A 57,671-nucleotide genomic window follows, 5' to 3' on the forward strand; every position below is an offset into this window, starting at 1 on the left:
CTGGCTTATGTTTACTTCTTTCGAAGTAATTACCTTACATTGTTCAGTTTTCAAAGATCAACTTTGTCATTCACAACACTGCGTTGTGGCGACTAGATTATAATAACAGATTCACAATTTCGTGTCAACAGTTATTTTAATCTTTTTTAATTTTCTTAGTTAATAACTTTTGAGAAAATTAAAAGCGCTTGTGTCTCAAGCACTAAAAGTATTATATGCTATTTACCAATAATTTGCAACCCCACTTTTTTGTATTTATATATATTTTTTCTATAGAATTCTCCTATATAATCTAGCCCTTCTTAAAACAACTAAATTAAGTACACCTAATCTAAAGCACAATGTACACCTCTTGCTTGTAATTATAATCGTTTTTTTATACCCTCATGTGACGGGACTACTTATGTTTCTTCTGATTAACGTAGTTATACACAGAACAGTTTGTGTGGCTCCTTACTACCTAAATTCCCCAAACATCATAAGAGTACAGCATCCCCCACACTAGAATGCAGTCATGCGTAGTAGTCTTATGACGGTCTTATATCAGTCATATAAACAAAAATATAGAAACGAGCAACATGTTCCTGAACAAACATTACGTAGTGCCGTTTGTGAAGGAATGTGTTGCTCGTTTTCTTTTGCTATATACAGATGAAACCGTCAAAGACTACATAGCATTACAAATGAAACCCTTGAGTTTTTGCCATTTCCACCAAAGCACTGCGTTTCTCATCTTTCATCTGTAATCGTCCCACTACTTGATCTGTAAATTTTGGCAATGGGTAATTCGGGCTACGAAGATCATAATATTGGTTCATTTCTTCATCATAATCTTCTAGTAGTTCATGATAATTATCAAATGTGCTATACGCATCGTCAAACACATTTGCTTCTCTTGGCATACGCGGTTTCAACGCTGGTTTTTGATCTGCCATACCTAAGCCAAGTCCTACCACAGGGAATGTTAATTCAGGTAATTTCAAAATTTCAATCATCTTCTCTGCATCATTTAACACACTACCTAAATATACTGTACCATATCCTGCCAATTCTGCTGCGGTCACCATATTTTGTGCCGCTAGGCAAGCATCAGTCCACCCTTGAAAGAATCGATCCGCATCACTTGCCGTATCAAGGTTTAGCCCTTTTTCTTTCATAATTTGTGCATTGCGATAGGCATCCACCACAAATACAAACAATTCAGGCATATCTTTCACATAGTCTTGTTTACATACTTCTGCAATGGCTGCTTTAATTTCTGGGTTCACAATACGGATGATACTGAATGTTTGCATCCCCATGCTTGTAGCAGTCCGTTTCGCTACATCTAACAAAATACTTAAATGTTGCGGAGATACTCGCATCGGTTTATATTGTCGAATACTTTTATGATCTAACATAATATCAATAGGGTTCATAGTTTTACTCCTAACCTTCATCATACTTTCACATAGTTTATGTAGTATAATAACAAATACTAGATGTACTGTATATATACCATTGTAGGGTACTTATTTTTTCTTTGTCAACAGGTACATCATATAGAAAGGACGATTTTATGAAACATTCATTGCTTTTGAAAGCTTTCACTATCGGCGCACTGATGACATCTGCCACAGTGGGCACTATGGCTGCAGATATGACTGCAAATATGTCCGCTGGAGAAATATCCGTCACAGGCCAAGCTGTTCGCCAAGTGGCACCATCCTATGCATTACTTAACCTTGGGGTATCTAGCAAAAATACGTCTGTTCAATCTGCAAAATCTCAAAATGATGCGATTATGTCTAAACTTATCTCATCCCTACAACATTTAGGCGTATCTAGAAATAATATCCAAACATCTAACATTACTATCAACCCTAATTACGATTACATTGATGGGAACTCAAAATTAAATGGTTATAATGTAAACAACACTGTTGTTGTAAGGGTCTATGACACATCCTCTATTGGAAAAGCCATCGACGCAGCTATTGCTAGTGGCGCTTCTGATATCAATTCCCTTACCTTCCAAACCGATGTATCCCAAGAGATAGAAGATCAATTATCTGCATCTGCCATTAGTGATGCACGCCACCAAGCGGAAGTGATTGCAAAATCTCTTGGCCGCGAACTAGGTCCTGTTAAATCCGCAAGCTTAGGAACTACACGCACACAGACTATGGAGGTAAACCCTAGATATGCTATGCTTGCAGTAAAATCTATGGATTTATCTAGCTCTACACCTATAGAGAAGGGAGATATGTCCGCTAACAAAACAGCAAATGTAGTATTCTATCTGCAATAGAATCTATATCTCTTGATACAACTATCTGATTGCCAAAATATGTGCATTCACATACACCTCTAATGATGCAGTTGTACATATCACTTACTATATAAATATAGCCCCCACAAGAAACGTCATCCTATGTATGGCGTTTCTTCATTTTTCTAAAAAAAGCCGTAGCGAACCTAATCATCGGTCGCTACGGCTTTTTCTTATTTTTTCTTAGGCACAACTTTAAAGCTATCATGCATTTGCTTTTTCATATCATCTGATAATGGACACGGCCATTCATTGATATCATTATGCTTCTTTAATTTTTTTAAATCCTCAGGACTTAATTTTTGCTTTTCTGCATCGTCAAATGTAATCATGATTCCATCACCTCTACTCGGAATACTAGAAAAGGAAAGACCAATTTCTTTCTCATTGTATTATATGATGAAAAGCACCTTCTTGTGAAGATGCTTTTCATATGTATACACAATACTTATATCATCAAAAATCCACTAGGATCCATGTATCAGATTCACGCAAAGTGCCTCCATACTATCCTGTTTATTTTAGTGATTATGCACGATCTTTAATTTCTTGTTGGATATTTGCCAAGAATTCTTCCCAAGGAATCGCCCCTTGTTCACCAACACCACGTTTACGAACAGCTACTTTTCCTTCTTCCACTTCTTTGTCACCTACCACAAGCATGTAGGATACTTTTTCCATTTGTGCTTGACGGATTTTGTAACCGATCTTTTCGCTGCGATCATCTAGTTCCACACGCACATAGGCATCTTTAAATGCTTTGCGTAATTTTTCAGCATATTCGACATGTTTTTCACTGATTGGAAGGATTTTCACTTGTACTGGTGCCATCCAAGTTGGGAACGCCCCTGCAAAGTGTTCAATCAAGATACCAATGAAACGTTCCATAGAACCAAAGCATGCACGGTGAATCATGATTGGACGATGTTTTTGACCATCTTCTGCGATATATTCCAAGTTAAAACGTTCTGGCAAGTTCATATCCAATTGGATAGTACCACATTGCCATGTACGGCCGATAGAATCGCGAATATGGAAATCTAATTTAGGGCCATAGAACGCACCATCACCTTCGTTGATACGATATGGAATACCTTTTGCCTCAATCGCTTCACGCAATGCTTCTGTTGCTAAGTCCCAAATCGCATCGTCGCCAATAGCGCCTTCTGGTTTTGTACTTAACTCTACATGATAGGACAAGCCAAATTGAGAGTAGATACGACCGAATAAGTCGATAACGCTCATTAACTCTTCTTTAATTTGAGATGGAGTCATGAATACATGGGCATCATCTTGTGTAAAGCTACGTACACGGAATAAACCATGTAAAGCACCGCTCAATTCGTGACGATGTACTAAACCAAGTTCTGCCATACGAATTGGCAAATCACGATATGAATGCATATCGTTTGCATACACCAAGATACCGCCTGGGCAGTTCATTGGTTTTATGGCATATTCTGCTCCGTCAATTTGTGTTGTGTACATATTTTCACGGTAATGGAACCAGTGACCAGATGTTTCCCACAAATGTTGGCTTAAGATAATTGGAGTACGAACCTCTTCATAATCATAGTCATGATGTACTTCACGCCAGAAATCTTCTAAGGCGTTACGTACCGCCATACCTTTTGGCAAGAAGAATGGGAATCCTGGTCCTTCTTCTTTGATAACGAACAAGCCAAGCTCTTTGCCTAATTTACGATGATCACGACGAGCTGCTTCTTCTAATAAGTGTAAGTATTCCTCTAGTTCTTCTTTCTTTTCAAAAGCAGTACCATAGATACGTTGCAACATTTTATTTTTTTCATCGCCACGCCAGTATGCACCTGCAATGCTTTGTAATTTGAAAGCTTTCACTTTACCAGTGCTTGCTAAGTGTGGGCCTGCACAAAGGTCTGTAAATTCACCTTGTTTATACGCAGAAATCACTGCATCAGCAGGCAAATCATTGATTAACTCTACTTTATAATTTTCATGTTTTGCAGCGAAGAAATCTAGTGCCTCTTGACGTTCCATCAATACTTTTTCGATAGGCAAGTTTTCTTTTACAATGCGGCTCATTTCCGCTTCGATTTTCGGTAAGTCTTCTGGCACCAATTTATGTTCCATATCGATGTCATAGTAGAAACCATTTTCGATCGCTGGTCCAATGGCCAATTGTGCATCTGGCCATAAACGTTTCACAGCTTGCGCCATCACATGAGATGCAGTATGACGGAATGCATGTTTGCCACCGTCTTCCGCAAATGTTAAAAAGCTTACTTTAGAACCTTCTACTAGTACTTCACGTAAATCTGTTAATTCACCATTTACATCAGCAGCTAATACTTTTTTTGCTAAGCTGTTTGATAGTTGTTTCACTGCTTCACCCAAAGTAGTTCCAGCTGCAAAGGCTTTAGAACTTCCATCAGGTAAAATGATATTTACTTCACTCATAGGTTACCTCCCTAGGTCTAATACTACTATGCCATTGGGGATGGCAATACTTTTTACCAACAAAAAAAGACCCTCTCCCACCCAAGGGACGAAGATCTTCGCGGTTCCACCCTAGTTAGTCCTATATAACGGACTCACTCTTACGGACGATAACGGGTCCTCACGGATTTGATTACAAGCTAAGCCTTCACCAAACCAGTTTGAAGGTGGTAACATCTAAGTCTACACTAGATACTCGCAGCCAAGGTATCTTTCTCTGAAAGTATAGATGGTTAGGGTCATATCCTTCGCATCACTGTTCTTTATATAATAATATAATTATAATAAACAAAAACCCTATTTATGTCAAGGGAATTTTTTCGATATACCCTTATAGATAAAAAGCACTGCCCTTGTCATCAACGAATCAGTTGACACTTAGGTAGTGCTTTATAGTCAGATAGGCTCTATTCACCAGAATTAACTTTTATCCCATGTCTCTTTTGCTGTTTCCAATAACCCCTTAAGCCGTGCCAAGCCTTTTCTTCTCAATCGATGGATATAACTATGACTGCATTCCAAGGTATCTGCAATAGAGGCTACACTATGGTCCTTGTAATACACTTCTTCCACTACATGCTGCTCCGCCAAGGGCAACTGTTTCATTGCGGATGTGACCATATCACCATACATGCGTTCCTCGCAAACGATTTCTGTAGAAGGGCCCTCAGCAGGTAATTGTTCCCACCAAGTTTCACCATCTTCCGTTTCCGATTGTAGCACAATCCCTTCCTTACCTTCCTTACGAAGATAATCCAAGATACGCCCTCGAATACGATGCACTGCATAGAGCGAAAAAGCTACGCCCTTCTTAGAATCATATCGCTCTACCGCTTCAATGAGCCCTATCGTCCCCTCTTGAATACAATCCATCCTATCTACCTTAGAAGATTGGTACACATTAGCTTCTTTCAACACTAAAGGTTGGTAATGCTCAATGATCGTCATACGAGCCTCCAAGTCTCCTTGTTCTTCATAAGCCTTCCAGAGCTTCTGTTCTTCTTCCCCGGTCAATAATTCAATTGTATCCACGCTGGCAATATAATCATTGAGCATACTTTCACCTCCTTTAGAATCGATAACGCCACTGCGCCCCTAAATAGCGTTTATTTTCATTATTAATCCATCCTGTAGCACTAATACTACGATTGATATCATACTGAAAGCCATACGACACATGGTCGTTCTTAAGACCTCTAGTTAAGGTGACCATCAAATCCGGTACTACATATTTACCGATGGTAACGTTAAAATTATTTTTTTCCTGCAAATCACGAGAGTCTTTTCCATCTAAGGAGCCTGTGGTAATGTTCACCAAATCCAATCCCAATGTATCTTGCAACACATCTTCAATATAGCCAAACGCCAAAGACTGTAAACTAGATGTCAATAAAGCATTGGCATCTTCCGATGTAACTCCACTAGCATTGCCCACATTCCGACCAAATGTCAACAGCGAAATGATTTGACGTTCCGACAAATTAGGTTCAGACGTTAATTTTAATTTCATCTGCGTAGCAGGTCCTTCCGCTTGTAGAGATATGCGATAATTTTTCACATTTGCCATACTTCGTACATTGAGTTCAGGAATGATACTACCTGTAACAAACTTTGCCTGTCCTTCTGTGATTTTAAAACGATTTTTTAAATATTTCACATGCCCTTTGTTGACGGATAACTTACCACTCGCCTTCGGCTCTCCTACCGTTCCTTCAAATTTAACCTTACCTTGCAAGAACATATCGTAGAGCAATGGATTATAAAGACGTACATTATCTTTCGCATCAATGGTTAAGTCTAATCCTAATGGAATGGATGTATCTGAACTTTCAAAGCTCAATGGAATCGAAGCTACCACATCATGCAGTGTAATAGCCCCCACCAATGTCGGCATATCCTGTTTGTCGACGATGTACAGTTCACCATCTAACGGGCCTGTATAGAAGGCATGGGCAATTTCGATGCCTTTCATCTGCAACGCACCGTAGTAGGACGTAATGCCAGAGCCCATCCAACCAATATTCCCAGATAGACCTGCATTACCCTTACCCATTGTGGTGCTACCTGTAATATCTACATGATTGCCCCGGAACAATAGCTGTCCTTTTAATTGGGTCACCGGCTTTTTCAACGATTGTAATTGCATAGACCCATTAGCGAGCTCTACAGTACCATTGGCTAAAATATTCGACGAATTGCCTGTCACATGAACAACACCATGAATAGCGCCGTCAGCAGACTGCACTTCTTTAAACATCAATGGCAGAACAGACAAGTTTGCCTCATTCATGTCCACGTACACATCAAACTGTTTCGTCATATCATTAGTTACGTATTCATTGGTTACAAAAGCCCCCAATGGTAGCTTGCCGCGAACTTTAATAGAAGAGTCTGATTTTTTAATCATTCCTTGTTGGACATTCACTACTTGGTCTTCCATGGTTCCTAAGATACTCAACTGATCTAGGCTAATACCATTGATGACTGCTTGTTCCACTTCACTGGAAAATTCTACCTTTGGTGATTTCGTAAGTCCATGCACATTGATGATAAAATTCCAATTTCCCTGTGCATTTACATTTTTGGTTACTAGAGGCAGTACGGTTTGTACCGGCACTTTCGATGCCACCAACTGAATATCCGTAGATCCATCTAAATCGGCTTTCCCTTTGCCCACAATAAGGCCTTCTTTAATAGGCAATTTGAAGGTCCGAATATCAATTGTCCGCCCACCATAACCTAGGTCTAGCGTAGCCGTCCCTACCACTTCATCGCGAATAGTCGTATCCTCAAGAGTTCCTTTTACGTCCAGTCTCGGACTGTCACTAGTACCACCTAACTCAATAGTAGCCTGCAACTTTCCATTCACATCTGGTACTTGTGCGTTGGTTAACGCCAATAATTGATGTAAATCTCCATCTTTGACATGCACATACCCAAATAAGCGTTTTGGATTCTCTAATTGAACTCCACCTTTCACTTCATAGCGACTAGTGCCACTGCCTGTGAAAGTCAACCCTTGTAGATGCACTACCTGTGGTGTAATGTACACAGAACCTGTTATATCATGCAAGGTAGTATCTTTCACCTGCATCGTATCGGACTGCACGTTTCCTTCAAAGATTGGGGCATCTACAGTGCCACCGAGATGACCTTCTGCACCAACATAGCCAACTATGTTAAGACCCGCATCACGAACGAATGGTTCAATGGGTACCGCATCGCCTACAAAATTAATATCTAGCTGCTTACCTTGTATATCTCCATCTACAATGATAGAGGAGCCATAGGTACTGATATCTAACCTTGGCAAATGGAGATGACCATCATGATATGTATAGGCTCCTTCAATGGATGAAAAGAGTTTACCGTATACGGACCCATCCCAAGCTTTCAGATGCCCTTCTATTTGCGGGCGTTGTACTGTTCCTTGTACATGAACATCCGTATTAAGCCATCCTGTCATAGGGATATCTGTAAAGTTTGGCAACACATCTTCGATACGCACATCCTTTGCAGACCCTTTGATATCTATCGTTTGTTCACCGTCTAACCGGATGAACCCTTCTAGATCATAGGTGCTTTTTCTATATTCCATATCACCTTCAAGAATATGGAGGGTAGTATCCTCTAACTTGGTCTTAACAAAAGCACGGTCAAACTTGGTTGTTCCATAGGAAAGAGTTTCACCAGCAATCATAACCGTTCCTGTCGGATTCTCTAGGGACCCTTGTAAGTTAGCCTCTAAAGAAACAGTGCCGCCCAACAGTTTAGGGCTCCACTCATTGAATTGTTCTAATCCAATGTTAGTGCCATGCAAATTAATACCAAATGTACCATTGCCTAATCGACCACTACCCGTGAAAGTACCTCGACCCCAAGTACCATTTAGATATGGCACTACTAGCTCTGTACCATCCCAAAATACACTGGCATCCAAGGCATCCACTAAGATAGATTGATACCCAATGTTGTGTCCATGCACAGAGCCGTTTATATTGGAAATCGCCCCCTGTTTCCCTTCAATGGTTAAGGACCCATTTACTGTGCCATGTACGGAAGGTAATCCCTCAAGAGGCAATCCATATAAGGATACATCTTGTACCTCTACTTGTGCTGAGAAATCTTCTGTATCCATATGATAGGAACCAGTACCAGTCACAATTCCACCTTGAGTACTCAGCTCCACATCTTCCACTTGAACCACTTGGTCTCCATAGGAAAGATGTCCTTTCCCTCGATTTACTGTGATTCCTTCATAGGCCATATCTCGCAACTCTACATCGGCACTAGCTTTTACATTCGATACAGGTCCTGTTAACAATGCCTCTGCCGTAATAGTCCCTGTCAGTGGCAATTGACCAAACGAGGCTAGATTCCACTCTTTCAATCCTACGTTGACATGTAATGTAGGATCCTCATCAAAGACATGGTGTACAGTGCCACTCACACGAAGGTGCTCGTCATTCACATTCGCTTCAATTCCATCCAAGAACAGCACATCTCCATGGATTTGAAGTGTCCCCTTCCCAGATGTTAACCGATAACCTTGAAGCGTCGTTCCTACATTTTGGAAGGAAAGTCCCCCTTCCCCATACCAGAAACCACCACGTTGTGTGACTGTCAATGCTACATCTGTCAGCTCACCACTGATAGGACTTACTGCAGTTGGTAAAGAGATTCGATTTATAATAGGAGCTATATCTAAATGTGGTGTTTCCACATAGAATGATCGATTACCACTGTCATCCAACGCCCATTGTATGTTGGAATGAATATGATCCTTTCCTAATTGGGCATCCACGACTCCATCTAGCATATGTCCACCATCACCTAGGACGGTCATATTCACATCCGATAAGAGCAACGGTTCTGCATGAGGCAAGAATAAGGATATAGACCCATTCTCTAGCCGCAACAATCCACTAAATTGACTAGGACTATCCGACTCTCGTTCCTTAAGCAATTGTAGTACATTCCATTGCCCCTGTTCATCTTGTACCACATTGACATGCGGTGAGCTGACAGTAATCGTACCGATTAAGGCATCTGGCGATACCTGTCCAAAAGGATATTGCAATACCTTAAGCCATTGAATGGATATCGTCAATGCATCTGTGGTAAGCACACGTTGCCCTTTCGCATCGTCTACGATAAGATCCTTCATTTGAACAGAACCATCCCAACCAATGTGAAATGTTGAATAGGAAACAGTTCCATTCAGTGCTGTATGTAATTGTTCTTGCACATAAGGCCCTACATAGGTTTCACTCAATGGTTGTAAGCCGAATCCAACGCCTGCTACACATCCACCGAGTACGATACCTAGTATCCAGTGTTTCCTCTTCATGATTCACCTCATATCGGTATGACCACTATCCTTGATTCACAATCATTGCGCCACTACCCACTGTGGCTTCTACAGAAATACCCATTGCCTTTTCTAAGGTAGCCATGCTTAAGTTATAGTTATATAGAGCATCTACATAATTATTACGAGCTGTGGCTAACGCCGTTTCTGCATCAAGCACATCCACATTTGTGCCTACTCCAGAACGGTAACGCAATGTTTTAATGCGGAAATCTTCCTGTCCTGCTTCTACTGCAGCATGAGTACTTTTAATTTTTTGTTCTGCTGCTTTTAAATTTAAGTACGCCTCTTGCACTTGTAACTCTACCGTATCAATCGTTTGTGCATAGGCTTCTTTCGCTTTTTCTAACTTTGCTTTAGCAGCACTTACATTAGCTTTTGATTGGCCCCCATCCCATACATTCCAAGATAAGGTAGCGCCTACGGACCAGTCTTTGCTATCGTTACCAGCCCAATGTGCACCATTCATGCGTCGGCTAGCATTGGCTTTCACCACTGGAATATCAGAAGCATCTGCAAGGCCTACATTTTCTTCGGCTGCTTTCACTGCCATTGCCGCTTGTACAATGGCACCACGATGTGCTACTCCATAAGATTTTGCAGATTCCAATGAAATACCATATGGTGCATAGCTTAATTCTTTGTCTGCTGTTACGATTGGTGTAGATACAGGCAATCCTACATGATTATTGAACTTTGCCTCTGCTAAATTAGCAGCGTTTTTCGCTTCTACTAAAGCAGTTTTTGCATTCGCTAATCGTGTATTCGTAGCCAGTACATCAGATTTAGATACAATACCTACTTGATATTGTAAGTTAGCATTTTTTAAATGTTCTTCGTAATCACGGACTGTTTGTTCTGCTACATTTACCTTATTACGAGACATGATAAGGGACAAATAATTAGTTGCTGCCGTTAATTTAGCTGTTTGTGCGGCTTCCGTTAATGCTGCGCCACTGCCATCACGACTATATTTAGCTGCTTCAATTTGTGCATCCAAAGCACGATTAAATACAGATACTCCCACACCTAATTGATGCGAAAAGGCATTTCCAGTTTTACTAACACCGTTCACTTCATTTCCTGTATGGTTAGCGCTATAATTATACGTCACTACTGGATTCCTACCGCTAGTCGCAACTCCTACTTGTGCTATTGCCGCTTCATAATCCCATTGAGATTGATGTAAGGTTCTATTATTTTGCAATGCTAATGCAATGGATTGTGGCAATGTAATAGACACAGATTGACTGTTTGTCTGTGCTTGGTTTTTATATGCCTTTGTCATCATTGCTGCTTGCGCAGTTGCTTTTTCTTGAAAATGTACTAATTTTACTGTATCTGTTTGCGGTGCCGCTGCTCCTACTGTACATGCATAGGCTGCTAACATCGCTGCTACTGTCATTATTTTTGTATTCATTGGGTCCTCCTAAAATGTCTTTCTTAGCCCAAAATAATTCACACGGTTATGGTCATGTCCATACCAAGTCCATTGACCTACCACATAAGTATCTTTCCATAATTGAACATCTGAACGAATCCGATAGGAACCATGGCGGATATCGAATAGAGCTCCAGATAGTGAAACTGGTTTTCCAAATCCCACATCGGCTCCTACGCCTAGTTTTCCATCAAATAAACCACCTCGTAGGTATACTTGATCTAGCACTCGTTTTCCATAGGTAAGGTCCACATTCGAACCATTACCTATATTGGAAATCCCTAAGGTATAGATAGAATCCTTCGTCATAAGGCGCACATCTGCATCAGTACGAGCTTTTTTATCCTCTGGATTGTACAATACCTCTGCTCCTATCTGCGTCTTAAGATCCGACTTTTTTCCATCCGAACCTGCTTTCACGTCCCCACCGGTAAGACGATTTAGCTTAGTCGTTAATTGTGCTGTATTATGCAAAGTTTCCTTAATATCCGCAGCGCTCTTAGGGTCTGTTACAACTCCTTCCATAGCGCCTGCCATTTTTGAAATACTATCTGTAGTAGTTTTCAAATTATTCACAATTTGACGCATTTCTGTTCCTGCTTGACCATCTGCATTAAATTGTTTCATATTCGTATCCATTTGATTTGTCAAGGATTCCATATTTCGTGTAATGCCTACCATATTCGCTGTTAAAGCTGAAATATTGTCACTATTATTCGCTAACATAGCATTCATTTGAGCCGTCAAATTTGCTGTATTTTGAGCAATTAACTCTGTCGATTGTAAGGCATTGCGTAAAGCGCTTTGTGTTTTTTCATCACCAATGATGCCATTCATGGATTGCAATGTAGTGGTGGCCGCTTCCATCAATTTCGTAGCTTGCGCCATGGTTTTATCGATTTCACTTTTTCCATCCCCTGTAATGAAAGCACCATCATCTAAATACAAAGTACTACGGCCTGGCGTAATTTGGATGAATTTATCCCCTAAAATACCATCACTTTCCATGGTAAAAGCAGAGTCTGTCGGAATTTTTACATCCTTGTCGATGTCCATAGCCACCGTAATCCCTTTGTCAGTGACTTGCATAGATTTGACTTTCCCTACTTTCACCCCTGAAAAGCGCACAGTATTGCCTTCTTTCAACCCCGTTACAGATTGAAAATTCCCAGCAATATGCATAGTAGGAGCTGCAAATATATCAAATCGTCCTAAAAATACAATACACACAGCAAATAGGACTACCCCCACTACGGTAAATAGACCTACCTTCGCCTCTGTTGTCCACTTCATGGTATATCTCCTTCTTCTTGTATCTCTGTTTTCACAGATTTACGACCCTCTATAAATTGTTGTACCTTCGGATTCTTAGAATGTCTAAACTCTTCTGTTGGTGATACTTCAATAAACTTTCCTTTATCTAGTAAGGCAATGCGGTCTGCCACAAAAAAGGCTGAGTTCATATCGTGAGTGACCACGATAGAACTACATTGCAAATGAGATTGCATGCTCCGTATTAAACGACTAATGGTGCCCGATGTAATCGGATCCAATCCTGATGTCGGTTCATCATATAGAATGATTTTAGGATCTAAAGCAATAGCACGAGCCAAGCTAATCCGTTTTTTCATCCCCCCTGATAGTTCACTAGGCATGTACTGTTCAGTCTTTGGCAATCCTACCATACGTAGCTTTCTAGCTACAGTACGTTGAATCTCCTCTTCGCTCATCGTCGTATGTTGGCGTAGTCCAAAGGCTACATTCTCTCCTACACTCATAGAATCAAATAACGCAGAGTATTGAAAGACCATCCCCATAGTTTGTCGCAACCGATCGAATTCATTCTCATCGATTTTCGTAATATCTACATCATCTACTAAAATAGTACCACTGGTAGGCCGTAAAAGACCGATAATCAATTTAAGCAAAGTACTTTTGCCCGCTCCAGAGCCTCCTAAAATAGCTAGAGTTTCTCCATCATGGATAGTTAAATCTACATGGTCTAAAATAATTCTATTCTCATAGGCTAGGACCACGTTTTGTAATTCAATCATAGGTCCTCCTAGAATAATAAGACTGATAAAAAGTAATTTAATATAAAGACTAAAATGATACTGGTTACTACAGAGCTAGTAGTAGCATAGCCAACAGCAGTTGCCCCCATATCTGTGTACATGCCTTTATAAGATCCAACTAGGGCAATAACCGCTCCGAACACACAAGATTTAATGAGTCCGTACGTCAAATCAGATAGGATCGCAAAAATTTGAATGGAGTCTAAATAGGTAGAACCGGCTAGTCCTTTCACTATGGTAGCTACCAAGTATCCCCCACCTGTACCGATAAGAACACCATAAAATGTCAAGATTGGCACCATAATCATACATGCTACAACACGAGGTACTACAAGATACCCAATGGGGTTAACCGCCATGACCTTTAAGGCATCGATTTGCTCTGTTACTTTCATAGTTCCTAACTCTGCCGTAATAGCTGCACCCACACGACCTGCTAATACAACGCCAACTAAAACTGGGCCTAATTCGCGCCCCATAGCAATGGCCATAATACCACCCACAGTTCCCTGTGCACCATAGTGTATCAATACATCTGCCATTTGCAATGTCATCACAGCGCCTGCAAAAAACATAGTTAATGATAAAATCGGCAAGGAATACACCCCTAAGTGTGCCATTTGTTCGATTGTGAGTTTCCAATTTATTTTTGGTAATTGTCCTATGGTTCTCCATAGTAACAACATGGCCTCACCTATCTGGGATAGGAAAAAGATCATTTGCTTACCAATCCATGTTAACCAAATCATAGTTCCTCCTGAGTATTTGTATCAATCTTCAGTATATCACAAAACTCTTTGAATGTGCAGTAGTACCATCGGAGTTTTCAAAATAAAAGCAGGAAATGATGCTATATCACTTCCTGCTCTCTTCGGATAAGACTATTTATTTTTCTTTTGGTCTGACTCTTCTGCTTTTACTTTCTCTTTTAAATTTGAAAGTTTTTCTTTGATCCGCTGTTTACGCAAATGGTCTCGATCTTTTTTATCTACCACTTGTACCGTAAACTGTCCATCACCTAAGACAACATAATCTACTACTACACGAGCAGATTCATTCTTTTCTTTTTCATCATCATCCGATGCTTTCAGGCCTTTTTTATGCTTACCTGTAATTGGCAAATCATCATCGTCATCATCTGCATCCTCTGCTTCTAATCGTTGCTTTTTCGCCTTGCCCCCAGACTCTTCCACCATGCTGATATCGTCAGCTAAAAACTCTGCCACAATTTGGTTGTTCTGATCATCTTCACTGAGGTCTTTAAAATATTCATCAAAGTTTTTATGTACTTTCAATCGCTCTACAATTTCATCAGTCAGATTATATTTTTGTTTTTCAAACAAATACGGCAAAGGAATAACGCCACCGCCACGCACTTCAAGCGTATAGGTTCCTAGCTTTTGATCGTCTGGTACTTTAAAGATAATTTCTCGTTGAATCTTTCCTTCACGGTAAGCTTGTAAGTTTGCAGTAATTACAATATTGTCACCAGGAGATACAATGACTTGGTCTGCACTAGCATCGATAATCGTAGCTGTACGTTTTGCTTCTTCCACTTGTACATCCACTTGAATATCACGGATTTCATAGTCTTTGAAAGCATTGTTCATTAAGCTTTCTACAATATCGAATAATTCATCGATGGATTTTTCAGACACGGAACTACCAGAATACACCATATTGCGGCGTTCTAAGGTAGGTAACTTTGGATCTACCGGTGTAATCTTAATATTGATCTTAGCTGTACCACCACCGACACGGTCTAATGTTTTATTCAGCAAGCTATACACAGAGGTAGCCACTAAGGTTGGTGTCAATTTAGAAGATTCCACCACAGTCACAGCCGCATTTCGCTCTACTCCACGATCTAAATCACGAAGCTGCATGCGCACAGGAACACCTTTCCCAAATACTCCAACAGTGCCAGCAATACCTGCCCCACGGTCTTCTGTAATTACACCTACTTCTCGACCTAAGGACCCCAATTTAAAACCTGAGTCTATACTTTTTACTACTGTAAAAATACTGGAGTTATTCATGAAGTATCCAGTAGAGCCTCGTTTATCAAATGGGTGACCAAAGGCAACCACTTTATCCTTATCGACATAGGTAACGGTACCTACCGCACCCATCTTTAAATCACCTTTTACCAGTAACGCCGCAATAGAGCCACCAGGTACCATTGGTTTCACAATATCATCAGTGCTATCACTAGCTGTAGCATATCCTTTATAACCAAAATCCTTAAACTTTGTCCCTAAATATGCTAAGGATGTTTCATCATAGCCATCTGCCATCAATGGTGTTCCCAATGGAATCAACTGTGTATCTTTCCACGGATTTGGTAAATCTTTTTGGTACTTCTCATCCCATAGTTTTACCATTTGATCGATCGGTGTCACCATCCCTAAAGTACCATCTGTAAATCCCCATCCATAGGCAACGGCACCTACCAATTTTCCATCAATGTATACAGGGCTACCGCTCATACCATGAACAATACCACCAGATGCATCAATGATGGGACCTGATACTTTTACCAAGATTAAGTCTCCTGAAGGACCACGTTGTTTCATCACCCCTAGAACTTCCACTTTGAAAGAATCAATCTTGTCACCTTGTACCACTGTATCCGCATGTCCTACCATGCCACGATGTAAATCTTCTACTTTCATAAATTCTATTGCATGAGCACTTGTAAAAGTAGCCCCACACAATAAGAGCGCCAGCACACCCTTCGTGTACCGACGCCAAAAACGATGTAATTGCATCTATATCGCCTCTTTTTATTGATTATTAATGATTAGTTATTGATCACTGTTATAATTTGACCACGTTCCACTGTAGCACCTGGCTCCACAGAGACTGTTTGTACCACACCATTCACAGTGGCACGGGATGCTACCATAGGTCCCCCTAATGTTTGCACTGTAAGCAAAGGATCTCCTTCTTTCACAGAAGTTCCTACACTGACCACAGACACTACTTCACCAGATAACACTGTTTCATGATTCACTGGTGCTGCTTCTGCCGTAGCTGTCACAAATAATGCTGCTAACAATACCCCCAAACTATATAGAAAAACTTTTTTCATATATATACACCTCCTACATTTTTCTTCCATGTATAGTATATCATATTTTCAAGAGTTCGAACAATTAATTCCTAGTAAAACAGTGCACTTTGCACATTATCACTTTTACTAGCTATAGTATATACCCCTTATATGAAAGAATCATGAATACAAGCATATACTATCGCAATTCTTCCAAGGTATCTCGCAACTGATTCAACTCTGATAAAGCTTTTCCTGTACCTAAAATGACAGAATATCTAGGATGCTCCACCACATAAGCAGGACGACCCGTTTTTTCTGTAATCATACGATCTAAGCCACGAAGTAAAGAGCCTCCACCAGTCAAAATAATACCATGATCATTAATTTGCGCCAGTAACTCTGGTGGTGTTTTTTCTAAGATACTAATGATCCCTTCAATGATATGTTGCACTGGTCTTTCTAAGGCAAACTTCATATCTTTTGATGTAATTTCTACCGCTCGTGGCAAGCCTGTCACACTATGTCGACCTCGTACGATAGCTCGTTCCTCTCCAGACCTTGGATCTACAGTACCTACTTCGATTTTTAAGTCTTCCGCAGTGAGTGGCCCTATGAGTAATTTTTTCTTTCGCTTCATATATTGTAGTAATGCATCATCAAAGGTATCGCTACCGATGCGTAAACTCTCACTGACTACCACACCAGAATCACAAATGACAGCAATATCTGTGGTCCCACCACCGATATCGACCACCATAGCCCCCACCTGTTCAGCCTTATCTAAGCCAGTTCCAATAGCAGCTGCCAACGGTTCTTCCATAAGCACTATTTTACGAGCCCCAGCTTGTAACAGCACTTCTAACACAGCCCGTTTTTCTACTGGTGTAATACTGGATGGCACACAGGCTATGATACGAGAACGAATGATTCCCGATACAGGTACTACACGGCGGATAAAATGACGGAGCATATACGCTGTTGTATCATAATCGGCAATGACGCCCCCTTTTAAGGGCTGAATCACTTCGATTCCCTCTGGGGTTCTACCTAAAATAGCTCGTGCTTCATGACCTACGGCAATCACTTCTCTAGTCTTTGTATCGCAAGCCACAAATCCTGGCTCATCTAGGACAATCCCACGACCTTTGACATACATCACTACATTGGTAGTCCCCAAGTCGATGCCAATATCCGTAGTCCACAAAAGGCTCATTTTTTCAAGGAATGATACAGGACGACTTTCCCGTTTAAAGGATGTTTGTTTTGTAGTCGTTCCTATTGGTTTTCTACGTACACGACGTTGTTTCCGTCTATCCTCTTTTGTTTGAGGTTCTTTTTGCTTACTCGTCCACCCGAACAATATTAGCACCTATTCCTTTTAATTTTGCCACTAAATTATCATAGCCACGATCGATGTGTGTTAATTGGCCTACTTTAGTCACTCCAGAGGCAGCTAAGCCTGCACACACAAGGGCAGCACCACAACGTAAATCAGTAGCTTCCACTTCAGCACCTACCAATTGCTCTACGCCAGTCACAATGGCTTTACGATCATCTACCTCGATAGAAGCGCCCATTTTTTTCAATTCATCTACATGCATGAAACGATTTTCAAAGACCGTTTCCATTACAGTACTTGTACCTTTTGCAACAGTCGTCATCGCCATAAATTGGGCCTGCATATCTGTTGGGAATCCAGGATATGGCAAAGTTTTAATAGACGTTGCTTTCAATTGTCCATTACTGATGACACGGATTCCATCAATATCTTCTTCTACCGTAACTCCAGCCTCTTTTAATTTAGCTACCACTGGTTTTAAATGCTCTGAAAGGGCATTTTCTACATATACATCGCCACCAGCCATAGCTGCAGCAATTAAATAGGTGCCCGCTTCAATGCGGTCTGGAATCACTGTATGCACAGCACCTTTCAATTCTTTCACGCCTTCAATACGAATCACATCCGTACCAGCACCGCGAATATTAGCACCCATACTATTTAAGAAGGTAGCTAAATCAACAATTTCTGGTTCTTCTGCAGCATTTTCAATGATTGTTTTGCCTTCTGCAAAGGTCGCTGCCATAATTACATTTTCAGTGGCCCCTACACTTGGGAAGTCTAAATAAATTAAATTACCTTTTAATCCTTCTGGAGCCTTTGCTTCTACAAAACCTTCACCCATACTGATAGTAGCACCTAGTGCTTCAAAAGCTTTTAAATGCAAATCAATAGGACGACTGCCAATAGCACAACCACCTGGTAAGGCAATACGAGCTTCCCCTTTGCGCGCCAATAAAGGTCCCATCACCAAAAAGGACGCACGCATACGACGCACTAAATCATAAGGCGCCTCTGTAGCAGAAATTGTAGACGCATCAAAAGTAATATTTTCTCCATCTTTTGTTACTTTCACACCAAGGGATGCAATGACATCACAAATAGTATGAACATCTTCCAAATCTGGAATTTCAAGCAGGGTGCTTGGAGTAGACGCTAATAAAGTCGCCGCAATAATTGGTAGTACCGCATTTTTTGCACTACTTACACGAATACGACCTTGTAAAGGCGTACCTCCTTGAATAATAAGCTTTTCCAACTGAATTCCTCCTAATCTTATCTATTGTTATCGTTCAATGGTGATACCTCATCACCTTTCAAACATGTTTTGACTGACAAACATTCATACTCTAGTATACTAAATCTTTCCTTGATACGCAAGAAAAAGACCGTCTTATGACGGTCTTTCCTAGAATAGATGTATGCTATTTATTTCACTTTCATAGAAAGCTTCTTATCCAATCGATGGATAGTATCTACAAAACGAACAGTTCCTGTTTTATAGCGCATCACTACGGAGTGAGTACGAGCACCACCTGGGAAGTATTTAAGAGAAGATAATACATTTCCTTCTGTAATGGCTGTGGCAGAGAAGATAACATCATCACCACTCACTAAATCATCGATAGTCAACACTTTGTTAAGGTCAGTGATACCCATTTCATGACAGCGACGAATTTCTTCATCCGTAGCTGGTTTTAAACGAGCTTGCATATCCCCACCTGTACATTTTAAAGCGGCTGCTGCTAGTACCCCTTCTGGAGCTCCACCAGTACCCACAACCATGTGAATACCAGAACCTTCTAAACCACATTCCATGGCTGGATTTACATCACCGTCTGTAATCAAACGAATACGAGCTCCGGCAGCACGACATTCATCCATTAACCCTTGATGACGTTCACGATCCAACATAACGACTGTTAAATCATCAATAGCACGTTCCATCTTTGCGGCTACACGGCGCAAGTTTTCCGTCATGGACTCATTCAAGTCGATAACACCTTTAGCACGTGGTCCTACGCACAATTTTTCCATGTACATATCTGGAGCATGTAATAAACCGCCTTTAGGCGCAATAGCCAATACAGCAATAGCACCATTTTGACCTTTTGCAATTAGATTCGTACCTTCAATAGGGTCTACGGCAATATCTACTTCTTCTCCGCCTGCCCCAACACGTTCACCAATATATAACATTGGTGCTTCATCAATTTCACCTTCTCCAATCACAACAGTACCAGAAATTGGCACTGTATCGAAGGTTTGTCGCATGCCATCAACAGCTAATTGATCTGCTGCATCTTTGGCTCCACGACCACATAAACGACCACTTTTTAATGCCGCTGCTTCTGTAACACGAACAAACTCTAAGGCTAATGTGCGATCCATTTTGATCCTCCCACTTGTGTCTACTATTTATTGGCTGCTTCCCAGTCCGCTAGAAAACGTGCTAATCCTGCATCTGTTAATGGATGCTTTAAGGATTGTTGTAATACATTAAACGGTACTGTAGCAATATGTGCACCTGCTTTGGCACATTGTGTCATATGCATAGGCGTACGTACGCTCGCTGCAATGATTTCAGTTGAAATATTATGAATCATAAAAATTTCAGCAATATCTTCGATTAATTGGATTCCATCCATAGAAATATCATCAACACGACCAACGAAAGGGCTTACATAGGTAGCACCTGCACGGGCTGCCAACAAAGCTTGATTAGCAGAGAAAATTAATGTTACATTCGTTTTAATTCCCTCTTTAGAAAGTACGGAGACTGCTTTTAAGCCTTCTGCTGTCATAGGCACTTTAATCACTACATTGTCACCCAACTTAATTAATTCATGGGCTTCTTTCACCATTTCTGGTGCTGTCGTAGCAATGACCTCTGCACTCACTGGTCCCTCTACAAGATCAGCAATTTGTTGAATCACTTCGTGTAAGTCACGTTTTTCTTTCACGATTAAAGATGGGTTTGTTGTTACCCCTGCAATAAAGCCCATTTCATAGGCTGCTTTAATGTCATCAAAATTAGCTGTATCAATGAAGAATTTCATAGCGGACTCCTTTCTAAGCCTCTGGATGAATATGAGTTAAACCACCCATATATGGTTGAAGCGCTGTTGGAATGCGTACAGAGCCATCTGCTTCTTGATTGTTTTCCAAAATCGCAGCCACTGTACGACCTACAGCTAAACCAGATCCATTTAATGTATGTACAAATTCTGGTTTACCTTTTTGTTCACGACGGAATTTAATATTACCACGACGTGCTTGGAAATCCGTCATGTTTGAGCAAGAAGAAATTTCACGATATACCCCTTGGCTTGGCATCCAAACTTCGATATCGTACGTTTTAGCAGAACCAAATCCCATATCACCTGTGCACAATGTAATCACACGATGTGGCAATTCTAAGGCTTGTAAAATACTTTCTGCTTGCGCTGTTAACGTTTCTAATTCTGCAAAAGATTCTTCTGGTTTTGCAAATTTCACTAATTCTACTTTATTAAATTGATGTTGGCGGATTAAGCCACGTGTATCACGACCAGCAGAACCTGCTTCGGCACGGAAACAAGCTGTAAATGCTGTGTAATATTTAGGCAATTCCTCAGCTGTCAAAATTTCATTGGCATGATAGTTTGTCAATGTAACTTCTGCCGTTGGAATTAAGAAATAGTTTTCCCCTTCCACTTTGTACATATCTTCAGCAAATTTTGGTAACTGACCTGTATTCGTCAAGGTTTCACGAGTGACAATGTAAGGCGTCATCATTTCCGTGTACCCCGCACTGCCATGCTTGTCTAGCATAAAGTTAATCAACGCCCGTTCTAAGCGAGCGCCAATCCCTTTGTAAATCGTGAAGCGAGCACCACTTTCTTTAGCAGCTCTTTCAAAATCTAAAATTCCTAAGGATTCTCCTAGGTCCCAATGTGCTTTCACATCGAAGTCAAAGGAACGAGGTGTACCCCAACGACGTTGTTCGATATTTTCGTTTTCATCAGCCCCTACTGGTACAGAAGCATCACACATATTAGGTAACATCAAAGCCACTTGTTGTAATTCTGTTTCCACTTCACGCAATTTGTTGTCCAATGCACCGATTTCATCACCTACACGTTGCATTTCTGCAATTTTATCATCTGCATTTTCTTTATTGCGTTTTAATTGGCTGATTTCTGCCGTTACTGCATTACGCACTGCTTTCAATTGTTCTACTTCTTGGATGATAGCACGTCTTTCATCGTAGAACTTCACAAAGCTAGTCAGGTCGCCTGTTGTATGACGACGATCTAAGTTTTCTTGTACCGTTTCAATATTCTCACGGACAAATTTTAAATCCAACATAATCATGACCTCATAGAATTCATTTAAGTACTTAATTAATCTATCTTTAATATTAGCACATTTGCTATTACTTTTCTACCTTAATAGGCATTTACTTGGGCAATTTCCCCTTACCCCTTCTCCACCTCTGAAAGGATAACAAAACAGCGACCAAACTCATTCCTGTTTAGTCGCTGTTCATCTACGCAGCTCACAACACCCTGTAACCTACGTATACATATATTATTCTTCTACAGTTTCTTCCTCTTCTACTTTCACCGCTTCTGGTTTCATGAGAGGGAATAACAATACATCACGAATGGATGCAGAGTCCGTTAAGAACATAACTAGACGGTCGATACCGATACCCAAACCTGCAGTTGGTGGCAAACCGTATTCCAACGCTGTGACGAAGTCTTCATCCATACGATGGGCTTCATCATCACCTGCTTCACGTTCTTTTAATTGATTTTCAAAACGTTGTTTTTGATCGATTGGATCATTTAACTCAGAATAGCCATTTGCTAATTCACGACCATAGATAAAGATTTCAAAACGTTCTGTAGTTAATGGTTTCTCACGGTTTTGTTTTGCCAATGGAGAAATTTCAACTGGATGTCCATATACTACAGTTGGTTGCATCAAGTTTTCTTCTACATATTCTTCAAAACACAAATTCATGATTTTACCAATACCATCGGCTTCACCATATTCTACATTTAAGCGATCTGCAATTGCACGTGCTTCGCTCAATGTTTCAATAGCATCAAAATCTTCCCCAGTGTATTGTTTAATACCTTCTTGCATAGTAATGCGATTCCATGGTGGAGTCAAATCAATGTCCATGCCTTGGTAATTAATTTTTGTTGTACCCAACACTTCTTGTGCACAGTAAGATACCACACCTTCTGTTAAAGCAATAGCATCTTCAAAGTTACCATAGGCTTGGTAGGATTCCATCATAGTAAATTCTGGATTATGACGAATAGATACACCTTCATTACGGAAAGAACGGTTAATTTCATATACGCGTTCTAAACCACCAACGATCAAACGCTTTAAGTATAATTCAGGGGAAATACGCATATAGATATCAATGTCTAAGGCATTGTGATGCGTAATGAATGGGCGAGCTGCCGCACCGCCTGGGATGGCATGCATCATAGGAGTTTCTACTTCCATGAATTGCTTGCTGTTTAAATATTCTCTAATTTTTGCTACGATTTTCGTACGTTTTACAAATGTATCACGAACGCTTGGATTTACGATTAAATCCACATATCGTTGGCGATAACGAAGTTCTGTATCTTTCAAACCATGCCATTTTTCTGGTAATGGACGAAGGGATTTAGACAATAAAGTCAATTTGTTAACTTTTACTGTAATTTCACCTTTTTGTGTTTTAAACACATGGCCCTCGATACCTACAATATCGCCCATATCAAGCATTTTTACATATTTGTAATCTTCTTCTCCCATCACATCTTTACGGAAGTATACTTGAATATCGCCAGATAAATCGCGCAAATTAGCGAAGGCTGTTTTACCATGAGAACGAATTGTCATCAATCGACCAGCAATCACAACTGGTTGACCATCAAAATCACGGAATTCATCCTTAATTTGGAGTGCCTTATGTTGAACAACAAATCGTTGTCCAAATGGATAGATATTATCCTCTTCATATTGCGCCAACTTTTCGCGGCGTACCAACATTTGATCGTTTAAATCCAATTGTTCTGGCACATGTTTTTCTTCGCTCATGAGGGGCCTCCTTATACTTCTTTACCCTTATTGAATGCTTAATATTTTAAAACTCACCATACCATCTGGTGTGTTTACTTCTACTTTATCGCCTTTTGCTTTTCCTAAAATCGCCACGCCCACAGGGGATTCGTTAGAAATACGATTGTTGAAAGGATCCGCTTCAGAAGAACCTACAATAGTGTATTCTAATTCTTCATTAAACTCTTCGTCCAATAAAGTTACTTTACTACCTACTGTCACTGTATCGCCTTTTACATTTTCATCAATGATTTTAGCAGTATTAATTTTATTTTCCAACTCGATGATATGACCTTCGATGAACGCTTGTTCGTTTTTCGCATCATCATATTCAGAGTTCTCTGAAATATCACCATAGGAAATAGCAATTTTAATACGCTCTGCTACTTCGATTCGACGTACAGATTTATAATGATTTAATTCTTCTTCTAGTTTCTTCAACCCTTCGGCTGTAAGTAAGGTTTCTTTTACCTCTGCCATGTATGTCTCTCCATTTCTATTCCTCATATACAGAAAACAGTGCCACATGACACTGCCTCCCTTATGAAAAAGTTACTTAAATTTCTTATTAACAATAGCTATAATTATACTGACTTCTCTTATAAATGTCAATGTGAAAGCCTATCCTACTGGGACACACATGTAAGTTTACACTATTTTTTATAAACACTTTCATAGATTGCTAAGGCATCCGTAGCTGTAAGATGACTGTATGCTGTGGGATAGCGGACGCAACTATTGGCAATGTCTTTCAAAGATTCTTTAGGAATCCCCACTTCTTCTAGCGTAGATGGAGCTCCTATTTCTCTGAAATATGCTTCTAAGGCTTCGATACCAGCTAATGCATACTCTGTATCACTCATAGAGCCTTGTTCAATGCCCCATACTTCTTTAGCAAAACGCATCAACCGTGCTGTAGCATTAGGCAAAATCCAACGCAAATACGCTGGATGCATAATCGCTAAGCCTGCTCCATGAGGAATATCATAAAAAGCTGATAGAGCATGTTCTAAGGCATGGGTCATCCAATCTTGATCTTTGCCCAATCCTAAGGAATGATTCAAGGCTAAGGTAGCTCCCCACATAATATTAGAACGGGCTTCATAATCTTCTAAGTTTTCCATAGATTTCCGACCATTGCGCACTATATTTCTAAAGATTCCCTCAATGGCAGAGTCCGTCACATTATCATCATCTGGTGTAGACACATATTGTTCCAATAAATGGGACAACATATCTACGATGCCATAGGCAACTTGTTCTTTCGGCAACGTGTAGGTATAGGTAGGGTCTAACATAGAAAATTGTGGAAACAAAGCTGGTCCATAACCGCTTAATTTTTTCTGTGTTTCCCAATCTGTGATGACACCACCATTATTCATTTCACTGCCAGTAGCTGCCATAGTTAACACGACACCAAATGGCACGGCCTCCATCACAGGCTGATGGTCTAAAAAGAAAGTTTGCCAAAAGTCAACCGTATCTGGTAAGGTAGCACCACCTGCAATGAATTTAGTGCAATCAATAACAGAACCACCACCGACGGCTAGAATAAAATCAATATTATGTTCTTTGCATAAAGCAATCCCTTCACGCACTTTCGTAGTTCGTGGATTTGACATAATCCCACTTAACTCAAGCACTTCCTTACCTGCTTGTTGTAAGGCTTCTTTTACCGTATGATAAATACCATTCTTTTTAATACTACCTCCACCATAAGTAAGTAGCACTCGTGTTCCGTAGTGACTTAATTCAGCTGCTAGTGATTCCTTCACACAGTCTTTGCCAAACACTATTTTGGTTGGGTTATGGTAAATAAATGATTTCATTCGACCCTTGTCTCCTTACTATTAAATACGCCTATCGATGATAGAATGAATAGGCAATTGTTCTTTCATAGACTGTATCTGCTTTAGTCTTGCTTTCACCATTCATATTGATATCATTCGGCACAAATTGTGGCTCAATGGCAATGCCTGCATGACTGCCATAATGACGTTCTCGGCCATCTTCGTCCAACCAATTTCCTGTATATACCTGAAAGTGTGGCGCATCTGTATGGAATACCGCTGTCACATCCTTACCTTGTAACACCGCAAAAGGCACAACAGAATCTACTGTTTTACTTCCCTCTACTGGAGCCGTTACAAAATCATGGTCATATCCCTTATATTGACTTAGGGCATCAGCATAATAGTCCAATGCCTTTTGTAGATCCATACCATTTCTAAAATCAAATGGTGTTCCATCCACTGATGCTGGTTCCAATTGCGGGATTTGGTGGTCTCCAAATGGCATATACTGATGGGCTCCTAATTCTAATACATGGTTCGATAAGTCCCCTTTTCCATGTAAGTTAAAATATACATGATTCGTCAAATTTACGAAGGAATCTTCTGAAGTTGTATACACATATGTGACTACCAGCGTCTGTTCTACCAATCTAAACACCGCTTCCACATATAAATCACCTGGGAATCCATCTTCTTCAGAAGTAATAGAATGAGAGAGATGGACCACTGTATCAGTACAATTTTCCTCCACTGCATCCCATAGACGATGCCCAATATTTCCTTCCCCACTATGCAATAAGTTGGGTCCATTGTTAGCTGTTAATTGATGAACTGTACCATTCCACGTATAGGCTGCATTGGCAATACGATTCGCCACACGGCCTACGGTAGCACCCAGTTGGCCATGTTTTGTTTCATAGTCTTGTACAGAATCATAGCCCAATGCTAAATGGCGCTGCAACACTTTGTCATAAACAGCGACAATGGTGGCACCATAATTACTAATTTGTACTCGTAATGCATCATTTTCTATTGTATAGACATGAGCCTCTTGGCCTGTTTGTAATTGTCCAAAAGATTCTACTTTCATCATAACTCCTAACCCCCGATACGCCACATAGGACGTTCCACTTTTTCAATGGAATTTCCATCATGACTCGCGTATCGACCTTGTAATGCCTCTTCAATGCAATGCAATATAGTTTGTGGTGTACCGCCATTTTGTATAAGTCCACGCAAGTCTAAATCTTCATCACGCAACAAACATAAGCGTAGCGATCCATCTGCAGTGAAACGAATGCGATTGCAAGAAGAACAATATTGATTGGACAAAGGAAAAATAAAGCCAATTCGTTGTCCATCTGGCAATTGGAAGTATTGAGCTGGTCCAAATCCCAATCGGTCTGTGACTGGAGTTAACTCAGATCCCACAATGCGTTCAATCTGCTCCTTCCACTCTCCAAAGGTTGGCACATGACTTTGTTTCCCTTGGAATGGCATATATTCAATAAATCGCCAGACCACATCCCACTCTTTTCCATAATGCAACAAGGTTTCCACTTCTTTGTCAGAAAATGGCGCTTGCACTACAGTATTAATCTTTATGTTTTGAAAGCCTGCAGTTTTTGCAGCTTCTATACCACGAAGCACACCAGCTAATTGTCCATTGCGACCTACAGCTTTGGCAAAACCCTCTTCTTCCACAGAGTCTAAACTAATATTTAATCGCTGTACCCCTGCTGTAAATAAACGTTTCGCCTGAGTTTCTAATAGACTACCATTGGTAGTCATAGAAATATCGGAAAACCATTGGCTCTCTTGTATACGCTCTAACAACTCATATAAATGTGGATACAATAATGGTTCTCCCCCAGTTAAGCGCAAAGCTTTGACGCCTCCTAAGTACAACGCCTCTAACAAAGTCAACCAAAAATTTGGTGGCAGCACAGGAGCCATAGCTTCCGTAATTTCCTGTGGCCGACAATAGGCACAACAAAAGTTGCACGCTTCCGTTAAGGAGATACGTGCATACTCAATAACACGCCCTTGGCTATCACGCATTGACTGGCTCCTCAACAATACGAACTGTATCGCCTACTTGAATCTTTCCGCCTTCTAGAACTCGGCCAAAAATTCCTTGTGTAGGCATAATGCAACTTCCTACTTGTTGCATAATTTCGCAACCTTGATGGCACTCTTTACCGATTTGAGTCACTTCTACAATCGTTTTACCTAAGGCTAATTTAGTGCCCACTGGTAATTGGAATAAAGTCAATCCTTCTACAGTAATATTTTCTGCAAAATCTCCAGGGTTCACATCAGCCCCACTTTTACGCATTAATTCGATACTTTCAATACCAAGCAAGCTCAATTGACGATGCCACGGGCCTGCATGAGCATCTCCTTCAATACCATGATTGACTACTAACTCCGCTTCAGGGATATTTGTTTTCTTTTGTCCTTTTGCTCTGCTAATTGAAATAGCAATAATTTTTGCGTCCATTATATCTCCTTAGATTATTATATTTAAAAATACCTATATAGTTCTTATTATATCACGTTTACGCAGTAAATCTATAATAAAAAGCACGTCATCTTGAGAAATAGACAACGCATTTTCTTTAGAGACGTGCTCATTCTTTCAGAGCCCTTTACAGGTGAAAGCAATTATTCTTTTGTATCTGTATGACCTAGTCCGTTAAAGACCATGTTTAATACAACAGCTAAGATGCTGCCAAAGGTAATGCCGCTTTCAAAAATAATCTTCGCAGCAGGTGGAAAATTATGATAAAACTGAGGAGCTCCGATAGGAATCATAGCCACACCAATGCTTAAAGCCACAATCACTAAGTTATGATTATCCTCATACTCAACCTTTCCTAATGAACGGATACCACTAGCAATAATCATACCAAACATAGCAATCCCTGCACCTCCAAGCACTGGGCTAGGAATGGATGCTACCACGGCAGCCAATTTAGGGAACAATCCTAAGACCATTAAGATCACACCAGATGTAGCTACCACGAAACGGCTTTTCACATTAGTCACTGCAATCAAGCCAATGTTTTGTGCAAATGCCGTATAAGGAAAACTATTTAAAACGCCACCAATACAAGTAGACAACCCATCCGCTTGTAAACAAGAACTTAGTGTTTTCTTGTCCACTTTTTTATCTACGATTTCACCTATGGCAATGGCGTCTCCTGTGGTCTCTACCATACAAACAGACATTACCACAAGCATGGCGATAATGGAGCTTACATCAAAGGTAGGTATACCGAAAGCAAGTGGTGTCACTAAGCCTAACCAATCAGACTGGCTTACCTCAATAAAATTCACTTCCCCTAAGGCATAGGCAATCATAGTTCCACCTAATAATCCGATAAGAACTGACAAATTACTTACAAATCCTTTAGCAAATCGATTCACTAACACTACGATGAGTAAGGTTAATCCGGATAGCCACAAGTTAGTAGCACTCGCATAGTTCGGATCTTCTGGGTTGACACCAGCGATCCACATAATCGCTACGGGCATTAAGCTAATGCCAATAATCGTAACGATAGTCCCCGTTACCACCGGTGGAAATAATCGAATAAGGCGACTAAAATAAGGAGCGATGAAAAAAGTAAATATCCCTGCCACTATAATAGCGCCATACACAGCTGGTAAACCATGTTCTGTACCGATAATAATCATAGGTGCTACTGATGCAAAGGTAACCCCTTGAATCATAGGAATGCGTGCACCCACAGATCCTACTCCCAAGGTTTGAATCAGTGTGGCAATACCACAGGCAAATAAATCAGCATTAATGAGGCGAATTAAATCCTGCGTAGGTAAGCCTAATGCATTTGCTAGAATGATAGGAACAGCTACCGCCCCTGCATACATAGCCAATACGTGTTGCAATCCATAGGAAAACAACTTAGATAGGGGTAACATTTCGTCAACAGGATGGACCTGCTTAGCGATTTCACTCATGCCATTTCTCCATTCTTTAATACATTTTATTAAGAAGTTATACTAATTATAATACTTTTATATTAAACCATAACTTATATAATTTGTCAAAAAATAGCCTACTCTATAACGAGTAGGCTAAGGCTTATTTACCTTTGTATTCTTTTACGGAAGGATTATGATCTTTCATGGCTTGTTCTAAACCAAAGATAACCATCTCATTCATATATGTGCGCAATTCATCATTTTGTACTTTCTCAGCGTGACGGGCTAAAATTCCTAAGAACTCTTCTTTATAAGTATCCACTTCATTGGCTGGCACATAGCGATGACTATTCAAATAATTTTGGTAATCTGCATATAAATTATTTAATACTTTTCTTCCGTAGCTATCCTTTTTCCAGCGATGGCTTTCAATGTAAAAGTTTTTCCGCACATTCATATAATACAATGCATTAATCACATCCAATTGCCCTGCAGAGATAACTTGGTGTGTTTGTAATTCAAATAATTGTTTACTATGATCTTGACCATAGTTAGCAAAGGTATCCACCACTTGCTTTACTTCCCAGTTGGGACTTTCCACTGTAATCTTAGCTTGTATTTCTGAAATAACTTGTAAGCCTTCTTGCTCTGGTAACATTAACGGATCTTGTGCCGCATACGCAGTTTGACCAAACGCGATAACACCTACCATAACAGCTCCTAGCATCCAACGTTTACTTTGTGTTTTCATACAAAACTCCTTTCAACTATTGATGTAACTCGATTGATTTTGATTCTATACCCTTATTATACAGATTCTATCTTTTTTATTCAACGTGTAATTCTATATTGAACAAATCTATGTGAAAGTCTTTCTATCTTGACTTTTATAGTCTTATCTATTACGATATAACTAACTGTGATAATATCTATCATTATCAAATCTTTGTGATGGAGGTGTCCATGAAATATTTTGAACTAGAACCACTGCCTTATTCTGATCATGCCTTAGAGCCTGTCATCGGCAGAGAAACACTCACATCTTTGTATACTGATGTATACAGCCATTCCGTATCTCAACTTAATCAACTAGTAGAAGACTATCCGGACCTTCGTTTCGGTCATATAGACTGTCTACTGGGTGGTCTAAGTCATGTACCACAAGAAATTCGTCAAGACATTCAGCGCTATGGTGGAGCCTATAAGAATGTAACCTTATTTTTGCACACGTTGACAAGCCCTAATACAAATACCATCAACGGACCAATCAAAGATGCTATCAACCGCTCTTTTGAGTCCTTAGAAAAGTTCCAACAACAATTTACAGAGGTGGCTCACACTCATGTCGGTAATGGTTGGACTTGGCTTGTGCTCAACCCAGACAATACGCTTGCTATTACTTCTACAAAAGAACAAATCAATCCGATTATGAACATGCAAACTGCAATCTTAGGCATCAATCTATGGGATTACATGTACGTCCATTCCAGCCGTGAAGAATATATTAATAACTTCTTCTCCATCGTAAACTGGAAGATTGTAAATCATATCTATGAAGAGACATTAAAAAATCCAAACCGCTTTGGACACGAATAAAATAAATAAAAGCTGTCACCACGTCGCCGTGGATGACAGCTTTTTTCTATTCTTCTGGTACAGTGCCCACATGGACTGCTACAATGCCACCTGTAAGTTCATAATACTTAGCATCTTGTAGTCCCACATCTTTAAAAATTTGAAGAACACCTTCTTGCCCCACATAGCGGCGCAATGATTCTGGGAGCCATGCATAGGATGATTGATCTCGACTCAATTTCCCCAATACAGGCAGAATCTTCTCAAAGTATATATAATAGGCTTGTTTAAACCCAAACATAGTAGGCTTTGCCAGTTCCAAGGTAACCACTTTACCACCTGGTTTAACAACACGCTTCATTTCACGAATGGTTTGCTCAATGCTTGGCACATTGCGCAAAGCAAAACCAGATACAGCCCCATCAAAGGTATTGCTATCATAAGGTAAGTCCATCGCATCTCCTTGGGTCAAGGTCACTCGATCTGTATATCCTTCTTTCTCTAATCGATTTCGTCCAACCGCTAACATTTCAGGACTAAAATCAAGTCCTTCCACATGTAAAGACGGAATTTCTTGTAATGCTGTTTTTGTTAACATACACGTACCACAAGCAATATCCGCTAGTCGCATACCTTCCGTTAATTCTAATTGTTCTATGGCAAATCTACGCCACCGTGCATCTTGGTTAAAACTCAACAATGTATTCATTACATCATAATGCTTCGCAATATGAGAGAATACATCTTGCACGTAAGCTTTTTTATCTTCATGTGTTTTAAATTCCACAATATACCTCCAGTTATTTATACTGCTATCCATTATACACGAATGGATGAGGATATTCCATAATTTGTGATTTTTTTCTCTTGCCAAAAGTATATATTCCGTTTATAATGTGCTTATGTCTTTTATGAGTAGATATTTGTACTCGATTTTAAGTATTTATAAGTATAAGGAGTTTTCTATGAGGGCATTATTTCAATTCATCAATAGATTTAGCCTCATCCAGCAAATCTGCGTAGGTCTCTTAATCGGCACTGGTATTGCCGTATGGTCTCCAGAAAATGCTGTGAAGTTATCTTTATTAGGTACCATCTTCGTAGGTGCATTAAAAGGTGTAGCACCTGTATTAGTATTTTTCTTAGTCATCGCAGCAGTCAGCCGTCATCGTTCCGGTCAAAAAACTGGTATGCGTTCCATCATCGTATTGTACTTAATCGGCACATTTGCATCCGCAGCTATCGCCGTAGTAGGCAGTTTCTTATTCCCTACGACTTTGCTATTAACAGCGTCTCCAGCTGATACAGCACCTCCTAGTGGCATTACTGCAGTACTTTCTACTTTATTAACTAATATTGTAGAAAATCCTGTGAAAGCCATTTTAAGTGGTAACTACATTGGTATTTTGGGTTGGGCTTTATTATTTGGTTTCGCTCTTCGTCATGCAGCAAATGAAACGAAAGATGTGATGGCTTCCATCTCTGATGCGATTACATTGGCTGTACAATGGATTATTAAATTTGCTCCTCTTGGTATCATGGGCTTAGTAGCTCAATCTATCGGTGAAAATGGGTTAGGCGCTTTACTGACTTACGGCAAATTGTTATTAGTCCTATTAGGATGTATGTTTGCAGTAGCACTCATCATCAACCCATTGATCGTAGCTATCGTCATGAAACGCAATCCATATCCATTGGTATTCCGCTGCCTTCGTGAATCTGGTGTTACAGCCTTCTTCACTCGTAGTTCCGCTGCAAACATTCCAGTTAATATGGATTTAGCAAAACGTTTAGGCATTACACCTGATACCTATTCCATTTCCATTCCACTAGGCGCTACTATCAACATGGGCGGTGCCGCTATTACCATTACTGTTATGGCATTGGCAGCTGTATCTACATTAGGTATTCAAGTAGACTTAGCGACAGCAATCTTACTTAGCATTATCGCTACTATCTCCGCTTGCGGTGCCTCTGGTGTAGCTGGTGGTTCTCTCTTATTGATTCCATTAGCTTGTTCCCTATTCGGTATTTCCAACGACGTGGCTATGCAAGTAGTAGGTGTTGGTTTCATCATCGGCGTGATCCAAGACTCCACCGAAACAGCATTAAACTCTTCTACAGATATCTTATTTACAGCAGCTGTAGATTATGCGCGTCACGGCTACCCAACAGACAAAGTATAAACGTATACTTCACACATACTGTTTGAAAGGTCTATTTGTTCTTTGGTATGGGATGCCCAATAGAATTTATAATTACATATGGCTTATGAAAGTAAGCCCTAACAAGGACTGGTACAATCTGTACCAGTCCTTTCTTATTTGTGTCATCACTTATATTGTAAAGCAAACTGAATAATATGTTTATTTTTATACACAAAAAGTATACCTTGGGAAGATGCCTTTTGCTGCCCCCAATATACTATAGAACCATTTTTTCTATACTATATTTCAGTAACAGCATTAGGCATCCCAAAAAATTAGAGGCAAGTTGATATCCATTGTTCAACTTGCCTCTTGTGTATTTGTGTACTTTATGTATCTTGTATAGTTTGTAGATTTTCTCTACTTTCCCTTATACCCCAGTGTATCCGTGTACTACATTCGGTTTCACTACGAATGTTGGCAGTACTGCTTCTACTAATTGGCTCAATTTTTGTGAAAGTTCCTCTTTCGTATATTTCACATCATGCGGTACTTGTACGTCAAAACTAATCTTTCTATGTTCCATATCAATTCGAATATCGTATAAAGAAAAACTGTCATCATAGGCTTGAATCACTGCCACTAAACGTTGTTGCAAAGCTAGAGTTTGCTCATTGACAACGATTGGATCCATATGGATAGTCAATTTTAACTGCAATTCTTTCAAAGCTTGTCGTTCTACACGATCAATCATATTATGGATGGTCATCGCATCTTGTTTCGCATCTACTTCTACGTGGATAGAAGCATACTCGTGGCCTGGACCATAATCATGAATCATTAAATCATGAGTTCCTAAAATGCCAGCCTTAGATTCTACAAAATTAATAATCTCTTGTACACGTTCTGCAGTAGGTTCAAATCCTAATAAACGATCTGTCGCTTCTTTCAGCACTTCAAAACCAGCTTTGGCAATGATAAGTGCCACAATTAAGCCTAAATACCCATCAACGCTCAATTGGAATATACCGCCCAACAATAATCCAATAGCAATCGCTGCCGTCGCCCATACATCAGATAAAGCTTCTTTCCCATTGGCACGCAAGATCGGAGAATCAATACGATTACCAATGGAGCGTAAAAAGAAGGATAACCAAATCTTTAATGCCATAGCACCCAACATAACAGCTAATGCAGACACGGAAAACTCTACTACCTCGGGATTCATAATGTGCTCTACCGCTTCAATACCTAGTTGAGCCGCTACTACAAACAGTAAGATAGAAAAACCAATGGATAATAGATATTCCATTCGACCATGTCCGTATGGATGCTCTGCATCTGCTTTACGTCCAGATAATTTAAAACTCAAAAAGGATACTAAAGATCCCCCTGCATCAGCCACATTATGGATAGCATCACTAATCATGGCAATGGAGCCGATAAGAAAACCAATGATTAACTCCCCTAAACAAACTAACACATTCACCACAATACCAGTGATACTCGCCATAATCCCATATTGTTGGCGTACATTGGTATCTTTTACTTCATCTTTATTTTTCACAAATAAACGGATTAATACTTCTGTCATACTACACCTCTTTTATCTATTTAACATATACTCACAATTCTACCCCATTCTAATCTGCTATATCACAGAGGTAGCTTTTTATTCTCATTTACTTTCTCATTATATCCTATTATTCAACTATTATCAACTATAATTTTAATTGAGAATCTTTGATTTCAAAATAGTTATAACCTATGTCATATACTCATACAACCTGGTAGAATATATTTCTTTGTAATATCTTACAACCCTAGTATTTCATATCATACTCATATCTGCCTATACAGATATAGATCTATTTTGTTTATAAATACTGCACAATATATCAATTATCATCATGTGTTAATAAAAAAACTCATGTTAGATTTCTTTATGAACAGCACCGCTACTTATCAAATATCATCATATATTAGTATAAAAAAACTGCAGTGATAGTATCCCCATCACTACAGTTTTTACTATGTATCTTTTTAATAGATTACCATTTATGTTCGTAGAACACTTGTGTCCACATAGACACTTCTGACAATGTTGGATGCGGAGCCATTGCCTCACCAATGGAGATAACAGATTGTGGATCCAAGTACCGTGTCAAACCTTGTGCACGTAGTTCTTTTGTTGTAGTAGAACCGATTTCTTCATGAACAGGAACTAATTTCACTTCACCACTATTCATTAAATGTACATATGGTTGGAACAAGATCGATGCTTGTGGTCCCACGATATGAGCCCCTAATAGACGATTCGTAGCTTTGTCGACTACCACTTTGATGAATCCATCGTGCACATCGCCTTTATCAATGCCAAGAGCCATACCTTTGGCAGAATTAGAATAATGATTGATACCAACTCCTACATCATAACCAGCTTCTTTTGCTTCCGCTTCTGTCATGCCAATACGACCTACTTCTGGATACGTGAACGTCACCATAGGAATCAAATCATAGCGCGCCCAACGATAGTCTGTTGGAGATGTAGCACGATACAAGTTATGAGAGATAATATCCCCTTCATAGTTGGCACGATGACGGAAGGCTGCATTACCATTCACATCACCTAATGCATACACACCTTCTACAGATGTTTCTAAAAATTCATTGGTTTTAATCCAGCCACCTGGTAATTGTTCAATATGAGTATTTTCTAGGTGCAAATCTTCTACAGACGGAGCAATACCAGTAGCCACCAAAATTTCATCTACACGGATTTCAGATACTTCACCTGTAGTACGGTTTTTCACAGTGATTACTTTATCACCATTATCCACACGTACATTATCACATACAGTATCTGTTAATACATTCACTCCAATAGCTTTCATTTCTTCTAAAATATGAGCAGAAATCGCTTCATCTTCTTTTGGCAACAAACGCACATTGCGCTGGATTAACGTCACTTCCGTACCTGCTGCGGCAAACACACCAGCAAATTCTGTACCAATAGGACCACCACCAAATACAGCTAGTCGTTTATATGGTACTTTTGGATATTCATTGCCAAATAATTTCTCACTAGTAATGTATCCTGCTTCTTCTAAGCCGTCCACATGGTTCACTTTAGAATGACCACCAGTACCAATGATAATGGTAGGTGCTGTAATTTCTTCTGTTTTTGCACCATCTTGTAATGTGACATATAATACTTTGTCGCTTACAAACGTAGCTGCTCCATGGTATACATCAGCATTATCAAAGCTTTCATAAAACTCTTTGACCCCTTTGCTTTTATTGATAGCTTTCCAAACCCGTTCACTCACTACATCCCAGTTAAGAGTCGGTGTGGCAGTTTCTACACCAATTTTTTTCCAACCATGGCTTTCATGTACCACATCCGCCGCAGTAACCATTACTTTTGTTGGAATACAGCCACGTGTTAAACAAGTGCCACCAAAGCCTGTTTTTTCAATAACAGCTACACGTTTGCCTGCTTTTAATGCTGCATCAGCTACTAAGCTAGCACCACCAGTACCAATTACGATTACATCATATTGTTTCATTTACGTCATCCTTTCTAAACCAATGGATAATCTTTATTCTTTGTATATAGTATATCATACATCGACTATTTTAGATATGAGAATTTTTACTATTTTCCACTGGCAATGGAATCCAACAATTCAATATACGTTTCTTTTGTTAAAGGAGCTTCAAAGTTTTCTAGAATCTCTTCTGCTACCTGTGCCTCATCATATAATAAATCAACAATAGTCATGGCTAAGGCTTGAGCCGTTTTAATATAGGCTACATCTGGTACGGTAATATTGTATTCCGCACTATGGAGCACCCCTTCAATACATCCCACCCAAGGGTGGATAACAGGCATTAAATGGGATACATCACCCATATCAGTACTTGCTGTCATATGTACCCGTTGACGTACATTGTCAATGCCAAATAATGGTTCCGAGTTAGACCGCAACAAATTGTTCATATCAGGATTATCTCGCATCGGTAAATAGCCCGGTAGATCATGAATGACACAAGTGGCACCCACTGCATCTCCACCAGCTTTCAAGGCACGATTGACACGTTGATTGCCATCCACAATCGCTTGTACATTAGAAGCTCGTACATAGCTTTCTACTTGCACATAATCCGGTACACAGTTGACCAAGGTTCCCCCTTGATTAATGATAGGATGGAAACGGAAATAATCACTCTCTTTGAAAGTCTCACGAATGGCATGGACTCCCATCACCCCCATCAAAGCTGCATTTAATGCGTTAATCCCTTCATGAGGGGATGCCGCTGCATGGGCAATTTTGCCATGGTATTCAATCAGTTTAGCCACAAATCCATTGGAGGTACTACCTAAGTTCATTTCTCCTGTAGGTGTGTCCGCTGTTTCCACATGCATTTGCATAGCCATATGGATATCATCAAAAGCTCCTTCATAAATCAGCTGTTGTTTACCACCTAAGTATTTAATCGTTCCTTTTTCACGTAATGTATTGCGATAATCCACTTCAATCATCTCTTCTGCTGGGACTGCAAATAAAACTACATCCCCACCAAGAGCTTCCATAACGCCTTCCGCTTGTAAGCCCATAGCTACTGCAAATAAATTAGCAATTTGCACATTATGTCCACAGCAATGGGCTGCTCCTGTCATAGGATCTGCCTTTGGATGACGGTGACATACAATGGCATCCAATTCACCGATCATGGCGACAGTTTTTTTAGATTTACCACCTTGCAAACGACCTTTCACTCCTGTAATCGCATGACCAGTCGTAAAAGGAATCCCTAACTCTGTAAACATATCTTGCACTTTTTGAGATGTTTTATGCTCTTTATAACCCAATTCTGGTTCATCCATAATGGCACTCGCTAATACACGCAATCGTTCTTGTCCTGCTACAATAGCATTGCACACACGTTGTTTTACTTCTTCTTTCGTTAACATAATCTATCTCCTTTTACATTGTATGAACATACCTTTTGCTATAAGGTATCTATATATGACTCTTACATCTTATTGTACCATGAAAACAAAAAGAGAGTTGATAAGAATTCATCAACTCTCTTTCATTCGGTTCAAGTATAACCTATATGGTTATATTCAAGTTTAAATAACCCCTTGCATATGTAATACAAAATGAGCTACTGCAGCAGCACAAATAAAGGTACCTGCCGTTACCGCTAAGGCTACTGGAATAATTCTCCAAGATAGACGACGGAAGGCGCCTAAATCTTTTCCTAAGGAAAGACCTGCATAGGCTAGTACTGGTGTGGTAGTAGCCAAGAATGTTACTTCTTTTGTTTGTGCAATAATCCATGCTTGCCCAGGCATGATTGGCAAGGAGGCAATGACCCCTACTAAAGATACCCAGAAGACCATAGGGAATCGATTAGCTAATGGCAAATAGGAAATAATAGCCCCAATAATAGCAAGTCCCGCAATCACAAAGACTCCCACAAGGCTTGGGCCCAATAGATGCTTGCCATCAATGATATTACCCAGAGCAGTCATAATAGCTGCAATGCATATAACAATGACAAATTGTGTAATTTTTTCACTCATAGTCATCTTATTGTCCCTCCTCTGCCAAGTCTTGTTCACGTGTACGACCTGTAAAGAAATTATATGTTTTTTCCATCACAGGCAAAGATACGAAAATACCAAAGTAAACGCCTAGTACAGTAGTCAGCAAATTCGCTGCCCCTGCTAAAGCTGCAATTTGAGCTTCATATTCTGGATATACTGCAATGATAGGTGCTGTAGAGGCAGCCATCATACTGGCACTCCCTACACCTGCCCCCATAGCCAAGGCCAATGGATGGAACCAGCCCATTTGAGCAAAGAATCCTGCCAACACAGATGCCCACATGGCACCGATCAATACGCCACAGATATACATGCCCATAACGCCACGGCCTTCAGGAGAGCTAAAGCCAAATTTATCAATAATAATTGCTACATTAGGTTCCCGGTCTACAGAGTAACAAGCACCCACCGCTTCACGGCGCATTCCTACTAATAATGCCACTGGCAAGCCGAATAAAATAGTACCAAAGAAATGACCTAATTCTTGTAACATAAGAGCCAACCCAGCAGTAGAAAGAATTTCTAAATTAGGACCGATCCCTAAGCCTACTTTAACCATTAAGAGCATCACTGCAATCCCAAGGTAATCCGCCGATTTTTCCATCGTTTCCACCGTTAAAATTTTGAATGATGGAATGGATACAAACAACCCCATAATCAAAGCGTAGAGAAGCGGTAAGAATACCACAGCTCCAAATCGTTGGATTCCGATCATTTCTGCAATGATGGTAATCACAAGAGCCAATGCATGTAATTTCCAGTTTTGTAATACTTGCATACAATACCTCCTATACTAATAACTACAACTATTTCTTTATTATAGTAAAGTTTAACGTGCACGGTCAATGTATGAGTGATTCCAAATTAGCAATAGGGTTGCAAAAATAAAATAAGAGGTGAATAGCTGTACTATCCACCTCTTATGATTAAGAGCTAGTATATTGGGTTATCATATGCCGTATGGTTGGCTTATGCGTTTACTAGTGCTTTTCCTAATGCTTCACATTGTTCTTTACCAGAATCATCAGGTTCACCCATCACTGGTAATTTGTCAACGACAACGCCATTAGCGCCTTCTACGCGACCAGCCCAGTCATCTAACCAAGAGCCACCCCAACCGTAGGAGCCGAACAATACTACTTTTTTACCTGCCAATTTAGGTTCTAATGCTTCATAGAATGGTGCAAATTCACCATCTTCTAATTCTTCAGCACCCATATCAGCACAACCTAAAGCTAATTTTTCATAACCTGCAGCTTCATCAGCAGTGATTTCAGAAACGGATTTTACTACCACTTCTTGACCAGCATCAGCGATGCCTTTACCTACAGCTTCTGCCATTGCAGCAGTGTTACCTGTTCCAGACCAATAAATTACAGCGATCATAATGTTACCTCCTAGCATGCCGTTACGGCAACCAAAGACTCTAAAGATTTTCCTTTATTCAACTGTGCGTGACAGTAGTCACGACACATTCGAAAACAATGAAATGCGTGCATAGCTGACGCTTGATTTCCATATACCTTCCAGTCGCCACAGACTTTATAGCCTGCTCCGCGGAATTGGATAAACGCTTTTACATCTTCTAATGGATATCCTAAAAACACACCGATTTCATGAGGAAATACGTCGCTCATTTCAATGCGCTCACGCAAATGTAATAACCAATCTGCCAAAGTTTCATAGGATTCATATCCATAGTTTTGTAAAAATGCTAGCACCTCAGGTTGTCGCAAATAGTCCTCAAGCATACGTTCACGAAATACGAGTAATAATTTTCGTTTTTCACAATGGCACAGTTCATAAAAGAACAGTCCTTTTTGATTAAATTTATCATTATACTCATGTGTTTTTTCTACCATCATTGCCCCTAAATGCTGAGGTAATGCAACAAGATTTGCTACTTTAATACCTCGAATTGCGGGCGCACAATGGTAACCGATAATCTGCTCGATGGATTCCATTTGTCGTACCTGCCTTTTTACGTATTTTGGGGAGAACACTTGCTCTCACAGCAAATAGATAATCCGGATATATATCATCTCGAAAGATGATTCAAAATAATGAAAATTATTTCTATTATTATAATACAAATAATCCTAGCTTCTGTCAACAAGTATGAGAAGTTTTTTCATTTTAAAAAGAAAAGTTGCATCCTTTGCAATTTCACTATCCCACAGCCTCCCATGGTAATAGCCAATCTCAAAGTTTGCAACTTTTTCTTATAATACATATTGTAATTGTTTTCTCAGCATGTCGTCTTTCACATGGGTCACGATATATCGCAAACGTGGAGCCCCTGTGCTATCAGCTAGGAACGCAATCTGCACATACATAGGATATTCTACTTGCTTAAACCATGTATTCACGATGATTTCACCAACATAGATATTCTTTCTTGTTTCACGGAAAGGAGCGACTAATGTAAATGTTTCCGGATGCTCCTGTACATATGCTTCATAATCTTGAATCATAGATAGGGTATACTTAGATTCCACTGGCACCGTAGTAGGATGCCAACTATCTTTCTGTGGACCAAACCCATAGAGCAAAGTTCCTTCCCCGTATCGCGCATAGTAATAATTATTACCTCGCTTATCCAATATCTGATAGGATGTACTCATATCAATTCCAATATCACGCAATCCAGCTTCTAATGGTTGTGCTACCCCAGACGAAAGAATACTGCTACTAGATCCTTCCTGCACCAGCATCGTGGACGGCCATTTTATTGATGCCTTATCCGCTGCTTCAACGCTAGTCATGATACTAGTTAAGATACAAGTAAGAACTAGCCCCCATGAAAGATATGTTATATTTCTACTCATAGTATTTGCCTAACCTTGTTTCTTTTGCATTTTAGCCCAAGTATCGCGCATGCCTACTGTACGATTCATTACGATATGATCTGCTGTGCTGTCTTTATCTGTTACAAAATACCCTGTACGCAAGAAATGATAATGGTCTCCTGCTTGTGTAGAACGGAATGCTGCTTCCCCTTTAGCAGATTTTACTTCTAAGGAGTTTGGATTCAACTGTTGTAAGAAGTCCTTATCTGCTGTTTCATCATCTTCTGTAGATAATAGATAATCATAGAGACGTACTTCCATATCTACCGCTGTAGAGGCTTCTACCCAATGTAAGATACCTTTTACTTTCTTTTGACAGCCTGTTCCAGATTTTGTAGCTGGATCGTATGTACAATGGATTTCTGTAATATTACCATTGTCATCTTTTACTACAGATTGACATTCAATGATGTAGGCACCTTTTAAGCGCACTTCTTTACCTGGTGCTAAACGGAAGAATTTTTTCACTGGTTCTTCCATAAAGTCACCACGCTCAATGTACACTTCTCGACCAAATGTCACTTCACGTGTGCCCATTGCTTCATTTTCTGTATTGTTCTCGATCACTAAGGTTTCTGTTTGTCCCTCTGGATAGTTTGTGATAACAACTTTCACAGGGTCTAATACCGCCATATATCGTGGCGCTTTTAATTTCAAATCTTCACGGATACAGAACTCTAATAGACCTACTTCCACCATGCTATCTGCCTTGGCTACACCAATGCGTTCACAGAAATCACGAATGGCCTCTGGTGTATAGCCACGACGACGTAAACCAGAAATCGTTGGCATACGAGGATCATCCCAACCACTTACAAGATTCAACTCAACTAATTGACGCAATTTACGTTTACTCATAACCATATTTGTTACATTTAAACGAGCAAATTCAATCTGTTTTGGTTTTTCTGTATCTTCCCAATCTTCTAATACCCAATTGTACAATGGGCGATGTACTTCAAATTCTAAGGTACATACAGAATGGGTAATACGTTCAATCGCATCAGATACTGGATGGGCATAGTCATACATAGGGTAAATATTCCATTCAGAACCTGTACGATGGTGGTCAGCATGTAAAATACGATACAAGACAGGGTCACGCATCACGATATTAGGATCCGCCATATCAATTTTGGCACGTAATACTTTTTCCCCATCTTTATATTTGCCCGCTTTCATTTCTTCAAAAAGTCGCAAATTTTCTTCTACACTACGATCACGGTAAGGACTATTCGTACCTGGAGTTGTAAAATCGCCACGAGTAGCACGGATTTCTTCAGGTGTTTGATCATCTACATAGGCTTTACCTTTTTTAATCAACACTTGAGCATATTCATATAGTTTACAGAAATAGTCAGATGCATAATGTACATCCCCATACCACTCAAAGCCCAACCATTTTACATCTTCTTCAATGGATTCTACATATTCCACATCTTCTTTGACCGGATTCGTATCATCAAAACGCAAGTTTGTTAAGCCATGATACGATTTGCCAAGGCCAAAGTTAAGGCAAATAGATTTCGCATGTCCAATATGCAAATATCCATTTGGCTCTGGAGGGAATCGTGTATGAACACGTTTTCCATAGGTATTTTCTTCATTGTCTGTATTAATAATCGCTTCAATAAAATTAACAGTTTGAGGCGTTGTTTCTTCCGTACTCATCATCGTCTCTTTCGATTCCATGTGATTCTTCCTCTCTTAGATTGATTATACACAAGTGCACGTTCTGCACATTCTCTTCATTATACCACAGGAATAGCTATGTTTCATCGATTTCTTGCAAATCCTATCATTTCTTAGCGCACCTGCAAGATTGTAACGACCTATTCTTCAGCGGTCTTATAATTAACACTTTCATTGACACAGGTCAATAATGGTTTACCTTGTACACCAGCAATCAGATTATTGGCTGTTAACATAGCCATTTCCTTGCGCGTACGATCCGTGAAAGACCCAATATGTGGCACCACTAAGCATTTACCTGTTTTAAGCAATGGATGGTCTGCCCCAATTGGTTCTGGGTCTACTACGTCAAGAGCGGCATAATCGATTTGACCTGTTTCTAATGCTTGCACCAATGCATCTGTATCCACAATTTTTCCACGACCTACATTCACAAATAAAGCCGTTTCCTTCATCATTTCAAAGGCTTCTGCATCAATTAAATGATAGGTTTCTTCCGTCAATGGCGCCATGACCAAGACAATGTCACTAGTGGTCAACAATTTGCCTAATGACACGTAGGTGGTCATGAGCAAGCTATCATCATTGCGACGGTTACGATTATGATATTGTACAGTCATCCCAAAGGCACGCGCTCTACGAGATACGGACACACCAATCTTACCCATTCCAATAATACCCAATGTCATACGGCTTAAATCCTTCCCTTTTATATTCGAAGGACGTTCCGCCCATTTACCATCCTTAACGAACTGAGCATTTTCATAAATTCTACGGCTCGCTGCTGCCATCAATGTGAAAGCCAACTCTGCCGTGGTTTCTGTTAATACATCTGGCGTATTGCCATAAGGTATATGACGTGCTGTTAACGCATCGATATCGATATTATCATAGCCCACAGAAGCCTGTGCGATGACCTTTAAATTTAGCGCATCTTTAACTAGTTCTTCATCCACAGTAAAATGATTAATACTCCACAAACCATCTGCATCACGCAGCCATTCTTTTAATAGCTCTTTAGGCATTTTTTCTTTTTCTGTCCACTGGCGTACTGTCACATGTTCGCTCAAATAGGATACTGCATCTTTACGCACCAAACCTGGCACTACTACAACTGGTTTCTTCATAGTTCAACCTCGCTTTCACTCGTCTTATCTATCTACATACAGTATATATGTATTTTATAAGGACCCCATTCCTGGTACTACCAACGACCATGAGCCCTTCCTGTAAATTATATCATATTCTATCTTAGACAATAAAAAAGACAGTCCTATTTTCATAGAACTGTGCTTTTCATTTTGTAGATACAGTAACTTGCACTCTCAAACGTACCCGAGAGCTTCTACGCTTTCTATACGATGATATGCTATTCCACAAACGTTCCTAGAATAACATGTTTATCCTACCAATTGGATTTTCCTTCATTGAACATTTCAAATGCATGCGCAATTTGGCGTCTCAATTTTAATCGTTGTGAATCACTTAATACATATTCTACACCATTATGTGCGATGCGCCCATTTTTTACAATGCTACTCAAATCGTAAAGAATTTCTCTAGCCATGCTTGCATTGCCAGCTAATTCATCAATTGTCACATCATAATAATTAGCTAATCGCTTTAAGGTTTCCAGATCAGGCTCTCTATATCCTGTTTCGTAATTTGACAGGGCAGCATTACTAATGCCGATATCTCGAGCCACATCTAGCTGACTCCGCCCAATCCGTTTACGGGCATGTCTTAAATTTTCACCTAATGCCATTGTATCACCCCTTATACTACGTGAATCTATAGTATAAATAACCTACCTCTATTATAGCATGAGATACAATAGATATGCTATAGAAAACCACTATTTCACATCTCACGAATTGTGTATCTATCTATATTTTTTAGCATTTTTGAATTGTATTACACGAATTGAATTGTTTATCCCATCTGTGCATGCATAGTTTTGATTTATTTTAATCAAAATCGATAGATTTTATCCTATTTTAATCATTTTCGCTCACAAACTATTTATATTATTCATGCGCATGTTCAGGTGGTGGTAACTGTTCAACTTGGAATACCTCACCAATAGTTTGAATTTTTCCAGGGATATATTCCACAATTTGAGTCATCAATACATATAACAGTCGTGGATCAAAGTTAGAATTAGCACTTTGATTGATACAATCCAAATACACGCTATCATCATCTTCTTCGATATAGTATTTAAAGCTTTTATAGGTACTATTTTCACGGTTAATGAATGTCAAAATATCTTGACGATTTTCCTTGGTCACAACGCCTGCACCGATCAATAAGCGAATCGTAGCATAAATTGTGTCATCTAACAACAGAAACACAGGAATATCCCCTAATTCGGTTTGTACATAGGAGCGAAATACAACGGTATGATCTTCATCTCCCACTTCACGTTTCTCAAAACATGTCAATTTCTCATCAATGAGAAATTGCTCAAACACTCTAGCCTTTTCATTCATAGGTATCACCCCTCGTTAAAAAAAAGGGCATTGTTTGTCACAATGCCCATATGAATCGATTCTTACTACATATTAACCTTTTTTAGATTTTGTAGTTTTACGTGGTTTACTTTCTTTTTTAGCTGGTTCTTCTACTACTGGCGCTTCTTCACCAGATGCTTCTACCTTTACGCTTTCCACAGCTGCAATAATACGAGTTAAATCTTTTTGTGTATGTGGATACAATACTTCAAAAATAGTGTATGCCACTAATGCTGGATCAAAGTTATCTCCACTCATTAAACTTACATCTAAAAGAATTGCTTCGTAACCATCTTCTTCCATTAAATAGTGTTTGAAACATTTGAATTCGCTATTTAATTGATTCAACACATCTAATGTTGCTTTACGTTGTTCTGGCGTAAAACGACCACCCGCAATTTCTAAACGCACAAAACCAAATGGTGTATCATCCAATACAACAAATAATGGGAACACAATATCATTATATTCCACAGTCGCATCAAATACTACTGTATTGTATTGATCATTTTCAATCTCACGAAGAGTAAAAAGATTTGTTAATTCATTTTCTGTAATAAACTGTTGAAATAATTCTGCTTTTTTATTCACTGTCTTAACTCCATATTCTCTACATTTAAATTAAAACTCATTACCATAATAATACCATAAAACTGCGGTCCATTTCAATCATTATTACTTTTCATCTTCCACATAGATACAACGATCATTTTCAAAACGTGCAATACGCACCAAGGAATGTACATCGTAACCTGCTTTTTCTAGGCGTTCACGACCAGGTTGGAAAGATTTTTCAATGACAATCGCAATACCTTCCACTGTATCCCCTGCGCCTTCCACAAGTTTTGCTAATCCCATGGCAGCTTCACCACTGGCTAAAAAATCATCAATAATCAGCACTTTTTCACCAGAAGGCAAGAATTTTTTAGAGATGGTTACATCATAGTTTTCTTCTTTTGTATAGGAATACACCACAGAGTGATACACATCTTCTGTCATCAAGATAGATTTTTTCTTACGAGCAAATACCAAAGGAACATCCAACTCAATCGCTACTTGTAACGCAATAGCAATACCAGATGCTTCGATAGTAACAATGCGTTCAATACCCCGTCCTTCAAATTGTTTAGCAATTTCTTTACCAATTTGAACAAACAATTTAGGATCAATTTGATGATTTAAAAATCCATCTACTTTTAACACTCGATTGTTCAATACAATACCTTCTGCATCAATACGTTGTTTTAATAATTCCACGATGATCCTCCTTATTGTTTTCTGTCTTTCAATATATTTATAAATTGCGAAACGCCTTCTGTTAGTGCATCCATTCTTGACCGCACCAGTACAATACGTCGTTCAGGAATCTGCAAATTCGTTTTTAGCTCCACTAAAGAACCTTGTTTCAATTTCTCTCTCGCTACCAATTCTGGCACCAAGGAAATACCTAAATTAATCTCCACCAAATCCATGAGCACATCTAAACTGCCTAATTCAAAAGCAGGACTGGTGCAACGATTGTAAGTGACCGCATCAAAAAATGTTCGACTACTAGCCCCCGTAGTAAGCAATAGCAATGGCTCAGCCATAATTTCATCAATGGTCCACACCTTAGAATCATCTTGATATTTAGTGCCGCCTACAAATATGTCTTGCATTAACTCTAATTCCATCACTTCAAGATGATTATTATCATACAAACCATCATAGGCATGCACCACCGCAATTTGCGCTTCTCCCGCTTCAATCATCCCTACACATTCTCGAGATGGTCGATTGGTGACACGCAAGCTAATGTCTAAATTTTTTTCTTGCCAACTTTTAAAAGTAGGCAACAAAAAATGTTTACTCAATGTATCTGTAGCCGCTAAGTGTAAACTTTTATACTCCCTCGATACACGTTCTTGCAATTTTACAATTCCATTATCTAAAATAGAAAAGGCTTCTACCGACGTTTCAAAGAGTTCTCGACCAGCTTTCGTAAAGGCCACTGATTTCGTTGTTCGTTCGAACAAAGGAACACCTAAATCTTTTTCTAATTGCTTTATGCTCTGACTAATGGCCGATTGAGAAACTCCATTAGCTTTCGCTGCTTTGGAGAAAGATAGATGTAATCCAACGCCCACAAAGGCGCGCAGTAATTCTGCAGATACAGACATAATAACCTCAATCTACTACGAATATAACATACGTTTAATTTATTTTTTACTATTATATATGCTTATAAGTTTACCTATATTTATTACTATTGTCAAATTGTAAATAGATTTTTATCTATCTATTTCTTATAAACCTATACAAAATAGTTGCGTTCTAGCTTATAAACTAGTAATATATATTTGATAAGAAAATCTGGGGCATAACAATCCCCCCGTATGTATGAAAGGAATTTAACTATGCATTGCGCACAAAAATTGACTGATCATATTTATTGGATTGGTAGCAACGATTGGAGTACAGAACGTTTTGAAAACCTATTTCCAATTCCAAATGGGGTAAGCTACAATTCCTATTTTATTGATGATGAAAAAACATGTATCGTAGACTCTGTAGATGATAGCATTCGTCAAGAATTCTTTGACAATGTAGAACATTTATTAAACGGTCGTGAATTAGATTACTTAATCGTTAACCACATGGAACCAGACCATTGTGCAACATTAGTCGAATTATTAGACCGTTACCCAAATGTAAAAATGGTAGGTAACAAAACTACATTCCGTTTCTTTGAACAATTCTATGGCCGTCCAGCTCCTGAGAACTATTACGAAGTAAAAGAAGGGGACACTATCGATCTTGGTCACCATAAACTTCACAGTTATACTATGCCAATGGTGCACTGGCCAGAAGTAACTTGTACCTTTGAATCTACTACTGGTACATTGTTCTCCGCTGATGCATTTGGTACCTTCGGTACAATCAACGGCAATATCTTCGCTGATCAATTAGATTTTGATCGTGTATACGAAGATGAAGCCCGTCGTTACTACACAAATATCGTAGGTAAATATGGTGCACAAGTACAAAACGCATTGAAAAAAGCATCTGCTTTAGATGTAAAAATCATCGCACCGCTTCATGGACCAATCTGGAGAACTCCTGATACAATCTCTTACATTCTTAACAAATATATGCACTGGAGCACATACAATGCTGAGAAAAAAGGGGTTGTCATCGCCTTCGGTTCCATGTATGGCAACACAGCTGAAATGGCACAACAATTAGCAAAATTGTTATCCTTACGCGGTGTAACAGATATCCGTATTTATGACGTATCTAAAACAAATCCATCTTACATCATCTCTGATGCATGGAAATATAGTCATTTAGTATGTATGGCACCAACCTACAACTTAGGTTTATACTTGACTATGGAAAACTTATTACATGAATTACATGCATTAAACTTCCATAACCATAAAGTATCTATCGTAGGTAACCACTCTTGGGCATCTGGCGCAATGAAACGTATGGTTGAATACTTCACAAATGAGTTCAAAAATATGGAAATCGTTGGTACTCCACTAGATATTAAAGGTGCATTACACGATGAACAATTACCATTGTTTGAAGAATTAGCTAATGCTATCGTTGCTTCCTTAGAAGAAACAGATATTAAAACTTTATAATCAATACAAGCGACTCTACACAGTAGAGTCGCTTTTAATATATATATCTAAATAATTAATGATACTATTAAATCTAGTTTCAGTATAACCCAATATTTAGTATAGAGTATAGAGTGTAATTGTAAATTTCTTGTAACATATACAAAATGAGCTATCATAAAGGGACATTCCCAACTTGATAGCTCATTTTTAAAGATAATATATACATTAGTGTATATCTGATAGCCAATACATCTACACAGAGGATGTATAAGTACAATCACATCATTAGATCTGGGTATTACCTATCGATTCTACTAACATACTATCGACGATAAGGACCTAACATACGAGCCCCTTTTGGTGTTTCTAAAATCATAGACCACACCATTCCATGCCTAGCTGTTAACCGTAAGGATTTGTCCCTTGAAGCCCTAGAATAACTAGATCCGTCTTTACGCACTTCTTCCACAGATATTCTTGCAGAATCCTTTGGTATAGCCTCTATTCGTTCATGGACTGTAGCACGCATTTCCTCTGCATCATATCTCAGTGAATCTACTGACTTCTCATAACTATCTACATCCACCGGATTACTTGTAATCACAACCCTTTTAGCAGTGGTTTCCACCGCTGCATCAGACTCTATATTCACAGATTCCTCTGGGTCCCGTGACAATGTAATCCCATAGTATTCTTCCATTTCCTCCCAAGTCATATCTTTACTCGGAACTGGTTTTTGTGGCAACTCCTCTTTAGAGTTTCCTTTTTTAAATATAAAGGACCCTAAAATAATCAGTATGAGTATCCCTATTTCCATAATTGGATACCTCCTCCACCTTATTCATGTGTACCTTTACCATCGATGGTAGATGCATAATCACCTTCAGAAATGCTTTCACGCATTTTAGTGTCCGCCATAATATTGTTCATCGAATAGTAATCCATAACACCCAAATTACCCTCACGTAACGCTTGGGATAACGCTTTTGGTACTTCTGCTTGAGCTTCTACTACCTTTGCTTGCATTTCTTGGGTATGGGCACGCATTTCTTGTTCTTGTGCCACCGCCATAGCTCGACGTTTTTCTGCTTGAGCTTGGGCAATTTTTTTGTCTGCTTCCGCTTGATCTGTCATCAATTGGGCGCCAATATTACGTCCTACATCTACGTCAGCAATATCGATGGATAAGATTTCAAAAGCTGTCCCTGCATCTAAGCCTTTATTCAATACAGTACGAGAAATATGGTCTGGATTTTCCAACACGTCTGTATGCTCTTCAGAAGAACCTACAGTAGTAACAATACCTTCCCCAACACGGGCAATAATTGTTGCTTCTCCAGCACCACCAACTAAACGATCAATATTAGCACGTACCGTCACACGCGCACGAACTTTTAGTTCAATACCATTTTTAGCTACTGCAGAAATAATCGGTGTTTCAATCACTTTTGGATTAACCGACATTTGTACCGCTTCTAATACGTCACGACCTGCCAAATCAATGGCTGCAGATCGTTCAAATGTTAACTCCATAGTAGCACGTTCTGCTGCAATCAATGCATCAACCACACGGTCTACATCACCACCTGCTAAATAATGGGCTTCTAATTGATCTACCGTCACATCTAAGCCAGCTTTATTGGCTTTCACCAAAGGAAGTACGATTTGGGACGGAGATACACGACGTAAGCGCATACCAATCAAAGTCATAATGCTGACCTTCACGCCCGCTGCTAGCGCAGATACCCAAAGTCCTAATGGGACGAAGTGTAAGAATAAAGAAATGCCGATAATAAGAATAATCGGAAAAATGATAAATCCCAGCGTTCCAATAATTGTTTCCATATGTCCTCCTATCTATTTGTAGTTCTCACTACGATGCGACCACCAGTGACAGAAATAATCTTCACCTCTGTACCAGGTTCATAAAATTCGCCATCAGTAACAACATCGAGGAATGTTCCTTCCACCACAATGGTTCCTGCTGGCCGTAATACCGTTTTGGCTTCTCCAATCTTACCTAACCAACGATTAGGGTCAGGATGACTAGCATAGCCTTTTTCCTTCGTAGATTGCAACCGTAATGTCAATCGCTCTCCTAACCGTGTTTTAGGAAAAATCGACACAATCCACCATAACAAGAGTACGCCTATCACTGAAAGCACTGTGACCATGATCAATGCCATAGGGCCTCCACCCATCCAATCGTAAATACCCCAGAGAAATAGCAATAAGCCTGTTAGACCAAAAATGCCAAATCCAGGTATCATCATTTCGATGAGGAGCAAAATAATACCACTTACTATAAGTCCTATCATAATCTCTCCTTTCTAGTTATATACTAACCTACCTGTATTATATCACAATCTTTTTATATAAAAGATGAAAAAGCTAGATTCTGTTATCTCTATTCTCCTCTTTAACACATAATAATACCAAAAGAGGCTCCCTAAAGGGAGCCTCTTAGTGATTAATTAAACGTCTTCGCGGTATGGAGCTTGACCGATTTCGTAGAAATCGTTTCCTTCGCTATCGATAACAACGATTGCAGGGAAATCTTCTACTGTTAATTCTGCCAAAGCTTCTGGACCTAAGTCAGCATAAGCGATAACATCATATTTTTTAATGGATTTAGCAATTAAAGCTGCTGCACCACCAACGGCTGCAAAGTAAGTTACGCCATTTTTCTTCATGGATTCGATAACTTCTGGTTTACGGGAACCTTTACCGATCATGCCTTTGATACCTTGATCAAGCATTGTTGGTGTGTAAGCATCCATACGACCAGATGTTGTAGGACCAGCGGAACCGATTGGGTCTCCTGGTTTAGCTGGGCTTGGTCCTAAATAGTAAACGATTTTGTCATGCCAATCGATTGGTAATTCTTCGCCACGTGCTAATGCTTCAGTCATTACTTTATGAGCAGCGTCACGAGCACTGTAGATTTTACCAGAAATAAGAACCATATCACCAGCTTTTAATTTACGGGATTGTTCTTCTGTTAAAGGTGTTTGAATACGAATTTGTTCTGCCATGGTTATTCCCCCTCTTAAACTTCACCGTGAGCATGACGGCTAGCGTGGCAGCAAATAGTTACTGCTACAGGAAGACCAGCGATATGTGTTGCTGCCCACTCGATATTAACGGAAACTGCTGTTGTAGTACCACCTAATTGAGGTCCGATACCAGTTTTGTTAACCATTGCATTGATTTCTTCTTCCAATTTTGCATATTCAGGATGTGCATTACGTTCTTCTACAGAGCGAAGAAGAGCTTTTTTGGAAAGAAATGCTGCGTAGTCCATAGTACCACCGATACCAATACCTAGTACCATTGGAGGGCATGGGTTAGGGCCAGCTTTTTTAACGATTTCAAGAACTGCTTTTTTAACGCCTTCAACGCCATCAGCAGGAACCAACATTTTTACGCCAGATTTGTTTTCAGAACCAAAGCCTTTTAACTCTACATTAATGTCAACTTTGTCGCCTGGAACAATTTTAGTGTAAATAACTGCTGGAGTGTTATTTTTAGTGTTTACACGGTTGAACAAAGGTTCAGCTACTACGGATTTACGAAGATATCCGTCCACATAACCTTTTGCTACACCAGCTTGAACAGCTTCTTCAAGATCTCCACCTTCGAAGTGTACATCTTGACCAACTTCTAAGAATACGATTGTAAGACCAGTATCTTGGCAGATTGGACGATCTTCAGCATCAGCGATTTCCGCATTTTTAATGATTTGATCCAATACCCCTTTACCTACTGGAGATTTCTCACACTCATAGCCTTTTTTCAATGCATTGTACATATCTTTTGGAAGATGATATGCTGCATTCATACATAATTCTGCTACCTTTTCTGTTACTTTCTCAACGTGAATGTTACGCAAAGTAATCCCTCCTCAACTTAAAACAGAGACCTTTCTCTTGTGTATTATTGTAACACCATGAACTATCTTTTTCAATTCTTTAAGAATAGGTGCTATAACTGTTTATTATGATAGAATCTATTATCATTTATTGAAAAATGCATATAGTTCTCTATTTCTAAGGTACTTCTAAATCTTATAGTCCAGCCCCTGTGTGGACAAATATCCACCCTTTATAAACCATTTAAAATACACATATATTTAATCTTATCAATACGTTATTTCCTACTAAATTCTACTATGTTTAAGCATAAAATATTATGTTTACAAATGAAAAACTCTCTCACTAAAATATAATGAAAGAGTTTTATCTATACTTTTTTATATGTTTTCTTTTAAAAATAATGTTAGCTATGATTTATTGATATAGAAGATACCCATAAACAGCTTATAGATGTAACATTTTTTATAGACAAGCTTACCAATTACAGGTCAGCTGCTTCAATCCATTCTTGTAAGTCTGCTTCCCCACCAATGATATCTTCGTCATAAGCGCCCGCTAGTTCTGGATAACGACACACCTCGATGGTATAGAGAATGGCTTCATCTCGACCATTACGAAAAGTACCAATCCAAACACCACGGATAGTAGACTCATACCACTCTACCGGTTGATCTGTATCTTTCAGATGGATCGTCACATCACCACGTCCCAATGTTTCCAATACTTCCACTTGCTCTTCCATAGTGAGACCTGTATTTTCCACATAAATCGTATAGGTTTCTCCTGTTTGACGCAAGTGCTGCATAGCATTTTTCAATTCTTGAAACACCGCTTTTACACGGCCAAATTCATTTTGCATAGAAACTCCTTATCTTATCATTACAGTTTCATATTGTGTAGCATCCTATGCCTTTTTTTCATTCACAGGGGTAGCCGTTACATGCCAATTAGATAACACCCTCAGTACCCGTTCTTTCACTTCTGCTACCGCAGCTTGTGTGGAATTGCTTAAGGTAAGGCCTAATTCTAAACTTTCAGGTTCTACACCGATGACAACGGCATCTTCTAAAGGATCTTCTTGTAACGCACGGATACGTAAAATATCTTGCATCCCTACTTCATGTACAGAAATAGCTTCTGTAAAATAACTATTCATTTCCTCATGAGGAAACTCGTATACTGTGCCCGGTGCCTCACCACCATTGATAGCATCTACTAACAACAATTTTGTCATACCTCGCATATAGGTAAGCAATTCCATGCCCATAGTTCCCCCATCTAAAATGGTAATAGGAGGATTAAATATATAATCCTCCCGTAATTGGTTCACCACATGGACACCGAATCCCTCATCAGTAAGCAAAATATTGCCTACCCCTAATAGTACGATGGGATTATTTTTTATTTGGTCCATATAAGTCCTCTATATCTTCTGGATCCGTAGGGTAGAATTTCATCCCTGAAACCATACTGGATACTTCCCCAGATTCTTCCATAACATCTTCGCGGAATGCCATATACACATGTATAATTGTAAATAACAAAAATCCCCAAGCAATGTAGTGATGAATCATATGCACTTCATACTCTGTAAACAATAAATTTACAGGGTTAAAAATTTGTGCAATCCACGTATTAGGATACACTTGTGCAAACATAGCAAGACCTGTACAAATTTCTAGGAACAACATCACATATACTCCTAAATAACTAGTACGAGCCATAGAATTACGCAAGAAACGATGCTCTCGTTGCTGTGGTAACATTAGATAGTGCTTAATTGTGTCCCACAGACCAATCCAATACGACTTTTTATGAAATCTAGGAAACAATCTATCGCCACGATATCGAATTCCACCATAAATACGGAATATGAGTGCAGCAATTAGGATAAATGCTGCGATAAAGTGAATTTTACGAATCATTTCCATAGAGAACCAACCGCCCACTGCGATTGTCGGTTCCACACTACCTGGTGTAGCTTGGAAACCTGGATTCCCAATGTATAAGCCTGTCCAGAATAGAGCCGTTACACAGAGAACCATAGTCCAATGGAAAATGCGGAGCCATAAACTAAATACACGATAAGGCTTTTTATTTAATGGTAACATAGATGCGCCTCCTCCCTATTTACATAGGGCATCTGTATTCACAGACACTATTTTTTCACCTTTTTTATTGTACAAGTGTGTAGCACATGCCAAACAAGGGTCAAAGGAATGTATACCTTTTAAAATTTCTAATGGCTTATCCGCCACTTTGACTTTAGTGTCTATCATATTAGATTCGTATGCACCATGTTCGCCAGCAATCGTTTTAGGGCATGCATTCCATGTCGTTGGCACGATACATTGATAATTGTCTACACGACCATCTTTGATGACACACCAATGTCCTAAACCACCACGTGGTGCATCTAATAAACCTACACCTTTTGCCTCTTTTGGCCAAGAATTAGGATCGAATTTACGAGTATCCGCCACAACAGTATCACCAGTTTTGATATTTTCAATCAAGCGATTATAGAAATGTTGGCTCAAGTTAGCTGCCACTTGTGCATCTAAACCACGAGCTGCTGTACGGCCCACTGTGGAACACATCCACACATGTGCTGGTACCCCTAGCACTTTAGATACGGCATCAATTTGGTCCACCATCATTTTCTCAGCCCAAGTTGGGTCTTTGATGATGCCTTGTTTTACTTTTACATAGACAACGATATATTTTGCCAATGGGCCCACTTCGCAGGCTTTTCCTTTGAATGTAGGGGATTTAATCCAAGAATATTTTTTCTCTTCATCCAAGAATTCCCATTTTTTATTTGTTCCCGTCTTAGGCCCTGTGAAAGCTGGTGTCGTTACCCCTTTTATTGGATGCAAGGATGTTTCACCATTTGGATATTCAAACCAAGAGTGATTGATTTCTTCAGACAAGAAGTCTGGATTCATCAAGTCTTCACCTTCTAAAGCTGTAAATGTTGCTTTTTCCCAACCAAGTTCAAAGTTTTCTACTACTCCATTAGCACGAACAAGAGACTTTTTAAAGAAGTCTCCATCTTTTATACCTGTATATGCATCATCTGGATAGCCACCGTAAGCAAGGACACGTTTTTTTGCTAAGCCCCCACCATCAACCATACCAGCTTTTACATATAAATGACCAATCGCTAATAAGTCAGGCAAGTAGAAATAATTCACTAAATCTTTTGCCAAGGAAATAGATTCATCCACACTTGCCAAACGAGCTGCATTCACAGGTGCATTCATATCGTCCATGGAAATGGAGCATGGCATACCACCTACGATGTAATGAGGATGTGGATTTTTACCACCAAAGATAACATGTGGCGTTACAATATCACGTTGACGATCCAAGATTGTCAAATAGTGAGAAATGGCCATCAAATGCACTTCTGGAGGTAATAATTGATAGTCTGGATGATCCCACCATTGGGCGGAGAAAATACCTAATTGACCACTTTCTACAATTTTTTTCACTTTTGTTTGGATCGCTGCATAATACGTAGCATTTCCTTTAGGGAACTCCTTAGGGTATGCAGATGTAGCAGATTCCAAATCTTTTGGTTGTAATCCACTCACATTGTATGTATCCAATACTTGTTGTTGCAATTCTGCAGTTTTCTTAGGATCTGCTTTCAACGCCTCTACTGGGCTTACCCAGTCAAGAGCATGCAAGTGATAAAAATGCACAATATGATCGTGTGTATCTAAACAACTATGCATAATATTTCGAATATAGTTTGCATTCTTAGGAATTTGAATTCCCAATGCATCTTCCACAGCACGAAGGGATGCTAAGGCATGCGTAGAAGTACATACGCCACATATGCGTTGTACA

At 39.5% G+C, this 57,671-nt stretch carries 53 protein-coding genes (1 of these 53 running past the window's edge); 4 read left to right on the plus strand and 49 right to left on the minus strand.

What is annotated here, in order from left to right; translation table 11 throughout:
* Positions 1-677: 677 nt before the first annotated feature.
* On the minus strand, positions 678-1,418 hold the full coding sequence (locus tag EO121_RS06240) for an NADPH-dependent oxidoreductase (RefSeq protein ID WP_127160981.1): 741 nt from the start codon (positions 1,416-1,418) through the stop codon (positions 678-680).
* 140 nt (positions 1,419-1,558) lie between these two features.
* Between EO121_RS06240 and EO121_RS06245 the strand changes: the two genes are divergently transcribed.
* Positions 1,559-2,290, plus strand: coding sequence for an SIMPL domain-containing protein (locus tag EO121_RS06245; protein WP_126940692.1), 732 nt, complete (start codon positions 1,559-1,561; stop codon positions 2,288-2,290).
* Between the two features lie 194 nt (positions 2,291-2,484).
* On the opposite strand, the gene EO121_RS08665 is transcribed toward EO121_RS06245, so the two are convergent.
* The 23 genes from EO121_RS08665 to EO121_RS06355 all read right to left on the minus strand — a co-directional run bounded on the left by EO121_RS08665 (position 2,485) and on the right by EO121_RS06355 (position 30,682).
* Positions 2,485-2,643 (minus strand): hypothetical protein, encoded by a 159-nt coding sequence (locus EO121_RS08665; protein WP_009353813.1) that lies wholly within the window; start codon positions 2,641-2,643, stop codon positions 2,485-2,487.
* A gap of 196 nt (positions 2,644-2,839) precedes the next feature.
* Entirely contained in the window at positions 2,840-4,750 is a 1,911-nt protein-coding gene (gene thrS / locus EO121_RS06250; RefSeq protein ID WP_127166839.1) for a threonine--tRNA ligase, read from the minus strand.
* A gap of 459 nt (positions 4,751-5,209) precedes the next feature.
* A complete protein-coding gene (locus EO121_RS06255) occupies positions 5,210-5,845 on the minus strand; it encodes a sigma-70 family RNA polymerase sigma factor (protein ID WP_127166841.1) in 636 nt (211 codons plus the stop codon).
* A gap of 13 nt (positions 5,846-5,858) precedes the next feature.
* The gene (locus EO121_RS06260) at positions 5,859-10,139 is read right to left on the minus strand and encodes a translocation/assembly module TamB domain-containing protein (protein WP_127166843.1); all 4,281 of its coding nucleotides are present in this window, start codon (positions 10,137-10,139) and stop codon (positions 5,859-5,861) included.
* Between the two features lie 25 nt (positions 10,140-10,164).
* The gene (locus EO121_RS06265) at positions 10,165-11,580 is read right to left on the minus strand and encodes a TolC family protein (protein ID WP_126940696.1); all 1,416 of its coding nucleotides are present in this window, start codon (positions 11,578-11,580) and stop codon (positions 10,165-10,167) included.
* A gap of 9 nt (positions 11,581-11,589) precedes the next feature.
* Positions 11,590-12,894, minus strand: coding sequence for an MlaD family protein (locus EO121_RS06270; protein ID WP_009353814.1), 1,305 nt, complete (start codon positions 12,892-12,894; stop codon positions 11,590-11,592).
* On the minus strand, positions 12,891-13,655 hold the full coding sequence (locus tag EO121_RS06275) for an ABC transporter ATP-binding protein (RefSeq protein ID WP_009353808.1): 765 nt from the start codon (positions 13,653-13,655) through the stop codon (positions 12,891-12,893). The genes EO121_RS06270 and EO121_RS06275 overlap by 4 nt, the downstream gene beginning before the upstream one ends.
* An 8-nt stretch (positions 13,656-13,663) precedes the next feature.
* A complete protein-coding gene (locus EO121_RS06280) occupies positions 13,664-14,425 on the minus strand; it encodes an ABC transporter permease (protein WP_009353821.1) in 762 nt (253 codons plus the stop codon).
* 132 nt (positions 14,426-14,557) lie between these two features.
* Positions 14,558-16,447 carry a SpoIVB peptidase S55 domain-containing protein gene (locus tag EO121_RS06285; protein WP_127166845.1) on the minus strand — a complete coding sequence of 630 codons (1,890 nt, stop codon included), beginning with the start codon at positions 16,445-16,447 and terminating at the stop codon, positions 14,558-14,560.
* A gap of 32 nt (positions 16,448-16,479) precedes the next feature.
* Positions 16,480-16,770 (minus strand): biotin/lipoyl-containing protein, encoded by a 291-nt coding sequence (locus EO121_RS06290; RefSeq protein ID WP_127160973.1) that lies wholly within the window; start codon positions 16,768-16,770, stop codon positions 16,480-16,482.
* A 160-nt stretch (positions 16,771-16,930) separates the two neighbouring features.
* Positions 16,931-18,103, minus strand: coding sequence for a rod shape-determining protein (locus tag EO121_RS06295; protein ID WP_127166847.1), 1,173 nt, complete (start codon positions 18,101-18,103; stop codon positions 16,931-16,933).
* The gene (gene murA, locus EO121_RS06300) at positions 18,075-19,331 is read right to left on the minus strand and encodes a UDP-N-acetylglucosamine 1-carboxyvinyltransferase (RefSeq protein ID WP_127166849.1); all 1,257 of its coding nucleotides are present in this window, start codon (positions 19,329-19,331) and stop codon (positions 18,075-18,077) included. The genes EO121_RS06295 and murA overlap by 29 nt, the downstream gene beginning before the upstream one ends.
* A gap of 170 nt (positions 19,332-19,501) precedes the next feature.
* Positions 19,502-20,464: a class II fructose-bisphosphatase gene (gene glpX, locus EO121_RS06305; RefSeq protein WP_009353805.1), complete on the minus strand. Its 963-nt coding sequence runs from the start codon at positions 20,462-20,464 to the stop codon at positions 19,502-19,504.
* Between the two features lie 23 nt (positions 20,465-20,487).
* Entirely contained in the window at positions 20,488-21,132 is a 645-nt protein-coding gene (gene fsa, locus EO121_RS06310; protein WP_062401432.1) for a fructose-6-phosphate aldolase, read from the minus strand.
* A 13-nt stretch (positions 21,133-21,145) separates the two neighbouring features.
* Positions 21,146-22,423 carry a serine--tRNA ligase gene (serS, locus tag EO121_RS06315; RefSeq protein WP_127166851.1) on the minus strand — a complete coding sequence of 426 codons (1,278 nt, stop codon included), beginning with the start codon at positions 22,421-22,423 and terminating at the stop codon, positions 21,146-21,148.
* Between the two features lie 222 nt (positions 22,424-22,645).
* Complete coding sequence (gene lysS / locus EO121_RS06320) at positions 22,646-24,166, minus strand: lysine--tRNA ligase (RefSeq protein ID WP_062401429.1); 1,521 nt, start codon at positions 24,164-24,166, stop codon at positions 22,646-22,648.
* A 27-nt stretch (positions 24,167-24,193) separates the two neighbouring features.
* Entirely contained in the window at positions 24,194-24,667 is a 474-nt protein-coding gene (gene greA, locus EO121_RS06325) for a transcription elongation factor GreA (RefSeq protein ID WP_126939729.1), read from the minus strand.
* 173 nt (positions 24,668-24,840) lie between these two features.
* A complete protein-coding gene (locus EO121_RS06330; RefSeq protein WP_127166853.1) occupies positions 24,841-26,016 on the minus strand; it encodes an iron-containing alcohol dehydrogenase in 1,176 nt (391 codons plus the stop codon).
* Positions 26,017-26,047: 31 nt separating this feature from the next.
* Positions 26,048-27,070 carry an aldose epimerase family protein gene (locus tag EO121_RS06335; protein WP_164725879.1) on the minus strand — a complete coding sequence of 341 codons (1,023 nt, stop codon included), beginning with the start codon at positions 27,068-27,070 and terminating at the stop codon, positions 26,048-26,050.
* A gap of 8 nt (positions 27,071-27,078) precedes the next feature.
* A complete protein-coding gene (locus EO121_RS06340; protein WP_127166857.1) occupies positions 27,079-28,041 on the minus strand; it encodes a GTP 3',8-cyclase MoaA in 963 nt (320 codons plus the stop codon).
* Positions 28,034-28,486 (minus strand): MOSC domain-containing protein, encoded by a 453-nt coding sequence (locus EO121_RS06345; protein WP_127166859.1) that lies wholly within the window; start codon positions 28,484-28,486, stop codon positions 28,034-28,036. The genes EO121_RS06340 and EO121_RS06345 overlap by 8 nt, the downstream gene beginning before the upstream one ends.
* Positions 28,487-28,647: 161 nt before the next feature.
* On the minus strand, positions 28,648-29,967 hold the full coding sequence (locus tag EO121_RS06350; protein WP_127160966.1) for a nucleobase:cation symporter-2 family protein: 1,320 nt from the start codon (positions 29,965-29,967) through the stop codon (positions 28,648-28,650).
* Positions 29,968-30,091: 124 nt separating this feature from the next.
* Positions 30,092-30,682: a hypothetical protein gene (locus EO121_RS06355; RefSeq protein ID WP_127166861.1), complete on the minus strand. Its 591-nt coding sequence runs from the start codon at positions 30,680-30,682 to the stop codon at positions 30,092-30,094.
* A 212-nt stretch (positions 30,683-30,894) separates the two neighbouring features.
* On the opposite strand from EO121_RS06355, the gene EO121_RS06360 reads away from it, so the two are divergent.
* Positions 30,895-31,527 (plus strand): superoxide dismutase, encoded by a 633-nt coding sequence (locus tag EO121_RS06360; protein ID WP_164725880.1) that lies wholly within the window; start codon positions 30,895-30,897, stop codon positions 31,525-31,527.
* Between the two features lie 46 nt (positions 31,528-31,573).
* Here the strand turns inward: EO121_RS06360 and EO121_RS06365 are convergent, their stop codons facing one another.
* Positions 31,574-32,293, minus strand: coding sequence for a class I SAM-dependent methyltransferase (locus EO121_RS06365; protein ID WP_240629402.1), 720 nt, complete (start codon positions 32,291-32,293; stop codon positions 31,574-31,576).
* A 178-nt stretch (positions 32,294-32,471) separates the two neighbouring features.
* Here EO121_RS06365 and sstT point away from each other — a divergent pair, with 178 nt between their 5' ends.
* Complete coding sequence (gene sstT / locus EO121_RS06370) at positions 32,472-33,692, plus strand: serine/threonine transporter SstT (RefSeq protein WP_127166866.1); 1,221 nt, start codon at positions 32,472-32,474, stop codon at positions 33,690-33,692.
* A gap of 391 nt (positions 33,693-34,083) precedes the next feature.
* On the opposite strand, the gene EO121_RS06375 is transcribed toward sstT, so the two are convergent.
* From EO121_RS06375 to EO121_RS06445, 15 genes are all read right to left on the minus strand, one after another.
* On the minus strand, positions 34,084-35,247 hold the full coding sequence (locus tag EO121_RS06375) for a cation diffusion facilitator family transporter (protein ID WP_240629403.1): 1,164 nt from the start codon (positions 35,245-35,247) through the stop codon (positions 34,084-34,086).
* Positions 35,248-35,704: 457 nt separating this feature from the next.
* Positions 35,705-37,222 carry an NAD(P)/FAD-dependent oxidoreductase gene (locus EO121_RS06380; protein ID WP_127166868.1) on the minus strand — a complete coding sequence of 506 codons (1,518 nt, stop codon included), beginning with the start codon at positions 37,220-37,222 and terminating at the stop codon, positions 35,705-35,707.
* Between the two features lie 89 nt (positions 37,223-37,311).
* Positions 37,312-38,631: an amidohydrolase gene (locus EO121_RS06385; protein ID WP_127166870.1), complete on the minus strand. Its 1,320-nt coding sequence runs from the start codon at positions 38,629-38,631 to the stop codon at positions 37,312-37,314.
* Between the two features lie 162 nt (positions 38,632-38,793).
* A complete protein-coding gene (locus EO121_RS06390) occupies positions 38,794-39,255 on the minus strand; it encodes a hypothetical protein (protein WP_038144458.1) in 462 nt (153 codons plus the stop codon).
* 1 nt (position 39,256) lies between these two features.
* On the minus strand, positions 39,257-40,051 hold the full coding sequence (locus EO121_RS06395; protein ID WP_009353070.1) for a DUF3100 domain-containing protein: 795 nt from the start codon (positions 40,049-40,051) through the stop codon (positions 39,257-39,259).
* 191 nt (positions 40,052-40,242) lie between these two features.
* Entirely contained in the window at positions 40,243-40,659 is a 417-nt protein-coding gene (locus EO121_RS06400) for a flavodoxin domain-containing protein (protein WP_127068235.1), read from the minus strand.
* Between the two features lie 11 nt (positions 40,660-40,670).
* Complete coding sequence (locus EO121_RS06405) at positions 40,671-41,237, minus strand: DUF3793 family protein (RefSeq protein ID WP_127166872.1); 567 nt, start codon at positions 41,235-41,237, stop codon at positions 40,671-40,673.
* 258 nt (positions 41,238-41,495) lie between these two features.
* Positions 41,496-42,101, minus strand: a complete 606-nt coding sequence (locus EO121_RS06410; RefSeq protein ID WP_127166874.1) for a hypothetical protein — start codon at positions 42,099-42,101, stop codon at positions 41,496-41,498.
* A 9-nt stretch (positions 42,102-42,110) separates the two neighbouring features.
* Entirely contained in the window at positions 42,111-43,814 is a 1,704-nt protein-coding gene (locus EO121_RS06415) for a glutamine--tRNA ligase/YqeY domain fusion protein (RefSeq protein WP_127166875.1), read from the minus strand.
* A 140-nt stretch (positions 43,815-43,954) separates the two neighbouring features.
* The gene (locus EO121_RS06420) at positions 43,955-44,941 is read right to left on the minus strand and encodes a D-glycerate dehydrogenase (protein ID WP_127166877.1); all 987 of its coding nucleotides are present in this window, start codon (positions 44,939-44,941) and stop codon (positions 43,955-43,957) included.
* 278 nt (positions 44,942-45,219) lie between these two features.
* Positions 45,220-45,579, minus strand: coding sequence for a helix-turn-helix domain-containing protein (locus EO121_RS06425; RefSeq protein WP_009353094.1), 360 nt, complete (start codon positions 45,577-45,579; stop codon positions 45,220-45,222).
* A gap of 262 nt (positions 45,580-45,841) precedes the next feature.
* The gene (locus EO121_RS06430; protein ID WP_127148323.1) at positions 45,842-46,306 is read right to left on the minus strand and encodes a hypothetical protein; all 465 of its coding nucleotides are present in this window, start codon (positions 46,304-46,306) and stop codon (positions 45,842-45,844) included.
* A gap of 72 nt (positions 46,307-46,378) precedes the next feature.
* A complete protein-coding gene (locus EO121_RS06435; RefSeq protein ID WP_127166879.1) occupies positions 46,379-46,918 on the minus strand; it encodes a hypothetical protein in 540 nt (179 codons plus the stop codon).
* An 84-nt stretch (positions 46,919-47,002) separates the two neighbouring features.
* The gene (locus EO121_RS06440; RefSeq protein WP_127068242.1) at positions 47,003-47,584 is read right to left on the minus strand and encodes a xanthine phosphoribosyltransferase; all 582 of its coding nucleotides are present in this window, start codon (positions 47,582-47,584) and stop codon (positions 47,003-47,005) included.
* Between the two features lie 11 nt (positions 47,585-47,595).
* Positions 47,596-48,486, minus strand: a complete 891-nt coding sequence (locus EO121_RS06445; RefSeq protein ID WP_127166881.1) for a LysR family transcriptional regulator — start codon at positions 48,484-48,486, stop codon at positions 47,596-47,598.
* A gap of 237 nt (positions 48,487-48,723) precedes the next feature.
* Between EO121_RS06445 and EO121_RS06450 the strand changes: the two genes are divergently transcribed.
* The gene (locus EO121_RS06450; RefSeq protein WP_127166883.1) at positions 48,724-49,956 is read left to right on the plus strand and encodes an FprA family A-type flavoprotein; all 1,233 of its coding nucleotides are present in this window, start codon (positions 48,724-48,726) and stop codon (positions 49,954-49,956) included.
* Positions 49,957-50,260: 304 nt separating this feature from the next.
* On the opposite strand, the gene EO121_RS06455 is transcribed toward EO121_RS06450, so the two are convergent.
* From EO121_RS06455 to EO121_RS06495, 9 genes are all read right to left on the minus strand, one after another.
* Entirely contained in the window at positions 50,261-50,755 is a 495-nt protein-coding gene (locus EO121_RS06455) for a hypothetical protein (protein ID WP_127166885.1), read from the minus strand.
* A 20-nt stretch (positions 50,756-50,775) separates the two neighbouring features.
* A complete protein-coding gene (gene floA / locus EO121_RS06460) occupies positions 50,776-51,783 on the minus strand; it encodes a flotillin-like protein FloA (RefSeq protein WP_127166887.1) in 1,008 nt (335 codons plus the stop codon).
* An 8-nt stretch (positions 51,784-51,791) separates the two neighbouring features.
* A complete protein-coding gene (locus EO121_RS06465) occupies positions 51,792-52,256 on the minus strand; it encodes an NfeD family protein (protein WP_127166889.1) in 465 nt (154 codons plus the stop codon).
* A gap of 156 nt (positions 52,257-52,412) precedes the next feature.
* Positions 52,413-52,973, minus strand: a complete 561-nt coding sequence (locus EO121_RS06470) for a Fe-S-containing hydro-lyase (RefSeq protein ID WP_009353067.1) — start codon at positions 52,971-52,973, stop codon at positions 52,413-52,415.
* 14 nt (positions 52,974-52,987) lie between these two features.
* Positions 52,988-53,830 (minus strand): fumarate hydratase, encoded by an 843-nt coding sequence (locus tag EO121_RS06475; protein WP_127166891.1) that lies wholly within the window; start codon positions 53,828-53,830, stop codon positions 52,988-52,990.
* Between the two features lie 464 nt (positions 53,831-54,294).
* Positions 54,295-54,672, minus strand: coding sequence for a hydrogenase expression/formation C-terminal domain-containing protein (locus EO121_RS06480; RefSeq protein ID WP_062401403.1), 378 nt, complete (start codon positions 54,670-54,672; stop codon positions 54,295-54,297).
* A 45-nt stretch (positions 54,673-54,717) separates the two neighbouring features.
* The gene (locus EO121_RS06485) at positions 54,718-55,227 is read right to left on the minus strand and encodes a HyaD/HybD family hydrogenase maturation endopeptidase (protein WP_127166893.1); all 510 of its coding nucleotides are present in this window, start codon (positions 55,225-55,227) and stop codon (positions 54,718-54,720) included.
* Complete coding sequence (cybH, locus tag EO121_RS06490; protein WP_127160945.1) at positions 55,208-55,924, minus strand: Ni/Fe-hydrogenase, b-type cytochrome subunit; 717 nt, start codon at positions 55,922-55,924, stop codon at positions 55,208-55,210. The genes EO121_RS06485 and cybH overlap by 20 nt, the downstream gene beginning before the upstream one ends.
* 15 nt (positions 55,925-55,939) lie before the next feature.
* Positions 55,940-57,671 carry the 3' portion of a nickel-dependent hydrogenase large subunit gene (locus tag EO121_RS06495; RefSeq protein ID WP_127166894.1) on the minus strand. It continues 170 nt past the right edge of the window, so the window shows 1,732 of its 1,902 coding nt (coding positions 171-1,902); the start codon falls outside the window, past its right edge; its stop codon occupies positions 55,940-55,942.

The organism is Veillonella sp. CHU732 (assembly GCF_003992085.1).
GTDB lineage: Bacteria > Bacillota > Negativicutes > Veillonellales > Veillonellaceae > F0422.

Excerpts from the sequence above, each read along its gene's own strand:
- EO121_RS06240 (WP_127160981.1), bottom strand. The coding sequence starts at position 1,418 with ATGAACCCTATTGATATTATGTTAGATCATAAAAGTATTCGACAATAT.
- EO121_RS06245 (WP_126940692.1), top strand. The coding sequence starts at position 1,559 with ATGAAACATTCATTGCTTTTGAAAGCTTTCACTATCGGCGCACTGATG.
- EO121_RS08665 (WP_009353813.1), bottom strand. The coding sequence starts at position 2,643 with ATGATTACATTTGACGATGCAGAAAAGCAAAAATTAAGTCCTGAGGAT.
- thrS (WP_127166839.1), bottom strand. The coding sequence starts at position 4,750 with ATGAGTGAAGTAAATATCATTTTACCTGATGGAAGTTCTAAAGCCTTT.
- EO121_RS06255 (WP_127166841.1), bottom strand. The coding sequence starts at position 5,845 with ATGCTCAATGATTATATTGCCAGCGTGGATACAATTGAATTATTGACC.
- EO121_RS06260 (WP_127166843.1), bottom strand. The coding sequence starts at position 10,139 with ATGAAGAGGAAACACTGGATACTAGGTATCGTACTCGGTGGATGTGTA.
- EO121_RS06265 (WP_126940696.1), bottom strand. The coding sequence starts at position 11,580 with ATGAATACAAAAATAATGACAGTAGCAGCGATGTTAGCAGCCTATGCA.
- EO121_RS06270 (WP_009353814.1), bottom strand. The coding sequence starts at position 12,894 with ATGAAGTGGACAACAGAGGCGAAGGTAGGTCTATTTACCGTAGTGGGG.
- EO121_RS06275 (WP_009353808.1), bottom strand. The coding sequence starts at position 13,655 with ATGATTGAATTACAAAACGTGGTCCTAGCCTATGAGAATAGAATTATT.
- EO121_RS06280 (WP_009353821.1), bottom strand. The coding sequence starts at position 14,425 with ATGATTTGGTTAACATGGATTGGTAAGCAAATGATCTTTTTCCTATCC.
- EO121_RS06285 (WP_127166845.1), bottom strand. The coding sequence starts at position 16,447 with ATGCAATTACATCGTTTTTGGCGTCGGTACACGAAGGGTGTGCTGGCG.
- EO121_RS06290 (WP_127160973.1), bottom strand. The coding sequence starts at position 16,770 with ATGAAAAAAGTTTTTCTATATAGTTTGGGGGTATTGTTAGCAGCATTA.
- glpX (WP_009353805.1), bottom strand. The coding sequence starts at position 20,464 with ATGGATCGCACATTAGCCTTAGAGTTTGTTCGTGTTACAGAAGCAGCG.
- fsa (WP_062401432.1), bottom strand. The coding sequence starts at position 21,132 with ATGAAATTCTTCATTGATACAGCTAATTTTGATGACATTAAAGCAGCC.
- serS (WP_127166851.1), bottom strand. The coding sequence starts at position 22,423 with ATGTTGGATTTAAAATTTGTCCGTGAGAATATTGAAACGGTACAAGAA.
- lysS (WP_062401429.1), bottom strand. The coding sequence starts at position 24,166 with ATGAGCGAAGAAAAACATGTGCCAGAACAATTGGATTTAAACGATCAA.
- greA (WP_126939729.1), bottom strand. The coding sequence starts at position 24,667 with ATGGCAGAGGTAAAAGAAACCTTACTTACAGCCGAAGGGTTGAAGAAA.
- EO121_RS06330 (WP_127166853.1), bottom strand. The coding sequence starts at position 26,016 with ATGAAATCATTTATTTACCATAACCCAACCAAAATAGTGTTTGGCAAA.
- EO121_RS06335 (WP_164725879.1), bottom strand. The coding sequence starts at position 27,070 with ATGAAAGTAGAATCTTTTGGACAATTACAAACAGGCCAAGAGGCTCAT.
- EO121_RS06340 (WP_127166857.1), bottom strand. The coding sequence starts at position 28,041 with ATGCGTGATAGCCAAGGGCGTGTTATTGAGTATGCACGTATCTCCTTA.
- EO121_RS06350 (WP_127160966.1), bottom strand. The coding sequence starts at position 29,967 with ATGAGTGAAATCGCTAAGCAGGTCCATCCTGTTGACGAAATGTTACCC.
- EO121_RS06355 (WP_127166861.1), bottom strand. The coding sequence starts at position 30,682 with ATGAAAACACAAAGTAAACGTTGGATGCTAGGAGCTGTTATGGTAGGT.
- EO121_RS06360 (WP_164725880.1), top strand. The coding sequence starts at position 30,895 with ATGAAATATTTTGAACTAGAACCACTGCCTTATTCTGATCATGCCTTA.
- sstT (WP_127166866.1), top strand. The coding sequence starts at position 32,472 with ATGAGGGCATTATTTCAATTCATCAATAGATTTAGCCTCATCCAGCAA.
- EO121_RS06375 (WP_240629403.1), bottom strand. The coding sequence starts at position 35,247 with ATGACAGAAGTATTAATCCGTTTATTTGTGAAAAATAAAGATGAAGTA.
- EO121_RS06380 (WP_127166868.1), bottom strand. The coding sequence starts at position 37,222 with ATGAAACAATATGATGTAATCGTAATTGGTACTGGTGGTGCTAGCTTA.
- EO121_RS06385 (WP_127166870.1), bottom strand. The coding sequence starts at position 38,631 with ATGTTAACGAAAGAAGAAGTAAAACAACGTGTGTGCAATGCTATTGTA.
- EO121_RS06390 (WP_038144458.1), bottom strand. The coding sequence starts at position 39,255 with ATGACTATGAGTGAAAAAATTACACAATTTGTCATTGTTATATGCATT.
- EO121_RS06395 (WP_009353070.1), bottom strand. The coding sequence starts at position 40,051 with ATGCAAGTATTACAAAACTGGAAATTACATGCATTGGCTCTTGTGATT.
- EO121_RS06400 (WP_127068235.1), bottom strand. The coding sequence starts at position 40,659 with ATGATCGCTGTAATTTATTGGTCTGGAACAGGTAACACTGCTGCAATG.
- EO121_RS06405 (WP_127166872.1), bottom strand. The coding sequence starts at position 41,237 with ATGGAATCCATCGAGCAGATTATCGGTTACCATTGTGCGCCCGCAATT.
- EO121_RS06410 (WP_127166874.1), bottom strand. The coding sequence starts at position 42,101 with ATGAGTAGAAATATAACATATCTTTCATGGGGGCTAGTTCTTACTTGT.
- EO121_RS06415 (WP_127166875.1), bottom strand. The coding sequence starts at position 43,814 with ATGGAATCGAAAGAGACGATGATGAGTACGGAAGAAACAACGCCTCAA.
- EO121_RS06420 (WP_127166877.1), bottom strand. The coding sequence starts at position 44,941 with ATGAAGAAACCAGTTGTAGTAGTGCCAGGTTTGGTGCGTAAAGATGCA.
- EO121_RS06425 (WP_009353094.1), bottom strand. The coding sequence starts at position 45,579 with ATGGCATTAGGTGAAAATTTAAGACATGCCCGTAAACGGATTGGGCGG.
- EO121_RS06430 (WP_127148323.1), bottom strand. The coding sequence starts at position 46,306 with ATGAATGAAAAGGCTAGAGTGTTTGAGCAATTTCTCATTGATGAGAAA.
- EO121_RS06445 (WP_127166881.1), bottom strand. The coding sequence starts at position 48,486 with ATGTCTGTATCTGCAGAATTACTGCGCGCCTTTGTGGGCGTTGGATTA.
- EO121_RS06450 (WP_127166883.1), top strand. The coding sequence starts at position 48,724 with ATGCATTGCGCACAAAAATTGACTGATCATATTTATTGGATTGGTAGC.
- EO121_RS06455 (WP_127166885.1), bottom strand. The coding sequence starts at position 50,755 with ATGGAAATAGGGATACTCATACTGATTATTTTAGGGTCCTTTATATTT.
- floA (WP_127166887.1), bottom strand. The coding sequence starts at position 51,783 with ATGGAAACAATTATTGGAACGCTGGGATTTATCATTTTTCCGATTATT.
- EO121_RS06465 (WP_127166889.1), bottom strand. The coding sequence starts at position 52,256 with ATGATAGGACTTATAGTAAGTGGTATTATTTTGCTCCTCATCGAAATG.
- EO121_RS06470 (WP_009353067.1), bottom strand. The coding sequence starts at position 52,973 with ATGGCAGAACAAATTCGTATTCAAACACCTTTAACAGAAGAACAATCC.
- EO121_RS06480 (WP_062401403.1), bottom strand. The coding sequence starts at position 54,672 with ATGCAAAATGAATTTGGCCGTGTAAAAGCGGTGTTTCAAGAATTGAAA.
- EO121_RS06485 (WP_127166893.1), bottom strand. The coding sequence starts at position 55,227 with ATGGACCAAATAAAAAATAATCCCATCGTACTATTAGGGGTAGGCAAT.
- cybH (WP_127160945.1), bottom strand. The coding sequence starts at position 55,924 with ATGTTACCATTAAATAAAAAGCCTTATCGTGTATTTAGTTTATGGCTC.